The sequence below is a fragment of the Salipaludibacillus daqingensis genome, assembly GCF_029891575.1.
Lineage (GTDB): Bacteria > Bacillota > Bacilli > Bacillales > Salisediminibacteriaceae > Salipaludibacillus > Salipaludibacillus daqingensis.
In genome coordinates this window covers 1-57,224 of sequence record NZ_JARZHF010000014.1, presented here as the reverse complement: position 1 = coordinate 57,224, position 57,224 = coordinate 1, and the positions used below count along the sequence as shown (strand labels likewise).

Here is a 57,224-nt window from a genome sequence, read left to right as displayed (position 1 = left end):
ACATCGTCATAAATAACAAGAAGATCATCGGTATGAACGTATAAATATAGTTTCTACCTAATCGCTTGAGCCATAAAGAGATCAGTAATAAACTTATCCCTGCTAATAGCTGATTAGACGTACCAAACAGCGGCCATAGTAAGTAACCTCCTGAGCCAAATCCTTGTGGTCCTTCTGGAATCAGAACAAGCGCTGCCGTAGAACCTACTGCAACCGTCGTTGCTACATGTGTTTTCGTAAGCGCTGGAATTTTATACTCTGTACCTAGTTCAGAAATAATATAACGCATCAGACGAACGGCTGTATCAAGCGTCGTTGCAGCAAAACTGACAACAATAATCGATACGATTGTTGTAGCCACTCCTTGAGGAATGAATAAGCCTTGCGCAAGGCCTGCTGCACCTTCTACAAAGTTTCCTAGTCCAATGGCATTTGCCTCTGCAAAACTTCCATATGCACCTAAAAACTCATCGGCATTGGAGAATAATGTGACAACAGCGAGAATGGATACTAAGGCTAGAACCCCTTCCCCGACAGCTCCAAAATAACCGACAAAACGTGCATCTGTTTCTTTATTTAATTGCTTCGACGTTGTTCCTGACGATACAAGCCCGTGAAACCCTGAGATGGCACCACAAGCAATCGTAATAAACAATAACGGTAGCCAGGACGTATCCGCTCCAGGATTCGTTGCTGGTGCCGTGATCTGTGGATTTGTCAAAAACAATCCTAAATAAAGAATTCCTAACCCGACAACTAGTTGATGCGAGTTAATGAAATCTCGCGGTTGAAGTAGTTTCCATACAGGAAGGGTTGATGCCACATAGACATAGGCTAGTAAAATAGCAATCCATATGAAGAAAGCAGTCGCTACAGCACCAAGTCCAAATAGACCTGCCGCTTCCTCCCCACCCATATATCGAACTAAGTCAATTTGCAAAAATTCATTTTGCGCAGAAAAAATCGCCGTTGCATACATTACTGCCAACGCAATTAACGAAGGGACAAGCATCTTAATATTTCGTTTGTAAACGGCGTATCCAATCCATATTGCTAATGGAATTTGAATAAATACCGGTAGGACACTAGCTGGATATGTTATGAATAAGTTCGCAATCACCCATGCAAAAACGGCATTCACCATCAAAACTAGAATGAGAATAATAAATAAAAATAAAATCTTTCCACGTTGACCAATGAGCTTGTTCGCTAATGTACCTATTGACTGACCTTTGTTCCGGACAGAAATAACAAGCGTTCCAAAGTCGTGAACACCAGCAGCAAAAACCGTACCAAATACGACCCATAGAACAGCCGGAAGCCATCCCCAATAAACAGCTATTGCAGGCCCTAATATTGGTGCAGCACCTGCTACAGAAGTAAAGTGGTGACCCCATAATACAAATTTGTTTGTCGGTACAAAGTCGACGCCATCTTTGTACTTGTGAGCTGGTGTCACGTAATCAGGATCCAGACGGAAAATCCTTTCAGCAATAAATTTCGAATAAAAACGATAGCCTAAAGCAAATATTACTAGACCTAATATGGCGACCAATATAGCTGACATTTACTCCTACCTCCCTCTATTCTCTTTTTTGTTTGTCTCAGTTCCCTCCCTGCAAAAATTATATTGTAAGCGCTTAAATGTTATTCCCATTTCATTGTAGCAAAAATTCTGAATTTGTAAATAATTTGGACATTTTCCCTTATAATAACATTGTTAAATAGATTCATATAAACCCCTGTTGACTCTTATTTTTAGCCACTTCTCTCAAACCACGAAAAAACCCTCCTTGCTCGACATGAGCAAAGAGGGCTGAACCCTTGGTATATAAGGGATATTAACGCTTCGAGAACTGAGGTGCACGACGTGCGCCTTTAAGACCGTATTTCTTACGCTCTTTCGCACGAGAGTCACGAGTCAAGTATCCTGCTTTCTTAAGTGAATCACGGAATTCTGGATCCGCAATAAGAAGAGCGCGAGCAACACCATGACGGATTGCTCCAGCTTGTCCTGTGTATCCTCCACCATCTACGTTTACAAGCACGTCATAAGTGCCTTCTGTTTGTGTTTCAACTAGTGGTTGCTTAACAATAACTTTTAATGTTTCAAGGTCAAAGTATTCGTTGATGTCTCTGTTGTTGATCACGATTTTGCCGTCTCCAGGTACTAGACGTACACGTGCAACGGAGTTTTTACGACGACCTGTTCCATAATATTGAACTTGTGCCAAGAAAATTCCCTCCTTCTATATTAACCGCGTAATTCGTATACTTCTGGCTTTTGTGCTTCATGTGGGTGCTCATTACCAGCATACACATTTAGCTTTCGGTACATTTGGCTACCTAAAGGTCCTTTAGGCAACATTCCTTTAATAGAAAGCTCAAGTAATTTTACTGGCTTTCGGTCACGCATTTCACCAGCAGATGTTGCTTTCAATGAACCTGGGTATTGGCTGTGACGATAGTACATCTTATCCGCTAACTTGTTTCCAGTTAAGTGGATTTTCTCTGCATTGATGATGATCACGTGGTCACCTGTATCCATGTGTGGTGTAAATGTTGGTTTGTGCTTTCCGCGAAGAAGGCTAGCTACTTCAGTCGAAAGACGACCGAGTGTTTTACCTTCTGCGTCGACTACGAACCATTTGCGTTCAATTTCACTTGGTTTTGCCATATATGTCGTACGCATTTGTGTTTCCCTCCTAATAAAAACTATCCAATGAATTTCCTACATTTCAACTAGTCTATTCCGTACCCGGGGCTAGTGGGCATAAGAATACCATAGACCATCATATAATATCTGAAGGTCACTGTCAACAAAATGTTACACCCGAATGCGTTGTTATTGCAATTTTTTTAGATAAGCTTCTAATTCTTGTTGTTCGTAAAAAACTTGAGATAAATATAATCCGCATGCCGGGGCTGTTTTCCCTGCAAGAGTTCGGTCTTGTCCTTGTAAGATCTCTTCTATTTCACTAGGCTGTCGTTCCCTAAGTCCAACTTCAAGAAGGGTCCCTACTAAAACGCGAACCATTTGATATAAAAAACCGCTGCCAATAAACCGAAACGTCCAGTCTTGTCCATTTTGGACAATGTCAATCATATAAATCGTGCGTACTTTATCGACGACATCCGTTTTCGGAGACGAAAAACTAGTGAAATTATGAGTACCAACTAAATTGGAAGCGGCTTTCTGCATGGAATCTAACTCTAACTTTTTCGGTAAATGGTGGACATAATGACGCTTGAACACGTTCCTTTGTATCGACGTGTTGACATGGTAGACGTATTCCTTCCCAATAGCATCATAACGGGCGTGAAACGACTCTGAGACAAACTCACAGCGCAAGACGTGAATATCATCAGGTAACACACTGTTTAATGCCATTGGCCATCGTTCTTCTGAGATCGATAAAGGTGTATCGAAGTGCACGGGTTGACGCATACCATGGACTCCCGCGTCGGTTCTTCCTGAAGAAGTGGACCGCCACGAATCTGCTTTATGAATTTTTCGTAACGCTCGTTCTAGTTCCCCTTGCACAGAACGATCATTTGACTGTCGTTGGTAGCCATGAAACTGGGCTCCGTCATAAGACAAAGTCGCTAATACTCTTGGCATAGGTTCTCTCTCCCTTTATTCGATAAATCCAAATACAATCGTTAGCAAGGCAAACATGACGAATACCCCAATTGCAATGGAGTCGTTTCTTTTCCACCTTAACTGTCTGAACTTCGTCCGACCTTCTCCTCCACCGTATCCTCTTGCTTCCATGGCTATCGCTAAATCTTCTGCTCGCTTAAATGATTGAACAAACAATGGGATCAAAATTGGAATTAACGATTTCAATCGCTTCCATAACGAACCTTCTGAAAAATTCGCTCCGCGTGCCATTTGCGCTTTCACGATTTTTGACGTCTCCCCTAAAAGGGTTGGAATGAACCTTAAGGCAATCGACATCATTAAAGCTAATTCATGCGTAGGAACACGGATCCTTTTCAATGGTTTCATTAGTCTTTCCATGCCGTCAGTTAAATCGATAGGTGTGGTCGTTAGCGTAAGAAGCGAGGCCATTAGCACTAACAAAAATAACCTAAGAGCAATCAAACTTCCTTCGACTACGCCTCCCGAATATACGGTCAACCAAGGCCAGTCCACAATAACCGTTCCTTCTCTTGTCATAAAAAGGTGTAATAAGAAAGTAAAAAAGATTAAGATAGCAATGAATCTCATCCCTTTTATGTAGTAGCGAAACGGTATTTTTGCAAGAATAAATGTTGTGCCTGTGATGACAATAGCCAATGATAAAACGACGGGATGGCGACTTATGAATAAAAAGATAATAAATAGCAGAATAGCTAGCAGTTTCGCTCTTGGATCGATCTTGTGAACGAGAGAGTTCCTCGGGACGTATTGACCTATAATCACGTTATCAAACACGACTAGTCACGCCCCTTCTTGTGCAGAAAAGATAAGATGCTTTCGACCGTATCTTCCAATGTAAATGCAGAGGTATTAAGTTCACTTTCTGAATGAGCTTGAAGCGCTTCAAGTAGTTGAACAGATTCAGGAACAGTTAAACCAATCTTTTCTAGTTCGGCTTTCTTTGCAAAAATCTGCCTTGGGGTTCCTCTATCAATCACATTTCCCCCATCCATTACGATGACCTCATCAGAATAGCGTGCAGCATCTTCCATCTGATGTGTGACGAGAATGATCGATCGTTCTTCTCTTTCTTCATACCAATCATGAAAGAGCTTCATCATCATTTCTTGTCCTTCTGGATCTAGACCAGCTGTGGGCTCGTCTAGAATGAGAAGTTCAGGATCTAATGCAAGAACACCAGCAATAGCGACACGTCTCATCTGTCCTCCACTCACATCAAAAGGAGATCGGTCAAATAGCTGGTCATCAATACCTACATTGGCTAAACATTCCTTCGCTACCTTCTCTGCCTCTTCCTTGGAAAAACCAAAGTTCATCGGTCCATAAGCCACGTCTGCTAAAATCGTTTCATGAAAAAGCTGGTGTTCCGGAAACTGAAAAACCATTCCTACATGACGACGCAAAGGATAAAGGAGCTTTTGTTTCGTATCACTTTTGACGGTCCATTCACCAATTTTTATCGATCCATCTGTCGGTTTTAATAGGCCATTGAAATGCTGGACCAACGTTGATTTCCCTGAACCTGTGTGACCGATAATCGATGTGAACTGCTCACCAGGAATCATCAAATCCAATTTATCGATAGCATTTGTTTCAAATGGTGTGTTTTTCATATAGGTGTATGTTAAGTGATTGGCTTTAATTTGCATAATGACGTAACCAACTCCTCATGAGATAACACACCATTTGGCAAAGGCACTTGTTGTCTTTTTAACTCATTTGCCATTTGCACGATAAATGGTGCCCTAAGTCCTACTTTCCTAAGCGCATTTTCATCACTTAAAATCTCGTCTGGAGTGCCTTCATAAGCCATGGAGCCTTCATGCAAAACAATAATACGATCTGCTAACATGGCTTCTGTGACATCATGCGTGATTGTGATGATGGTAATGTTCTCTTCTTTTCTCAACTTTTCTACCATTGATAATACTTCTATTCTCCCAGTAGGATCAAGCATAGACGTTGCTTCATCTAATACAATCACTTTAGGACGAAGGGCAAGTGCACCAGCTAAAGCTACTCGTTGCTTTTGTCCACCTGATAAACGGTGAGGTTCTTGTGTCTCTAAACCACGTAGCCCCAGTCTTTCAATACTACGATAAACTCGTTCATGCATTTCTTCATATGGTATTCCAGCATTCTCCAAACCAAAAGCCACATCATCTTCTACGGTTGGAGCGACAATTTGATTATCCGGATTTTGAAATACCATCGCTACTTGCCGGCGAATATTCACCCACTCGTTTGCGTGTTTCGTGTCAATCCCACAAGAGATAACCTTTCCCTCCTTAGGAACATGAAGCGCATTAAAAAACCTTGCTAACGTCGACTTTCCGGAGCCGTTATGACCAAGGATCGTTAACCACTCTCCCTGCTTGACAGTTAAAGAGATATCATGAAGCACATAAGGAGCCTGCTCATGATAACGAAAGTATAAGTGGTCAACATGAATATCATTTGTCATACAAAAAAACCTCCCATTAAAAGGGTTTGGCAGAAGTAATTATCAATCAGTGAAACTAGGGGTATTTCAAAACGCACTATAAACAAATGATACTCTTATAAAAAGGTACAAAAAAAGGGCACAGAACCAGAATCTGTTGCCAGACTCTGTGTCTCGCCCTTTAGAGCAACAAGGAACTTATACAAGTTCGATAATTGCCATTTCTGCACCGTCTCCACGGCGAGGTCCTAGCTTAAGAACTCTAGTATAACCGCCTTGACGATCATCGTAGCGTTTTGCTACATCATCAAAAAGTTTTTGAATAGCGTCTTGTCCAGTTTCTTCGTCTGCAACTTCATTGCGGACAAAAGAAGCAACTTGACGACGAGCGTGTAAGTCACCACGCTTACCTAATGTGATCATCTTTTCAACGATTGAACGAAGCTCTTTTGCTTTAGGCTCCGTTGTTTCAATTCGTTCATTGATGATTAAATCAGTGGTTAAATCACGGAAAAGTGCTTTACGGGCACTGCTATCGCGACCTAATTTTCTGTATCCCATGTTGGTCCCTCCTTCTCGGGTGAAAATATATCTCCGTCAACGATTTGATAATCAAATCGATACTTTGATAGGTTATTCTTCGTCCCGAAGTCCAAGACTTAGTTCTTCAAGTTTTTCTTGAACCTCTTCAAGCGACTTTCGTCCGAGGTTACGAACTTTCATCATGTCTTCTTCAGACTTTTGTGTTAGCTCTTGAACTGTATTAATACCTGCACGCTTTAAGCAATTGTAGGAACGAACAGACAAGTCTAACTCTTCAATCGTCATCTCAAGAACCTTTTCTTTCTGGTCCTCTTCTTTTTCAACCATGATCTCAGCATGTTGTGCTTGATCTGTTAAACCGACGAAGATATTTAAGTGCTCAGTAAGAATTTTAGCTCCAAGTGAAACAGCTTCTTCCGGACGAATACTTCCATCTGTCCATACATCCAACGTCAATTTATCAAAGTTAGTAATTTGACCAACACGCGTGTTTTCCACTTGGAAGTTAACACGTGTCACTGGAGTATACATAGAATCTACAGGAATAACTCCGATTGATAAATCATCTGAATTATTTCCTTCTGATGGTAAGTACCCTCGCCCACGATTAGCTGTTACTTTCATTTGAAATTGAGCTCCCTTAGAAAGAGTAGCTATATGAAGATCTGGGTTTAAAACCTCAACATCACTGTCATGCATTAAATCAGCAGCAGTAACGACTCCTTCGCCTTGTGCATCAATTTCCAATGTCTTTTCATCTTCTGAGTAAATTTTTAGCGCAAGTCTCTTAAGATTGAGAATAATGGTTGTTACATCTTCAACCACACCTTCAATCGTAGAAAATTCATGTAGCACTCCGTTAAACTGGACGCTTGTTACAGCAGAACCAGGTAAAGACGAAAGTAGAATCCGGCGGAGGGAATTTCCCAACGTCGTCCCATATCCGCGTTCAAGAGGTTCTACGACAAATTTTCCATACGTTGCATCGTCACTCATTTCGACGGCTGCAATTTTCGGCTTTTCTATCTCGATCATTAAACAAACCCTCCTTCAAAACGTCGAAACCCCGGTTGTGATTTAGGCACAACCGGAATCCCTCATTGGGCACACCTCGACCTGTCACGATACCGTCAATACAAATCTGTATCCATATAATGGACTTAGGTTCTTACACCATTATTGACATGGGTATGACTATTCATACCTCTGATGCGACTATACTCTACGACGTTTTGGTGGGCGGCAACCGTTATGTGGAACCGGTGTGACATCTTTAATCATGTTCACTTCTAAGCCAGCAGCTTGAAGAGAACGAATTGCAGCTTCACGTCCAGCACCAGGGCCTTTAACTGAAACTTCAACAGACTTCATTCCGTGTTCCATTGCCGCTTTAGCGCATGTTTCAGCAGCTGTTTGTGCTGCGAATGGAGTAGATTTACGAGAGCCTTTGAAACCAAGAGCTCCTGCACTTGCCCAAGAGATTGCATTCCCTGCTGGATCTGTAATCGTTACGATCGTGTTATTGAAAGTAGAACGAATGTGTGCAATTCCGGACTCAATATTTTTCCGTTGACGACGCTTAGCTCGGGTCGTTTTTGGTTTAGCCATAATTGAACATGACCTCCTTTACTTTACTTTTTCTTATTCGCTACAGTCCGACGAGGACCTTTACGTGTACGTGCATTGTTCTTTGTCTTTTGACCACGGACTGGAAGCCCACGGCGATGACGAATGCCACGGTATGATCCAATTTCGATCAGACGCTTGATATTTAGAGAAACTTCTCGGCGAAGATCTCCTTCTACTTTAACTCCGTCTACTACTTCACGGATTTTAGTTAATTCATCTTCAGTTAAATCGCGTACGCGTGTGTTTTCAGAAACACCAGCTTCTTTCAGAATTGTGCTAGCTTTAGACTGGCCAATTCCGAAAACGTACGTGAGAGAGACGACGACTCGCTTATCACGAGGAATGTCGACACCAGCAATACGTGCCATGCTTTTACACCTCCTATAGTTTTACCCTTGCTTTTGTTTGTGTTTAGGATTTTCGCAAATTACCATGACGGTACCTTTTCGGCGAATAACTTTGCATTTTTCACAAATCGGTTTCACAGATGGTCTTACCTTCATGCTTTCTACCTCCTTATAATGCGGAGTGACTATCATAACTTGTTGATTTATTTATAACGATACGTGATTCGTCCACGACTTAAATCGTACGGAGATAATTCTACAGTAACCTTGTCTCCTGGTAAAATTCGAATAAAGTGCATACGGATTTTGCCTGAGACATGGGCCAAGATCTTATGTCCGTTTTCTAACTCAACGCGGAACATCGCATTTGGAAGCGGCTCAATAACCGTTCCTTCTACTTCGATTACATCTTCTTTGGCCATGAATTTACTCTCCTTCCTTCAGTAAATTATCATCAATATATGTTGAAATTGCAAACCGCAATTTGGCATTGGTGACACGGCCCGTTTCAACAATGCTATTCTTGATTTCCGGAGCAATAATATCTGTCCGCTCGATATGGAGAATGTTTTTCCGTTTTGCACGGTCTACTTTCCTTTTATCCCCGTCTGCGATACGAACAAAACGTTCATCCAATACATCTATCACAAAAGCGAACTGATCTTTGTCCCTTCCATTCAAAATACGCACAAGTTCTCCGACTTGCGGATTCGATTCAGGATCTTTCATTTAGTGACCACCTTCATTCGTTCATTGGGCTTTTGTCAATATTTCATATCCTGTGTCAACAATAGCAATTGTGTGTTCGAAATGGGCACACATTTCCCCATCTGTCGTCACGACGGTCCAATTATCTTTCAATGTCCGTACATGTCGGCTTCCAGCATTAACCATCGGCTCAATAGCTAAAACCATTCCTTCTTTCAGTCGCGGTCCTTTTCCTGGTGGACCGAAATGAGGAATTTGTGGATCTTCATGAAGACTTTGACCAACCCCGTGACCTACATATTCTCTCACTATGGAAAAACCATGAGCTTCAACATACGTTTGAATCGCGTGTGAAATGTTAGAGAGCCTTTCACCTGGCTTGGCTTCAGCAAGTCCTTTATATAGTGATTCTTCGGTGACTTCAAGGAGCTTACTTGTCTTTTCATCGATCGTTCCCACTGGATACGTCCATGCCGAGTCACCATGATACCCTTTGTAATCAGCGCCTATATCAATACTGATAATGTCACCATCTTCAAGAGCGCGGTTTCCCGGAATTCCATGTACTAATTGATCATTCACTGAAGCACAGATACTTCCAGTAAATCCATTATATCCTTTAAAAGATGGAATCGCATCATTCGATCGAATAAATTTATCAGCGATTTGGTCTAATTCTTTCGTTGTGATTCCAGGTTTAATGTGTTTTTGAAGTTGTTGGTGAGTTAATGCAACGATTTCCCCTGCATGCCTCATAATATCCAGCTCTCGCGGAGTCTTACAAATGATCATTGATGGCTTCCTTTCAAAAGTGCATCAAGATCTTCAAAAACGACTTCAATATCTTGTTGACCATCAATATTTCGAAGGTAGCCCTTCTCCGTATAAAAATCAACTAGAGGTTTTGTTTGACCTAAGTTCACTTCCAAACGCTTTTCAACCGTTTCCGGTTTATCATCTTCTCGTTGAATCAAGTCACTTCCGTCTTTATCACATTTTCCTTGAACCTTAGGAGGATTATAAATCTCGTGGTACGTGGCTCCGCATGTAGGGCAGATCCAACGACCAGTGAGTCGTTTAGAAAGATCCTCTTTTGGTACTTTAATATATAGAACATGATCCAATTGACGTCCTAGACTAGTCAGCATATCTTCAAGTGCTGATGCTTGAGCAACAGTTCGAGGAAAACCATCAAGTAAAAAGCCGTCTTTACAGTCATCTTGACTTAAACGCTCTTTCACAATTCCAACCGTCACTTCGTCTGGAACAAGGTTACCCTCATCCATAAACGATTTTGCTTTAAGACCCAAATCGGTACCGTTTTTAATCGCGGCACGAAACATGTCTCCAGTTGAAATATGTGGAACACCGTATTTTTCAACGATCTTCTCTGCTTGGGTTCCTTTTCCTGCACCTGGAAGTCCCATTAAGATTAAATTCATCTTTTTCCCCTCCATCGTTCTAATCTTCGATCGAAGGCAAAGGGAGAAAAACTCCCTTTTATTTAATAAAGCCTTTGTATGATCGTTTAATTAGTTGACTTTCAATTTGTTTCATCGTGTCTAGTGCAACACCAACAACGATCAATAATCCCGTTCCTCCAATTTGTACTGCTGGAGGAAGGCCTGCTACTTCAGTAAAGAAGACAGGAATAGTTGATACTGATGCTAGGAACAAAGCTCCGACGAACGTCAAACGATAAAGGATACGAGTTATATAAACTTGAGTTGTCTTACCGGGACGAATTCCAGGAATGTAACCACCCTGTTTTTTCAGATTCTCCGCCATTTGTTCAGGATTAACTTGAACAAAAGTATAGAAGTACGTAAAACCAATGATTAACGTAGCGAAGGCGACAAGGCCAAACGGCTGCGTATAGTCAAAGTTACGTGTAATCCAACCAGCTATCGTACTCTGGTCTCCAAAGAATCCAGCCACTGTTGGTGGAAAGATAAAGAGAGACATCGCAAAAATAACTGGAATAACCCCGGCTGAGTTAACCTTTAACGGCAAGTGAGTCGACTGACCCCCCTGCGGCTTCCCAGCAACCAATCGCTTGGCATATTGGACAGGAATTTTTCTAAGAGCTTGCTGTACAAAGATTACACCAACAACGATCGCTAAAAGCGCCAAGAGTAGTAACAATACAGTAACAATGTTAATAAACAAGGCATCTCCTGCGTCTTCGAATTGAGTCACATAAATTTGATTAACTCCATTCGGAATCCCAGCAGCAATCCCAGCAAAGATCATGATCGAGATCCCGTTCCCGACACCATTTGCAGTGACTTGCTCACCTAACCATAATAAAAATGCAGTTCCTGCTGTTAGGGTTAGTGCAATTAATAAATAGGTCGAAATACTTGGATCGGGTACAAGACCAGGGAAAATGTTATTGAAACCAATTGACATACCCATCGCTTGAATAAAAGCGATCCCAATCGTACCGTATCTCGTCACTTGTGCTAACTTTTTACGACCTGCTTCCCCTTGTTTAGACCATTCGGCAAACTTAGGAACAACGTCCATTCGTAGTAATTGTACGATAATCGACGCAGTAATGTAAGGCATAATCCCTGTCGCAAAAATAGAGAAATTCTCAAGTGCCCCACCGCCAAAAGTGTTTAAAAAACCAAAGGCGTTCATCTCTCCACCGAAATCCAAAATATCTGCGTCCACTCCCGGAGCCGGGATGTGGGCACCGATACGGAAGACGATTAACATCGCCAAGGTGAAGAAAATCTTTTTCCTTAAATCACCAACACGAAAAATATTGGAGATTGTCTGAAACATTAAATCACCTCAGTCGTTCCGCCGGCAGCCACAATCGCTTCCTTCGCTGATCCTGAGAATTTATGAGCTTTCACTGTAAGCTTACGCTCAAGTGAACCGTTTCCTAAAACTTTAATTCCGTTTTTAGCATTTTTCACTGCACCTGTTTCTGAAAGTAGCTCAGGTGTAACTTCTGTACCTTCTTCAAAAAGGTTTAACGTGTCAAGGTTCACGATCGCGTATTCAGTGCGATTCGGGTTCTTAAATCCACGTTTAGGTAAACGACGGAATATTGGCATTTGTCCACCTTCAAAACCTGGGCGAACTCCGCCTCCTGAACGAGCGTTTTGACCTTTGTGACCTCTACCAGCAGTCTTACCATTACCAGTACCAATCCCGCGACCTTTACGCTTGCCTTCTTTCCGTGATCCTACCGAAGGTTTTAATTCGTGAAGTTCCATATTGACACCTCCTCAACTGTTTATCAAATTACGCTTCTATTTCCTTCACACTGACGAGGTGGGAAACTTTGTTCACCATTCCACGCATTGCATCGTTATCTTCTTGAACGACAGTGTGATTAACTTTACGAAGACCTAAAGTCTTCACAGTCACGCGCTGATCTTCCGGACGTCCAATCAGGCTTCGTGTGAGGGTAATTTCTAATTTCTTTGCCATGCCAAATCCCTCCTTAACCTAGCAACTCTTCAACAGATTTGCCGCGTAGTTTTGCAACCTCTTCTGGACTCTTCAAGCTATCAAGCCCTTGGATTGTTGCACGTACCATGTTAATTGGGTTGTTTGATCCCAAAGATTTGGATAGGATGTCGCCTACACCAGCTAATTCTAGTACCGCACGGACGGGGCCACCTGCGATAACTCCAGTACCTTCAGATGCTGGTTTTAGCAGTACACTTCCTGCACCAAATTCTCCAGTAATTTGATGAGGAATCGTCGTTCCTTGAATAGGTACGCGAATCATATTTTTCTTGCCTTCTTCAATAGCTTTACGGATTGCTTCAGGTACTTCTAGTGCTTTACCCATACCAAAGCCAACATGTCCGTTTTTATCTCCAACGACAACGAGTGCTGAAAAGCGGAAACGACGTCCACCTTTAACAACCTTCGCTACTCGGTTGACCGTTACGACTCTTTCTTCAATCTCTAACTTAGTTGAATCGATACGCATGTATTTCCCTCCTTTTCGCCTTGATTAAAACTTCAGACCTGCTTTTCGTGAAGCATCTGCTAGTTCTTGTACGCGACCGTGGTAGAGGTAACCGCCACGATCAAATACTACGGATTCATGACCCTTTTCAAGGGCTCGCTTTGCCACAAGTTCGCCAACTTGACGTGCTGCTTCTTTGTTCCCGCCATTATCAACATTAAGTTCTTTATCTAAGCTAGAAGCACTTGCTAATGTTACGCCTGCAACATCATCAATTAACTGTGCGTAAATATGCTTAGTAGAACGGAAAACATTTAAACGAGGACGTTCAGCAGTTCCTGTGATCGAACGACGAACGTGGGCGTGCCTTTTCTTACGAACCGCGTTCTTGTCAGTTTTCGTGATCATCGAACGTCATTCCTTTCTTTCCTTTATTAGGGTTTATTTCCCTGTTTTACCTTCCTTGCGTCGTACATATTCGCCTTCATAACGTACACCTTTACCTTTGTAAGGTTCTGGTCGTCTTGTCGCACGAATGTTTGAAGCAAGTGCACCAACAGCTTCTTTATTAATACCTTTAATGGTAATTTGAGTGTTTGTTGGTACTTCAATTTCTAATCCATTAGCTTCAACAAATTCAACTGGGTGCGATAGACCAACGTTTAGGACAAGTTTATTTCCTGTCTTTTGCGCTCTGTAACCAACACCTACAAGTTCAAGCTTCTTTTCAAAACCTTTCGTAACTCCCTCAATCATGTTATTGATGACGCTACGAGTAGTACCGTGTAGAGAACGGTGTTCTTTATGATCAGAAGGACGCGCAACTGTAACTTGATTGTCTTCTACTTTAACAATCATGTCGTGGTGAAGTTCACGTTGAAGCTCACCTTTCGGTCCTTTTACTGTGATGGTTGTATTGTCGATTTTCACTTCTACACCAGAAGGAACCTCAACTGGTTTTAAACCAACTCGAGACATGCCTTACACCTCCATTCTGTTACATACTTATTACCAAATATAAGCGAGTACTTCTCCGCCTACTTGTTGTTGACGAGCTTCTTTATCAGTTATTACTCCTGTTGATGAAGAAATAACAGCGATTCCAAGTCCACCAAGTACTCGTGGAAGTTCATCTGCCTTCGCATAAACGCGTAAACCTGGTTTACTAATTTTCTTAAGTCCAGTGATAACTTTTTCGTTATTTGCACCGTACTTAAGGAAAATACGAAGGATTCCTTGTTTACTATCCTTAATGAATTCGTAGTCGCGAATAAAACCTTCACGCTTTAGAATTTCAGCTACTTCTTTTTTAAGATTTGAAGCAGGAAGCTCCAAACTTGTGTGTCTCACTGTATTTGCATTACGAATACGCGTAAGCATATCTGCAATAGGATCTGTCATGGTCATCGTATTTACCTCCTTCCTTTAAACGGAATTACCAGCTAGCTTTTCTAACGCCCGGAATTTGACCTTTATGTGCAAGTTCTCGGAAGCAGATACGGCAAAGTTTAAATTTGCGGATAACACTGTGAGGGCGTCCACAGCGTTCGCAACGTGTGTATTCCTGAACGTTAAACTTCTTTGTACGCTTCTGTTTTGCGATCATCGATTTTTTCGCCAAGGTCTTCACTCCTCTCTTTTGGCAAACTTTTTATTTTTGAAACGGCATGCCCATTTGAGTGAGAAGTTCACGTGCTTCTTCGTCAGAGTTAGCAGTTGTAACAATAACGATATCCATTCCGCGAACTTTGTCTACATTGTCATACTCGATTTCAGGGAAGATTAATTGTTCTTTAATCCCCATTGTATAGTTTCCTCGTCCGTCAAATGCTTTTTTAGAAACACCGCGGAAGTCACGAACACGTGGTAAAGAAACAGCAATTAACTTATCTAAGAAGTCATACATACGCTCACCGCGTAGTGTAACTTTTGCACCAATTGGCATACCTTCACGAAGTTTGAATCCTGCAATGGACTTCTTCGCTTTTGTAATCAATGGCTTTTGACCTGAGATTAACGTAAGTTCTTCAACTGCTTTATCAAGAACTTTAGAGTTCTGAACAGCTTCACCGACACCCATGTTAATCACGATTTTTTCTACATGTGGCACTTCCATAACGGAAGAGTAGTTAAATTTCTCTGTTAGTACAGGAGTAATCTCCTTATTAAACTTTTCTTTCAATCGACTCATTGAGTGAACCTCCTTTCAGCCACTGGCTATTACTTATCTAAAGATTCGCCAGATTTTTTCGCTATGCGTACTTTTTTACCGTTCTCTTCTTTATAACTAATGCGGGTTGGTTCTCCCGTTTTTGGATCAATTGGCATCACGTTTGAAACGTGAATTGGAGCTTCCTGATTAAGGATTCCGCCTTGTGGATTAGATTGGGATGGTTTCGCATGTTTTTTAACCATGTTTACGCCTTCCACTAGCACACGGGAATCATTCGGGTATGCTTCAAGGATTTTACCTTCCTTGCCTTTGTCTTTGCCGGTAATAACTTTAACGTTATCGCCTTGTTTGACATGCAATTTCGGGTTAGACATGAGGGCACCTCCTCTTAAGACGTATATTTCTCTTCATATTAATAATCATTAAAGTACTTCAGGAGCTAAAGAAACAATCTTCATGAATTGGTTCTCACGTAGTTCACGTGCAACCGGTCCGAAGATACGAGTTCCTCTTGGTCCTTTATCGTCACGGATAATCACCGCTGCATTTTCGTCAAATTTAATGTAAGAGCCATCTTGACGGCGTGCACCACTCTTTGTACGAACGATGACAGCACGGACAACTTCACCTTTCTTGACAACGCCACCAGGTGTTGCTTGTTTTACAGTACAGACGATAACGTCTCCAATGTTAGCAACTTTGCGCCCGGAACCTCCGAGAACTTTAATACATAGCACTTCACGCGCTCCTGAATTATCGGCAACTTTTAAACGGCTTTCTTGCTGAATCATAGACTTCTTTACCTCCCTTCAGGTAAGCAAACATATACTTGAAGTTATACGATGACAGATTCCTCAACAATTTCAACAATACGGAAACGCTTGTCTTTAGATAATGGACGAGTCTCCATGATTCTAACAACGTCACCTGTTTTTGCAGAGTTATTCTCATCGTGCGCTTTAAGCTTTTTAGAATATTTTACACGCTTTCCATAGAGCGAGTGCATTTTATACGTTTCTACAACAACTGTGATGGTTTTGTCCATCTTGTCAGATGTTACGCGACCAACATAGCTTTTGCGGTTGTTACGTTCTTCCACTGTGCAAACCTCCTCTCAGGACTATTCGTTCGTGATTCCGAGTTCTCGTTCACGTAAAACTGTTTTTGCACGAGCAATAGCTTTTTTAACTTCGCGAATGCGGGCTGGATTATCTAACTGTCCAGTCGCAAGTTGAAAGCGAAGGTTGAAAAGTTCTTCTTTTAAAGACTTTGTTTTCTGTTCTACTTCTGCAGTGGTTAGGTTGCGGATCTCATTAGCTTTCATTTGCGTCACCACCCACTTCTTCTCGTTTTACAAATTTCGTTTGGATTGGTAGCTTGTGTGAAGCAAGACGTAACGCTTCTCTAGCCACTTCTTCCGATACTCCAGCTATTTCAAATAAAATTTTCCCTGGTTTTACTACTGCTACCCAACCTTCAGGCGCCCCTTTACCGGAACCCATTCTTACCTCTAAAGGTTTTGCCGTATACGGCTTATCTGGGAAAATTTTAATCCATACTTTACCTCCACGCTTCATGTAACGTGTCATGGCAATACGTGCAGATTCTATTTGTCGGTTTGTGATCCATGAAGCTTCTAGAGCTTGTAAACCAAATTCACCGAATGATACTTCTGTTCCGCCCTTCGCACGACCGCGCATCTTACCACGGTGTTCACGACGGAATTTAACACGTTTAGGCATTAGCATGATTAATTTCCTCCTTCCTCTTGGTTCGTTCCTTTCGTTGGAAGGACTTCACCTTTGTAGATCCAAGTTTTAACACCAAGCTTACCGTAAGTAGTGTCTGCTTCTGCAGCACCATAGTCGATGTCAGCTCTTAATGTGTGTAATGGAACAGTTCCTTCACTATATGATTCATCACGAGCGATATCAGCACCGCCAAGACGACCAGAAACTTGTGTTTTTATTCCAAGTGCGCCTGAACGCATTGTGCGTTGAATTGTTTGTTTCATCGCACGACGGAATGAAATACGATTTTCTAATTGACGAGCAATATTTTCAGCAACAAGCTTCGCATCAAGATCAGGTCTCTTGATTTCATTGATGTTGATGTGAACTCGCTTGCCAGTTAATTGATTTAGAGCTTTACGTAATGCTTCGACTTCAGATCCACCTTTACCAATAACCATACCTGGCTTGGCAGTGTAAATCGTTACGTTCACACGGTTTGCCGCGCGCTCGATTTCGATTGTGGAGACTGAAGCTTCACTTAAACGCTTTTCCAAGTATTCACGAATTTTAATATCTTCATGAAGTAGGTTAGCGTAATCTTTATCAGCGTACCATTTTGACTCCCAGCCGCGAATAACGCCGACACGAAGTCCATTAGGATTTATCTTTTGACCCACACTTATCCCTCCTTCTTTTCTGTTAGAACGACCGTAATATGGCTCGTACGTTTATTGATTCTGCTCGCACGTCCCATAGCACGTGGTCTGAATCTTTTAAGTGTAATACCTTCGTCTACATATACTTTACTGACAACTAAATTGTCAGGTTCCATTTCATAGTTATGCTCTGCGTTCGCAATGGCTGAGTTCAAAAGTTTCTCCACTACTGGAGAAGCTTTTTTAGGTGTGAGTTTAAGAATAGAAACTGCTTCACCGACTGCTTTACCACGAATTAAGTCTACGACTAAGCGAACTTTGCGAGGAGCAATACGCACTTGTTTTGCAACTGCTTTTGCTTCCATGAATAGTACCTCCCCTCTTTATTAACGTCGTGTTTTCTTATCGTCTGAAGCATGGCCTTTGTAAGTACGCGTTGGTGCAAATTCACCAAGCTTATGTCCAACCATATCTTCGGAAATGAATACTGGTACATGTTTACGACCGTCATATACCGCAATCGTGTGACCGATGAATTGTGGGAAAATTGTTGAGCGACGAGACCAAGTTTTGATAACTCTTCGGTTGTCGTTATCCATCGCTTCGACTTTCTTCATCAAATGATCATCAATAAAAGGTCCTTTTTTCAAGCTGCGACCCATAATTGTACCTCCCTTCGTGATTGGCCCACGGTTCTCTCAAAGAACCGTAGCACAACCGCGTTATTTTTTACGACGACGCACAATATATTTATCCGTGTCTTTGTTCTTTTTACGAGTTTTGTAACCAAGAGTTGGTTTACCCCATGGTGACATTGGCGACTTACGTCCGATAGGAGCTTTACCTTCACCACCACCGTGTGGGTGATCGTTAGGGTTCATAACAGAACCACGAACAGTTGGTCGTTTACCTAACCAGCGTGAACGACCGGCTTTACCGATATTCACTAATTCATGTTCTACGTTACCAACTTGACCGATTGACGCACGACAAGTTGCTAAGATTAAACGCGTTTCACCTGAACGTAAACGAACGAGAACGTAGTTTCCTTCTTTACCTAAAACTTGAGCCTCAGCTCCAGCTGATCGTACGAGCTGTCCACCTTTACCAGGACGAAGTTCAACGTTATGAACAATTGTACCAACTGGGATGTCTTTAAGTTGAAGAGCGTTACCAATTTTGATATCCGCATCTTTACCAGACATGATTTCTGTGCCAACTTTTAAGTTTTTAGGAGCTAAGATGTAACGTTTCTCACCGTCTGCATAGTTAATTAATGCAATGTTAGCTGAACGGTTTGGATCGTATTCAATCGTAGCAACGCGGCCTGGAATTCCATCTTTGTTGCGCTTGAAATCTATCATACGATACTGACGTTTGTGTCCGCCACCTTGATGACGTACAGTCAATCTACCTTGGTTGTTACGACCGCCTCTTCCATGTAATGGTGCTAACAAAGATTTTTCTGGCTTATCTGTTGTCAAATCTTGAAAATCTAATGTCGTCATATGGCGGCGACCGTTTGTGGTTGGTTTATACTTTTTAATAGCCATCAGTTTTTCCCTCCTTCACTAATTATTTTTTTACGCGCCTTCAAAGAATTCAAGTTCTTTGCTGTCCGCTGAAAGTTGAACAATGGCTTTTTTGCGCTTGCGAGTATAGCCTGAATGACGACCAAAACGCTTGAATTTACCTTTGTAGTTCATTGTATTAACGTTAATTACTTTCACTCCAAAGATTTCTTCGATAGCGTCTTTGATTTGTGATTTATTTGCACGAGGATCAACCTCAAACGTGTACTTTTTATCAACCATCAAGTCTGCTGAGCGTTCTGTAATGATAGGGCGCTTAATAAGATCTCTTACGTTTGCCATTATGCAAGCACCTCCTCTACCTGTTTCACAGCATCTTGAGTAATGATTAACTTCTTATGGTTAAGAAGATCAAGAACATTTACTCCATCAGCTGTTACAAATTTTACTCCAGGAAGGTTACGTACAGACAATGCAACGGCATCGTTGTAATCTGCTGTAACAACAAGTACTTTTGCATCTGCTGATAAGCCTGCTAATACTTGCTTCATTTCCTTTGTTTTAGGTGTTTCTAAACTCAATCCTTCCACAACGCGAATGTTTTCGTCATTCACTTTGGAAGAAAGAGCAGATTTCAACGCTAAACGACGTTGTTTCTTTGGCATTTTAAAGCCATAGCTGCGTGGTGTTGGTCCAAATGTTACACCGCCACCAACCCAGATTGGAGATCGGATAGTACCGTGACGTGCACGACCTGTTCCTTTTTGTCTCCACGGTTTTTTACCACCGCCGCGAACTTCTCCGCGTGTTTTTGTTGAGTGTGTACCTTGTCGTTGAGATGCTTGTTGCATCACAACTGCTTCATATAGAACACTTTCATTTGGTTCAACGCCAAAGACGTTGTCTGAAAGTTCAATGTCGCCTACTTGTGAGCCAGCTTGATTAAACAAAGTAACTTTAGGCATCTGGGCTCCTCCTTTCCTTATCGATATTAGTCAGCTTTTATAGCTGATTTCACAGATACGTAGCTTTTCTTCGCTCCAGGTACATTACCTTTAACTAGAAGAATATTACGTTCTGCATCTACTTTTACAATTTCAAGATTTTGAACGGTTTTTTGCTCTCCACCCATTCGTCCAGGGAGCAACTTACCAGGGCGTACGTGGTTTGGATCAACAGGACCCATTGAACCAGGACGACGGTGGTAACGTGAACCGTGACTCATTGGTCCGCGAGATTGGTTATGACGCTTAATAGCACCTTGGAAACCTTTCCCTTTTGAAATTCCTGTTACATCAACTGAATCACCTTCAGCGAATGTGTCTACTTTGACTTCTTGACCAATTTCATAATCCGCAACAGTCACATCACGGAGTTCTTTAACGAAGCGCTTAGGGGTTGTCTTCGCTTTTTCTGCATGACCTTTTGCAGGTTTGTTTTGTCGGTTTTCTTTTTGATCAGAAAAACCTAACTGGATCGATTCATAGCCTTCTCCTTCGATTGTCTTCTTCTGAAGAACAACGTTTGGTTCAGCTTGGATCACAGTAACTGGAATTGCCTCTCCATTTTGAGAGAAAATTTGGGTCATACCTAATTTTCTACCTAAGATTCCTTTGGTCATGAGTCACACCTCCTATAATTCTTTTCATTTTATTATTTATAGTTTGATTTCAATGTCAACGCCTGATGGCAGATCTAGTCGCATTAACGCATCCACAGTTTGTGGTGTAGGGTTAACGATATCGATTAGACGCTTGTGAGTACGCATCTCGAACTGTTCACGAGAATCTTTGTACTTGTGCACCGCACGAAGAACCGTGTAAATAGATCGTTCTGTCGGTAGCGGGATTGGACCGGATACAGCAGCACCGGAGCGCTTAGCCGTGTCTACAATCTTTTCTGCTGACTGATCAAGAATTCTGTGATCATAAGCCTTTAATCGAATGCGAATTTTCTGTTTTGCCATTTGAATACCTCCTTTTTTCGCCCATTTTTGGAAATAGACTTGCTCGCCGGAAATTTAAACACGCTCTCCCATGGCAAAGGGGCCGGGCGTGTCGGCAACCTCCCGGATCAACGCCTGTCAGTGACCAACATTAGATATTATACACGAATGAATATGTGTATGCAAGTCTTTTTTAAAATATACCTTCTGGCCACACTTCGCCTATTATACAAGGTAGTTTTCATAATATCAAGGAGTGTTTTAAAAAAGGTTTTTAAAACTTCTTTTGAGAGTCTAAAACGTTGTGAGTTAGGGAATTATCATAGAATTAATTGCTACAGCTTTTGATAGACTTGTTAGATTTGTTTTTTGTACCTTTTGGTTTTTTTCTTCTAATCTTAATATAGAGAAAGAGAATTTTTTTGTTTTTAAATATATAGTTTATATTGCAGCTAGTTGTTTTCTTTACTGATCCTAATATATTTATCGTTCTTGGGTCACTAGTTGCTCTCTCTAGTTACCCTTAATCCCTTTTTCCCTCGTTCTTGGGTCACTAGTTGCTCTTCCACCTTAAAACGTCATCACTAATTAGCTCTAGGCAACTTCTGATACTTATTTTTATCAATAAACTTCAACAAAAAAAGGTTGCCCTAGTGGATGAAACATCCACCAGGTCAACCTTTTATAATTGTTTTATTTAACAATCAAAGATTACTCAGTGATTGTAGCTACAACACCAGCGCCTACAGTACGTCCACCCTCACGGATAGAGAACTTCGTACCTTCTTCGATAGCGATTGGAGAGATTAGTTCAACAACCATCTCTACGTTATCACCAGGCATAACCATTTCAACGCCTTCTGGAAGGTGAGTAACACCAGTTACATCCGTAGTACGGAAGTAGAACTGTGGACGATAGTTTGTGAAGAATGGAGTATGACGTCCACCCTCTTCTTTAGATAGTACATAAACTTCTGCTTTGAACTTAGTGTGTGGAGTGATTGTACCTGGCTTAGCAAGTACTTGTCCACGATTGATGTCGTCACGGGATACACCACGTAGAAGGGCACCAATGTTGTCACCAGCTTCTGCATAGTCAAGTAGTTTACGGAACATTTCAACACCAGTTACAGTAGTTTTCTTAGCTTCTTCAGAAAGTCCGATGATCGCAACTTCGTCACCAACGTTTAGTTGACCACGCTCAACACGTCCAGTCGCAACAGTACCACGACCAGTGATTGAGAATACGTCCTCAACAGGCATCATGAAAGGCTTGTCCTTGTCACGGTCTGGAGTTGGGATGTAGTCATCAACTTGTTGCATAAGCTCAAGGATTGCAGCTTCGTGATCAGCATCTCCTTCAAGAGCTTTAAGTGCAGAACCTTTAACGACAGGAATGTCGTCTCCAGGGAAGTCGTATTCAGAAAGAAGGTCACGAACTTCCATTTCTACTAATTCAAGTAGTTCTTCATCGTCTACTTGGTCAGTCTTGTTTAAGAATACCACGATAGATGGTACACCAACTTGACGAGAAAGTAGGATGTGCTCACGAGTCTGTGGCATTGGGCCATCAGCTGCGGATACAACTAGGATTGCTCCGTCCATTTGCGCAGCACCAGTGATCATGTTTTTAACATAGTCAGCGTGTCCTGGGCAGTCAACGTGTGCATAGTGACGAGAATCTGTTTCATACTCAACGTGTGCAGTGGAAATAGTGATTCCACGCTCGCGCTCTTCAGGTGCACCATCAATTTGGTCATATGCCATTGCAGTACCTTTACCTGATTTTTTGTGAAGTACGTGAGAGATAGCTGCAGTTAATGTAGTTTTCCCGTGGTCAACGTGCCCAATTGTACCAATATTGGCATGCGTCTTGGAACGATCAAATTTTTCTTTTGCCATGATCGAAATCCTCCTTATAATTATATATATTTTTATTTTTGGAAGAAAGGTGAGTAAATTACTCTATCACCTTTCCTAGCTTACAACAAAATTTCCTTTGAAACAATGGTTGTTAATTACTGACCTGAAGTTTTCTTAATGATCTCTTCAGAAATACTCTTTGGTACTTCTTCATAGTGGTCAAAGTGCATGGAATAAGTTCCACGACCTTGCGTATTAGAACGTAGAGACGTAGCATAACCAAACATCTCTGCGAGAGGAACCATTGCGCGAACAGTTTGTGCGTTTCCTCTAGCTTCCATTCCTTCTACACGTCCACGACGAGAAGTAATATCACCCATGATGTCACCCATATATTCTTCTGGCATAACAACTTCTACTTTCATCAATGGTTCAAGTAGAACAGGTTTACATTTGTTCTTTGCTTCTTTAAAAGCCATCGAAGCAGCTACCTTAAACGCCATCTCGTTAGAGTCAACGTCATGGTAAGAACCATCGAACAATCTTGCTTTCACATCGATAACAGGGAATCCAGCTAGAAGTCCGTTATCAAGTGATTCTTTTACTCCGGCGTTAACAGAATTGATATATTCGCGTGGAACAACCCCACCGACAACATTATCAATAAACTCATATCCAGCGCCTTCTTCGTTAGGTGTAAATTCGATCCATACGTGACCGTACTGACCGCGTCCACCTGATTGACGGACGAACTTACCTTCACATTTCGCTTCTTGGCGAATGGTTTCACGATAAGATACTTGAGGTGCACCAACATTTGCTTCCACTTTAAACTCACGCTTCATACGATCAACGATGATATCAAGGTGAAGTTCACCCATACCAGCGATAATAGTTTGACCCGTTTCATCGTCTGTGTGTGTTTTGAATGTTGGATCCTCTTCCGCTAATTTAGCAAGTGCCATACCCATTTTGTCTTGGTCAGCCTTGGATTTTGGCTCAACAGACAATGAAATAACTGGGTCAGGGAATTCCATAGATTCAAGAATAACGAGATTCTTTTCGTCACAAAGTGTGTCCCCTGTTGACGTATCTTTAAGGCCTACACCTGCAGCAATATCACCAGAGAAACAAGTTGGAATCTCTTCACGGTGGTTCGCATGCATTTGAAGGATACGTCCCATACGCTCACGTTTTCCTTTAGAGGAGTTACGAACGTATGAACCTGCATCAACTTTACCAGAATAAACTCGGAAGAACGTTAGCTTACCAACGAATGGGTCTGTTGCAACTTTAAATGCTAAGGCTGCAAATGGCTCTTCGTCACCAGCTTTACGTGTAACTACTTCTTCAGATTCTGGAATATGACCTTGAATCGCTGCAACATCAGTTGGAGCAGGTAAGTAAGCAATAACTGCATCTAGTAGTAATTGCACACCTTTGTTTTTGAAAGCAGATCCACATAGGACTGGGTAGAATTCCACATCACAAGTTGCTTTACGGATAGCCGCTTTAAGCTCAGCTTGTGTGATTTCTTCTCCCTCTAAGTATTTCATTGTAAGATCTTCATCTAATTCAGAAACTTTTTCAATAAGAATATCGCGATGTTCTTCTGCTTGAGCTTTATACTCTTCAGGAATTTCACGAGCTTCTGTTCGAGTTCCTAAATCATCTGTATAGAAAAATGCTTCCATTGTTACTAAGTCGATAATACCTTCGAAATCATCTTCTGCACCGATTGGTAATTGAATCGCAGCTGCGTTCGCACCTAAACGATCAGATAATGTTCCTAAGGAATATACGAAGTCAGCACCTAGTTTGTCCATCTTATTTACAAAGACGACACGAGGAACACCGTATGTTGTCGCTTGACGCCATACTGTTTCTGTTTGAGGCTCAACACCTGATTGAGCATCAAGAACAGCCACTGCACCATCTAGTACACGAAGGGAACGTTCAACTTCAACTGTGAAGTCCACGTGTCCTGGAGTGTCGATAATGTTAATTCGGTGACCTTCCCATTGTGCTGTTGTTGCTGCGGACGTAATTGTGATCCCACGCTCTTGCTCTTGGTCCATCCAGTCCATCTGAGAACCACCATCGTGAGTTTCACCAATTTTATGAATGCGGCCTGTATAGAAAAGAATTCGCTCAGTCGCAGTTGTTTTTCCGGCGTCAATATGAGCCATAATCCCAATATTACGGGTCTTTTCTAAGGAGAACTCTCTTGCCATTGGTAATTTCTCCTTCCTATTTGTCAAGATGTTTAGTTTTAATAATCGGGTTCTCAATTCAAAAGACGACTAGTGTTCTTTTGAACTGATCCCGTTATTATGACATTGATATATATTGTTTTAGTGATTCTACCAACGATAGTGAGCGAATGCTTTGTTCGCTTCTGCCATTTTGTGAGTATCCTCACGCTTCTTCACTGCTGATCCAGTGTTGTTTGCTGCATCCATGATTTCATAAGCTAAACGTTCTTCCATCGTTTTCTCTCCACGAAGTCGAGCGTAGCTTACTAACCAACGAAGTCCTAAAGTCGTACGACGCTCAGGTTTTACTTCGATTGGTACTTGATAGTTAGCTCCACCAACTCGGCGTGCTTTTACCTCAAGTACTGGCATGATATTTTTTAATGCTTGTTCGAAAACTTCTTGTGGATCATTGTTACTCTTTTCGCGAACAAGATCAAATGCTCTATAAAGTATAGTTTGTGCTTTACCTCTTTTACCATCAACCATGATGCGGTTAATTAAGCGCGTAACTAGCTTTGATTGATAAATCGGATCTGCTAGCACGTCTCTGCGAGGAATAGGTCCTTTACGTGGCATTGAAGTCCCTCCTTTCAAATATTAATCAAGTATATCTATACTCGACCGGTAATTTTTACCTTTTTATTATTTCTTTGGGCGCTTCGTTCCGTACTTAGAACGACCCTGCATGCGTTTTTCAACACCTGCTGTGTCAAGTGCTCCACGAACGATGTGATAACGAACACCTGGTAAGTCTTTCACACGTCCACCACGAATTAATACAACACTGTGTTCTTGTAAGTTGTGCCCAATTCCTGGGATGTATGCTGTTACTTCGATTTGATTAGTCAAACGAACACGAGCATATTTACGTAGTGCTGAGTTTGGTTTCTTTGGTGTCATTGTTCCAACACGAGTACATACTCCACGTTTTTGCGGAGAATCCTCATCTGTTTGTACCTTTTTGAAACTGTTATATCCTTTGTTAAGAGCTGGAGAGTCTGATTTCTTTCCTTTTGATTGACGACCCTTTCGCACTAACTGGTTAATAGTAGGCATGGTTTTTCCTCCTCTCTTTAATAAAATATGCAAGGCCACTGGTCCAGGTGGTTCATAAATGGCTAAAAGGAAAGTTTTCACCAACAACGACGAGTCGTCGTTGGCAAAAACTGTTTACTTTTTAATAGCTACGATTGCTGCATTTACGTCAATTCCGCATGCTTTCCCAAGTTTTTTCATGGAATCTACCGGATGAACGGAAACTCCTTTTCCTTGGGCGATCTGTAAAGCTTTTTCCAAAACTTTCTGATCTGCATCTTCAGCAACAATCAGTTCTTTAACCTGCTCGTTTTCCAGTGCTTTTAATGTCTGTTTCGTGCCTACGACTTTATTAGCTGCCTGGGCTACTTTTTCATAAGACATTTGTCATCCTCCAAAGCATCAGGTATTTGGCACACTTTGATATAGTATCACCATGATTGTTGCCTGTCAACACTTTTTCTTTATTATTCTTGAACCGTTACTTGTTCAATAACATCTTCTTGTTGTGGTTTTTCTTTATCGGCAGCTTCCATTTGACGGTAACGCTGCATTCCTGTACCAGCTGGTACAAGTTTACCGATAATAACATTTTCTTTCAATCCAACCAATTCGTCTCGCTTACCTTTGATCGCTGCATCCGTAAGAACTCTTGTCGTTTCCTGGAAAGATGCGGCAGATAAGAAGGAATCAGTTTCCAAGGATGCTTTCGTAATACCTAATAGCACTGGTCGACCAGAAGCTGGACGTCCATTTCTAAGCAAAATATCACGGTTAGCGTCGTTAAACTGATGAATTTCCACAAGAGATCCTGGTAATACTTTTGTATCTCCAGCATCAATAACGCGGATCTTCCTCATCATTTGACGAACCATAACCTCAACGTGCTTATCTCCAATTTCTACCCCTTGCATACGGTAAACTTTTTGAACTTCTCGTAGAAGGTATTCCTGAACACCTTGAACACCGGATACAATCAACAGTTCTTTCGGATCAATCGAACCTTCTGTTAATTCTTCACCAGGTTTTACGTTGTCTCCTACATTCACTTTAAGTCTTGAACCATATAACGTTGGGTAACTTCTTGTTTCAATAGCACCTTGAACGACAATTTCTTTCTTGTCGTTGACATCTTTGATCTCTGAAACCGTACCTTCAATTTCGGAGATGATAGCCAGACCTTTAGGGTTTCGAGCTTCAAATACTTCTTGAATTCTCGGTAAACCTTGTGTAATATCGTCTCCTGCTACACCACCTGTATGGAATGTACGCATTGTTAATTGTGTTCCTGGTTCACCGATCGATTGAGCTGCAATGATTCCGACAGCTTCACCGACTTCAACTTCTGAACCAGTAGCAAGGTTACGACCGTAACACTTTTTACACACACCATGTTTTGTATCACAAGTAAAGGCAGATCGGATGATTACCTTTTCTACACCAGAATCTTCAATGACTTTCGCCATGTCTTCCGTAATGTCTTGGTTACGTTCTGCAAGTACCTCTTTTGTTTCTGGGTGGTAAATGCGCTGGAAAGATACACGACCGACAAGTCTGTCGTAAAGACTTTCAATGACTTCATTGCCTTCTTTAATCGCTTTAACTTCCAGGCCACGGTCTGTTCCACAGTCATCGTCTCGAATGATGACGTCTTGCGCAACGTCAACTAGACGACGTGTCAAGTAACCTGAGTCAGCAGTCTTAAGTGCTGTATCGGCAAGACCTTTACGGGCACCGTGTGTTGAGATAAAGTACTCAAGTACCGTTAAACCTTCACGGAAACTTGATTTAATAGGAAGTTCAATGATACGACCAGACGGATTCGCCATCAGTCCTCGCATACCTGCAAGCTGTGTAAAGTTGGAAGCATTACCTCGGGCTCCAGAGTCACTCATCATGAATATTGGGTTAGTTTTAACCAACGTACTTAATAGCTTCTCTTGGATAACATCCTTGGACTTACTCCAAATTTCAATTACTTTATCATAACGCTCTTCTTCCGTAATTAAACCACGGCGGAATTGCTTCATGATGCGCTGAACTTTTTCTTCCCCTTCATCAAGTATATCTTGTTTATCTTTTAATACGACAATGTCAGATACACCGATAGTAATCCCAGCTTTTGTGGAATGATAGAAACCTAAGTCCTTCATCTTATCTAACATCACAGATGTTTCGGAAATCTTAAATTTCTTAAACACTTGTGCAATGATATCACCAAGGAAACCTTTTTTAAACGGAAGAACAAGATCTCTACTTTTGATCTCTTTCTTTAAGTCCGTACCCATTGGCACAAAATACTTATCAGGTGTTTCAAATTCCAAGTTCTCTAATGAAGGTTCATTCATGTAAGGGAAAGATTCTGGCAAAATTTCATTAAAGATTACTTTACCTACAGAAGTTAAAATCATATGATCTTCAAACTTCTCTTTGAAGTTGGATTTATTTAATGACAGAACAGGAACTGCAATACGAGTATGAAGGTGAACATAACCATTTTGGTAAGCAGTTAACACTTCATTTGGACCATTATAGACATTTCCTTCACCGATGGCACCTTTTCTTTCAAGCGTTAAGTAGTAGTTTCCTAGTACCATGTCTTGAGATGGTGTTACAACCGGTTTTCCATCTTTAGGGTTCAAGATATTTTGTGCTGCAAGCATCAATAGACGAGATTCCGCTTGTGCTTCAGCTGATAGTGGAACGTGAACCGCCATTTGGTCTCCATCAAAGTCTGCGTTGTACGCTGTACATACGAGAGGATGAAGTTTAATTGCGCGTCCTTCTACCAACGTTGGCTCAAAGGCTTGAATCCCTAGTCTGTGTAATGTTGGTGCACGGTTCAACAGTACTGGATGTTCTCTAATAACTTCTTCTAGAACGTCCCAAACTTCTGGGTGAACCCGTTCTACTTTCCGTTTAGCACTCTTGATGTTGTGGGCTAGGCCTTTACTTACCAACTCTTTCATAACAAAAGGTTTGAATAATTCTAAAGCCATTTCTTTCGGTAGACCACATTGGTACATCTTCAAGTGCGGACCTACAACGATAACGGAACGACCTGAGTAGTCGACACGTTTTCCTAATAAGTTTTGACGGAAACGCCCTTGTTTACCCTTAAGCATGTGAGAAAGGGACTTCAATGGACGGTTACCAGGACCAGTTACAGGCCGACCGCGGCGACCGTTATCAATAAGTGCATCAACGGCTTCTTGAAGCATTCTTTTTTCGTTTTGAACAATAATGTTCGGAGCACCTAAATCCAACAAACGCTTCAAGCGGTTGTTGCGGTTAATTACTCGACGATACAAGTCATTTAAATCAGAAGTAGCAAATCGTCCTCCATCTAGCTGAACCATTGGGCGAAGCTCCGGTGGAATAACCGGAAGAACATCCAAAACCATCCAGGATGGATCATTGCCAGAATGACGGAACGCTTCAAGAACTTCTAATCGTTTGATCGCTCTTGTACGGCGTTGCCCTTGTGCTGTTTCTAGTTCTTCTTTTAATAGCTCTGCTTCTTTATCTAAATCGATATCTTCTAATAACTTACGAATCGCTTCCGCACCCATTTGTGCTGAGAATGTACGACCATATTTATCACGATAGTTACGATACTCTTTTTCAGAAAGCAGTTGTTTTACTTCAAGAGGAGTATCACCAGTCTCTGTTACCACATAAGAAGCAAAGTAAATAACTTCTTCTAGGGAACGGGGGGACATGTCTAAAACAAGACCCATTCGACTTGGAATTCCTTTGAAATACCATATGTGAGAAACAGGAGCAGCTAATTCAATGTGACCCATACGTTCACGACGAACTTTCGCTCTTGTTACTTCAACACCACAACGATCACATACAACACCTTTGTATCGAACTCGTTTGTACTTTCCGCAATGACATTCCCAGTCCTTAGTAGGACCGAAAATGCGCTCGCAGAACAAACCATCTTTTTCTGGTTTAAGTGTACGGTAGTTTATCGTTTCAGGCTTCTTCACTTCTCCTCTAGACCAGGAACGAATTTTATCTGAGGATGCAAGGCCTATTTTCATATATTCAAAATTATTCACATCGATCAAGGGGCTAACCTCCCTTTCATCATTCAAGTTCTTCCGTTATCCGTTTGACTCAGTGCTAGACTCCAAATTTAAATTCAATTTATCCTTCGATTGATCATCTTCGTCATCCATCTCTAACATGTCGATTTCTTCATCATTGCTTGATAACATCTTCACGTCCATACCAAGGCTTTGAAGCTCTTTTATTAGAACTTTAAATGACTCAGGAACTCCTGGTTCTGGTACATTTTCACCTTTGACAATCGCTTCATATGTTTTCACACGACCGATTGTATCATCTGACTTCACAGTTAAGATTTCTTGCAACGTATACGCAGCACCATAAGCTTCAAGTGCCCATACTTCCATCTCACCGAAACGCTGTCCACCAAATTGCGCTTTACCACCCAACGGCTGTTGTGTGACCAAGGAATAAGGTCCAGTAGAACGAGCATGCAGTTTATCGTCAACCATGTGAGCCAGTTTGATCATGTACATGACACCAACAGATACTCGGTTATCAAACGCTTCACCAGAACGACCGTCATAAAGGACTGTCTTTCCGTCTCTTGACATGCCTGATTCTTCAATTGTGCTCCAAACATCTTCTTCACGCGCTCCATCAAAAACTGGTGTTGCGATGTGAATACCAAGTTGTTTTGCTGCCATACCCATATGCAGCTCAAGAACTTGCCCGATATTCATACGTGATGGAACCCCTAGCGGGTTAAGCATGATATCGATTGGTGTACCATCTGGTAAGTAAGGCATATCTTCTTCAGGAAGGATCCGGGAAATAACACCTTTGTTTCCGTGTCGACCGGCCATTTTGTCACCTTCGTGAATTTTACGCTTTTGTACGATGTACACACGAACGAGTTGGTTTACACCTGGAGGAAGCTCATCGCCATCTTCACGGTTAAATACTTTTACATCAAGTACAATTCCGTCGCCTCCGTGCGGAGAACGTAACGATGTATCTCGAACTTCACGAGCTTTCTCACCAAAAATAGCGTGTAAAAGTCTCTCTTCAGCTGTTAGCTCCGTTACCCCTTTAGGCGTAACTTTACCTACGAGAATATCTCCATCCTTCACTTCTGCCCCGACGCGGATAATTCCACGCTCATCTAAGTTTCTTAGAGCGTCTTCTCCTACGTTTGGAATATCACGGGTAATTTCTTCTGGTCCAAGTTTTGTGTCACGAGCTTCCGACTCATATTCTTCAATATGAATGGACGTATAGACATCATCTTTTACGAGGCGCTCACTCAAAATGATCGCATCCTCATAGTTATATCCATCCCAAGTCATGAAACCAACAAGAACGTTTTGACCCAGAGCCATTTCGCCTTTTTCCATAGAAGAACCGTCTGCAAGGATTTCACCTTTCTCAACGATCATGCCTTCACTTACAATTGGGCGTTGGTTGTAACATGTCCCTTGGTTCGATCGCTCAAATTTCATCAAGTTATATCGCTGAACGTCACCTTCAACATCTTTACCATTTACTTCATCAATAGCGCGGATGTCTATATATTTAGCACTAACACGTTCGACGCGACCTTTTTTAGCTGCAACTATCGCAGCCCCTGAGTCTTTAGCAGAAACATATTCCATACCTGTTCCGACTAGAGGAGATCGTGGTTCAATAAGTGGAACTGCTTGACGCTGCATGTTAGCACCCATTAATGCACGGTTAGAGTCATCGTTTTCCAAGAAAGGAATACATGCCGTAGCCGCAGAAACAACTTGCTTTGGTGATACGTCCATATAGTCAACGCGATCCCTAGGTACGATGATGTTCTCACCACGGAAACGACAAATAATATCGTCATCTGTAAATGATCCATCTTCTTCTAGTTTCGCATTTGCTTGTGCAACAACGTAGTTATCTTCTTCATCCGCTGTTAAATAGTCAACTTGTTTGGAAACTTTGCCTGATTCATGATCCACTTTTCGATAAGGCGTTTCAATAAAACCAAATTGATTTACCTTCGCAAAACTGGATAATGAGTTAATCAAACCAATGTTTGGTCCCTCAGGTGTCTCAATCGGACACATACGGCCATAGTGGGAATAGTGAACGTCACGTACTTCAAAACCTGCGCGCTCACGAGTCAAACCACCAGGTCCAAGAGCAGATAAACGACGTTTATGCGTCAATTCCGCTAGCGGATTTGTTTGGTCCATGAACTGAGAAAGCTGAGAGCTTCCAAAGAACTCTTTAATCGACGCGATAACTGGTCGAATATTAATTAATGCTTGTGGCGTGATCATGTTTGCATCTTGAATTGACATACGCTCACGAACAACACGTTCCATACGAGAAAGACCGATACGGAATTGGTTTTGCAATAGCTCACCAACAGAACGAAGTCGACGATTTCCTAAATGGTCAATGTCATCTGTATTTCCAACTCCATGAAGCAAGTTGAAGAAATAACTAACAGACGAAATGATATCAGCCGGCGTAATGTTCTTGATTGTTTTGTCAATTTGTCCATTAGCAATAACCTTAATTGGTTGGTCTTGCTCGGACTGTTTCTGTGAATAAATCAACACAGATTGAAGTTCTACTTCTTCATCGTCAATAACCCCACCTTGCAAGTTAATATGACGGAAGCCAACATCATTTTCTAAATAAGGGATTAATTTATCGAGCAACCGTCGATCAATCAATGCACCTTCTTCAGCTAAAATTTCTCCTGTTTCAGGATCTACCAATGTTTCAGCTAGAATCTGATTAAACAGGCGATTTTTAATATGAAGTTTCTTATTCATCTTGTAACGACCTACATTAGCTAAATCATAGCGTTTAGGGTCAAAAAAGCGTGACTCTAATAAGCTTTTAGCACTTTCTACTGTAGGAGGCTCTCCTGGTCGTAATCGCTCGTAGATTTCAAGAAGCGCTTTTTCAGAGCTATCTGTATTATCTTTTTCTAGCGTATTACGTAAGTACTCATCTTCTCCTAATAAGTCAATGATCTCTTGATCAGTGCCAAATCCAAGCGCACGTAATAAAACCGTAGCAGGGATTTTACGCGTACGATCGATTCGAACATACACAACATCTTTCGCATCGGTTTCAAGTTCTAGCCAGGCACCACGGTTAGGAATCACCGTTGTTGTAAAGCCTCGCTTTCCGTTTTTATCCATTTTCTCACTAAAATACACGCTTGGTGATCGAACAAGCTGAGAAACAATAACACGCTCGGCACCATTAATGACAAATGTACCCGTGTCTGTCATAAGTGGGAAATCTCCCATAAACACTTCTTGTTCTTTTACTTCGCCTGTCTCCTTGTTAATAAGTCGAACCTTTACACGAAGCGGCGCAGAATACGTTACATCCCGTTCCTTTGATTCATCTACAGGGTACTTTGGATCTCCTAAGCTATAGTCAATAAACTCAAGAACTAAGTTTCCTGTAAAATCCTCAATTGGTGAGATGTCATGAAACATCTCGCGAATACCCTCATCAAGAAACCATTGATAAGAAGCTGTTTGAATTTCAATCAAGTTTGGAAGGTCCAAAACTTCATTAATTCGTGCATAACTTCTTCTCTGGCGGTGGCGTCCATACTGAACTAGTTGACCTGTCAACTCATTCACCCCTCAAACCTAACGTTTTTATCATCAAAAGGACTGCTGCATGGAGTCAATGCAGAAATCCTTTGACAGATACGTAATAAAATCTTTCTTTTCTCCAGTACTCTTTTTTTCTATTGAGAAAAATAGAGCAACCTTTCTAAACAAAAAGGATTTCTTAGAAGTATTGTAGAATGAAGTAGAATAACTGCGTAACTTTTACTCTAGAAAGTTACATTTTTCAAAAATAAACAAAGAAAAAAGGGTTGTGGTGTCTTCTATTATTTTACATACATAAAAGACGTTCATAGTTTGTCCAATTCACCCTTTTTTTAATCCATTCTTTTTATTCATCTCTACTTCTCACTCCGAAAATTGCACGTAATCAAATGTCACTAGTACAAATAGAGCAGAAAAGCCCTATTATCAATTTTTTATGTTCATACGCATTAAACAACACTAACACAACCAAAAAGACTAGTCAATCTTTTTTCCTTGAAAAATAAAATAACCTTTTTGTTTATTTTTCGTCGTTACTTCCAAACCTAATTCTTCAAGCTTTTTTTCCGTTGATGCAGCACCTTGTTTCTTTTGAATAACAACCCATATACTTCCGCCACGTTTCAGTGCCTTAATAGATTGTTCATAAATTTTAAAGACAACTTCTTTTCCAGCCCGGATCGGTGGATTTGTAATAACCGCTGCATATTCGCCTTCTTCAAATCCTTCCATCACATCGTTTTGCGAAATAAATGTATTATCAGTAACATGATTTAACGAAGCATTTTCCTTTGAAAGTAAAATAGATCGTTCGTTGATATCTACCATTCGAACGTGTCTTTTGGGGAAACTTTTTGCAACTGCAATTCCGATAGGGCCCCAACCGCAACCCACATCTGCAATCTTTCCATCTACTTCAGGTTCTTGAAAGGTTTCAATTAATAGTTTTGAACCAAAATCAAGTCCACCTTTGGAAAAGACACCATGATCTACTTTAAAAGTAAAAGTATGATCAATTATGGTTTCTTTTATTGTTTTTTGGTCGCTTTTCGCGGAAGGCTTTTCTGAATAATAGTGGTCAGACACGGAGATCAACGCCCTTTCTTTATCTTGATTTTTATTCTTCTACGAATAAAATGTACTATAGTCAATCAATGTAATCAAATTTTGGTTATCCTTCTGTAAACAATACTTAAAGAAAAGTAAAAGAAAACTCGCTTTGGATACCAAAGCGAGTTCTCGTTTGAGTGTGTAATTACTTAACTTCTACAGAAGCTCCTGCTTCTTCAAGTTTACCTTTGATTTCTTCAGCTTCGTCTTTATCTACGCCTTCTTTAACTGCAGCTGGAGCACCATCAACAAGTGCTTTTGCGTCCTTAAGACCAAGACCAGTGATTTCACGAACTACTTTGATAACACCGATTTTAGCAGATCCAGCAGACTCAAGAACTACATCAAATTCAGTTTGCTCTTCAGCAGCTTCTTCTGCTCCGCCACCTGCTGCTGCAACTGGTGCCGCAGCTGTAACGCCAAACTCTTCCTCGATTGCTTTTACTAAATCATTTAATTCTAATACTGACATTTCTTTAATCGCGTCGACCATTTCTTGCTTTGTCATGATTAAATTCCTCCTATTAGTGATAGTTTTATGCCGTTAGGCAATTTTTTTGAATGGTGGGTTTACGCACCTTGTTCTTCTTTTTGTTCTGCAACAGCTTTTGTAGCCAATGCAAAGTTGCGGATTGGAGCTTGCATAACGTTGAGAAGCATAGACAATAAACCATCGCGTGATGGTAAAGTCGCTAGTGCTTTCACTTCGTCTAAAGAAGCTACACGCCCTTCAATGATTCCTGCTTTCAATTCTAATGCTTCATGCTTTTTCGCGAAGTTGTTAAGAATCTTCGCTGGAGCAATAACGTCATCGTTACTGAATGCAATTGCAGTAGGGCCAACGAGTTGCTCGTCGATTCCTGTCAATTCTGTTTCAGCCGTAGCACGTCGAACCATTGAGTTCTTGTAAACTTTAAAGTCTACATTTGCTTCACGAAGTTCTTTCCGAAGCTCAGTTATTTCAGAAACATTCAAACCACGGTAATCAACAACGATTGTCGATTGGCTTTCCTTTAGTTTGTTTGTAATTTCGTCAACAACTTGACTCTTCTTTTCAATCACTTTGCTCATTCTGACACCTCCCTGAAGATTATTCATACCGTTTGTAAGCTATAAAAAATACCTCCGTGCGTAGACACGGAGGTAGTATAATCTATTCCCTATGAAACATAGGTCTTCGACGCTACAAACCTCGGCGGGTAATTAAGCCACAAGGGCACCTGCTGTCTACGGTATGATCGATTCCATTTAACAAAAATCAGTATAACTCCCTAAAGAAGGGAAGTCAACTATTGTTTATAACTAGAAACATTAACTTTTAAGCCAGGCCCCATCGTTGCCGCAAGGGAAACATTTTTTAAATATGTTCCTTTTGCTGCAGCTGGTTTTACCTTCATCAACGTATCCATCATCGTTTGGAAGTTCTCTACTAGCTTATCTTGATCAAATGAAGCTTTACCGATTGGAACATGAATGTTCCCTGACTTATCAACGCGGTATTCTACTTTACCTGCTTTGATTTCAGTAACGGCTCTTTCTACTTCAAAAGTAACAGTTCCAGTTTTAGGGTTAGGCATTAACCCTTTAGGTCCTAGTACTCGACCAAGTTTACCAACTTGAGCCATCATGTCTGGAGTTGCGACAACCACGTCAAAGTCTAACCAACCTTGAGTGACTTTATTGATCATGTCTTCTTCTCCAACGAAGTCTGCTCCTGCAGCTTCCGCTTCTTTCGCTTTTTCTCCCTTAGCAAAAACAAGGACTGTTTGTGTTTTCCCTGTTCCGTTAGGAAGCACGACTGCTCCACGAATTTGTTGATCAGCTTTCTTAGGGTCAACACCTAAACGAGCTGCTAACTCAACACTTTCGTCAAAGTTTGCTGTCGCTGTCTTTTTTACTAACTCAATCGCTTCATTTGCATTATACAATTTCTCACGATCAATTTGCTTTAATGCATCTTGATATTTCTTTCCTTTATTAGCCAATGTTGTTTCCTCCTTATTGTGGTTTTAGCGGTTAGACCTCCCACTAATAAAGGTTGCGAACCTGAATAAATCAAGTTATATCGCAACCTCCATCTTCCTGCATGGGTTCATTAGTCTTCAATAACAATTCCCATGCTACGGGCAGTACCTTCTACCATACGCATCGCTGCTTCTACATCAGCTGCGTTTAAATCTGGCATTTTAGTTTCCGCGATTTCTCTTACTTTATCACGCTTTAGTGTAGCAACCTTGTTACGGTTAGGCTCACCTGAAGCAGTTTCCACTCCAGCTGCTTTCTTTAGAAGAACTGCTGCTGGTGGAGTTTTAGTGATAAATGTAAATGAACGATCTTCAAATACCGTGATTTCTACAGGGATAATTAAGCCCGCGTCTTCTTGCGTACGAGCGTTAAATTCCTTACAGAACCCCATAATATTAACACCTGCTTGACCCAATGCTGGCCCAACTGGTGGCGCTGGATTTGCTTTCCCAGCAGGAATTTGTAATTTAACTACTTTTATGACTTTTTTAGCCACGCGACACACCTCCTTAAGTCCGTGATGTGGTATACCGAGCAATCGCTCTCCCACTCAATTGATAACATGTCATTATCCGCTATTTAAGCGAAAACGCCATTTTCGCACTATCAAAATAATTTATTTCATAGCACGTATCCTGCATTTTTGCAGGAAAAAACGTGAACATTATGTCCACGTTGATTAACAACATTCAAATTTTATCACTTCAGTGATAAGATAGCAAGAAATTTCTAAACTGAATTTAAATTTTCTCTACTTGATTGAATTCAAGTTCGACTGGAGTTTCCCGTCCGAACATGTTCACGTGTACTTTTAATTTTTGTTTTTCTGCTGAAATACTTTCAATAGAACCAATAAAGTTTGCGAAAGGTCCTTCTTTCACTTTCACAGACTCTTTCAATTCAAAGTCTATCTCTGGCTTAGGTGCTTCCACACCCATTTGACGCAAGATAGACTCTACTTCTTCCGGAAGAAGTGGTGTCGGTTTAGCCCCACCACCTGAAGATCCGATAAATCCTGTAACTCCTGGTGTGTTTCGAACCACATACCAAGAATCATCTGTCATCATCATTTCAACAAGCACGTAACCTGGGAAAACTTTTTTCGTAACTGTTTTTGTTTTACCATCTTTAATTTCTGTTTCTTCTTCTACGGGAACAAGGACGCGAAATATCTTATCTGTCATCCCCATCGATTCTACACGCTTTTCTAAGTTCGTTTTCACTTTATTCTCATATCCAGAATACGTGTGAACTACATACCAATTATTCTCCATGTTTGTTCAGGACTATTATGTCCTTCCCTCCTCTAACGGAAACATTTTTTCAATTTCCTTCAATTACATTAACCAGTGATAAGACGAATAAGACTTGATATTCCAAAATCTGCAATAGCAAAGAAAATCGCTATAAATATCACTGTCGTTGATACAACGATTGTATATTTTGTTAATTCTTTGCGATTCGGCCAAGAGACCCGCTTCATTTCTGTGGAAACTTCTTTAAGAAATTTAACCGGTTTTTTTACTGCATCTGCCAATGTACACACCCCCAACTTGTTTACTACTTTGTTTCCAAATGTGCTGTATGCTTTCCACAAGTACGACAATATTTATTTATCTGAAGTCGCTCAGCTTGATTTTGAGCAGTTTTCGTCGTTGGATAATTTCTTGAATGGCATTGCTGGCAGGCAAGCATCACTTTTTGTGACATAGCCAACTCTCCTCTAATTCGTTCGAATTGTATACATACTAGTAAAATTTATCACAGCGGAAGCTTTCGTGTCAATGGTACCTATATGAAGCATAGCCATCCATGTCCTTTTTCATAATCAAAGAATACTATGGCGTTAGACTTCGTTTCACAAAAATAACCTTAACGTGTAAAAAAACAGGGAAGCCCCTGTTTTTCATTGTTTTTATGATAATTTCACGCCTCTAAGTTCTACATACCTTTCTAACTTGCGTTTCACTCGTTGCAAGGCATTATCAATAGATTTCACGTGACGATTTAAGTCCTCTGAAATTTCTTGATAACTTCTACCATCCAAGTAATGCATCAGAACTTTCCGCTCCAAATCACTTAGAATTTCACCCATTTTCAACTCGATATCGTCAAACTCTTCTTGGTTAATTAGCAGTTCTTCCGGATCACTTACCTTCGACCCACAAATAACATCAAGAAGCGTTCGATCCGATTCCTCATCATAAATCGGTTTATCCAATGAAACATATGAATTTAACGGAATATGTTTTTGACGTGTTGCTGTTTTGATCGCTGTAATAATTTGTCTCGTAATACACAATTCTGCAAAGGCTTTGAATGAGGACTGCTTGTCCCCTTGGAAATCGCGAATGGCTTTGTATAAACCAATCATTCCTTCTTGTAAAATGTCTTCATGATCTGCCCCTATTAAGAAATAGGATCTTGATTTCGCACGAACAAAGTTCTTGTATTTCGTAATTAAATACTCCAGTGCTGCACTGTCACCTTCTCGCACGTATTCTACGAGACTTTCATCCTGTAATTGGCGAAACTTTTCATGCAGTCCATTCTCAACGAGGTTTAAAGCCACCGCAATCCCTCCGACCTATCTTTTTCTTGATTTGAAAAAGGTAGTTACTTTCAGTCCATATTATGAAAGCGCAACAATAAAGAATTGTCTATTTCTAACAATAGTATACAGGAAAAAATTCAAAAGCGTCAAGCAGTCATCTGTTTCCTCTACGCCATTTTTCAAAAATTTCTGCCATTTCATCTGTAATCGGTAATTTTGTTTTTGCTTTCGCTTTTTTTGTGTTAGAAACTTCTTTCTCAATGCCTTTTTCAATTTGCTTCATTTCCGTCCGAAGCTCACGTGCCGACTTTCGATAAGCGCCACTAGCAAAAATAACCCTTTGTTCAACAAAATCAGAGGTAGCAACAAAAATTTGTGTGTCGATTCGTTTCCATTCAATAACCATCTTTTCGATTCTCTCATCTGCTGTTTCCTTTTCCTTCGTGTAAATGATATTGAGGTCGTAGTTTTGCAGTTTCTTCCCTAACCCTGGAACCATATGAGCGTCGAATATAATGGTCACTTCAATCCCTGTGTAAGCTTGGTACTCAGCCATTTTTTCGATAAGAATGTCTCTTGCTCCTGCAAGGTCTGATAGTTGAAGTTCCCGTAATTCAGGCCAGTCACCGATGATGTTGTAGCCATCCACTAACAACACCTTTCTCATGTTAATTCATCTCCGCATCAGGACGTCGACGAAGCACCTCATACATCAGTAAACTAGCAGCTACCGATGCATTTAAAGAAGTCACTTTGCCCATCAGTGGGATTTTCACGAGAAAGTCGCACTTCTCTTTTACAAGTCGACTCATACCTTTGCCCTCACTTCCAATCACAAGACAAACACCCATGTCTACATCTACTTCTCGGTAGTCCGCTTGTCCTTTAGCATCGGTTCCAATAAACCAAAGGTTCTCTTTTTTTAATTCATCCATCGTTCTAGCTAAGTTAGTCACCCGAGCAACCGGAACATGCTCAAGCGCTCCAGCAGATGCTTTGGCAACGGTTGACGTTAAACCAACTGAACGGCGTTTCGGAATAATCACACCATGAACACCAGAAGCGTCCGCTGTCCTAATGATAGAACCGAGATTATGAGGATCTTCCAATTCATCTAACATCAATAAAAATGGTGCTTCCCCTTTTTCAGCCGCTTTTTCGAGCATGACTGAAATATCTTGGTATTCATAAGCAGCGATTGATGCCACAACACCTTGATGATTGGAACTAGATACTAGTTGATCCAGTTTCTGTTTCGGAACAAATTGGACTTGAATTTGCTTTTGTTTCCCTAGGGCAATGACTGTAGTCATTTGCCCTTTTTGTGAACCTTCTGCGATCCAAATTTTATTGATTGTATGGCTTCCCTTTAGCGCTTCAATGACTGGATTTTTACCCATTAAGAAATCTTCATTTTCCGCCATGATCTTCCTCCTTTCGCTCTATCATTAGAAAGCTTTTTGCAACGATTTCATCCATTCTTTGTTCATTACCTGTTAAGTACAAATATCCGATAAGTGCTTCGTATGCTGTGCTATATCGGTAAGTTGCATGATCCGTATTTTTTGGAATCGTACCTGATTTTGCATTTCGACCTCTTTTGACAACACTTATTTCCACATCTGTTAGATCTCCATTATCCATCAGCTTTTGCAAGACGCGCGCCTGAGATTTAGCAGAAACATATTTTGTCGCTTCTTTGTGTAGTTTATTCGGACGAACTTGCCCTTGCGAAATAAGTCGAAATCGGACGTACATATCCAACACACCATCCCCCATATATGCAAGAGCAAGAGCATTTAATTGTTCAGGTTCATTAATCGTTTCATTTAACTTCATGCACTAACTCCTTTTCCAACGTGTACCTTGAGGCGTGTCTTCTAAAATGATGTTTTGCTCTTTAAGCTGGTCACGAATCTCATCTGCTCTGGAAAAATCACGATTCTTCCTTGCTTCAATCCGCTCCTCTATTAATTTCTCTACATCTTCATCTAATAAGGATTCTTGTTTTACTCGAATACCTAAAACATTGGCCATGTCATCAAATTGATCTAAAAACCCTTGTAACACTTCCTCACACGTATGCTTTTCTTGTAAATATAGATTCGCAACTTTCACGAGATCAAACATGGCTGCAACGGCATTTGCACTGTTAAAATCGTCATCCATCGCCTCGATAAATCGATCGTGATGTTCGGTAATTTCTTTGTGCCACTTCTTCGTTTCTTTTGCTAATCCAGCCGTTTCTGATAATCGGTGTGATACGTTTGCATATGTCGTTTGGATTCTATCTAAACTACTAGCTGCACTCGTTAACTGATCATCACTGAAATTAATTGGACTTCTGTAATGAGCATTCACAATAAAGAACCGAACAACTTCAGGGTCAAACTGTCGAATAATGTCATGGACAAGGATAAAATTCCCGAGAGATTTCGACATCTTTTCATTATCAATATTTATATAGCCATTGTGAATCCAATAATTGGCCATTTTCTTTTCATTTAGCGCTTCTGATTGTGCAATTTCATTTTCATGGTGAGGGAATGATAGGTCTTGCCCACCTGCGTGAATATCAATCGTATCGCCAAGATATTTTTTCACCATTGCTGAGCATTCAATATGCCATCCAGGTCGTCCTTTACCCCATTCGCTATCCCAAGAAATCTCCCCTGGTTTTGCCGCTTTCCAAAGGACAAAGTCCAAAGGGTCTTCTTTCTTCTCTCCTACTTGAATACGTGAGCCCGATTGAAGGTCATCAATCGACTGATGAGACAGTTTGCCGTAACCATCGAATTTTCTCGTTCGAAAATAGACGTCTCCTTCTGACACATAAGCATAGTCTTTCTCGACTAACCGTTCGATAAACTGAATAATTTCCGGCATCGTATCTGTTACACGAGGGTGATCATCTGCCACTTTCACACCAAGTGCGCCTGTATCTTCGTAGTATGCACTAATGAATCGTTCCGCAATCGTTGTCACATCTTCGCCCATCTCTTCCGCAGCTTTGATGATTTTATCATCGACATCCGTGAAATTAGATACGTAATGAACGTCATATCCACGATATTCAAAGTATCGTCGTACCATATCAAAAACCACCGCAGGACGAGCATTTCCGATATGAATGTAATTGTAGACCGTTGGACCACAAACATACATTTTCACTTTTCCTTCTTCCATCGGTTGAAAAGTTTCTTTTTGTCTTGTTAACGTATTATATAACTGAATCGCCATAAGGACGTTTCCTCCTTAGTTCCTTGGTTCTTTTATTGTCTTTTCGTACTCTTTTTTCAATTCTTTCATCTCTTTTTTCACTCGAATCAATTCTTGTTCTAACGAACGGAATTTATCCGATACTGGGTCAGGAAGGTTAATATGGTCTAAATCATTTCCGACTTTTACACCATCACGGACAACAATTCTCCCTGGAATCCCTACAACCGTTGAATTAGGCGGGACCTCTTTTAACACAACAGATCCTGCACCTATTCTTGCATTTTTTCCAATCCTCATTGAACCGAGAACTTTCGCCCCTGTTGCTACGAGAACATAGTCTTCCAGTGTAGGGTGACGTTTTCCTTTTTCTTTCCCTGTGCCCCCTAATGTAACTCCTTGAAATATCGTTACATTATTACCAATCTCACACGTTTCCCCGATAACCACACCCATACCGTGATCTATGAATAACCTTTGACCAATTTTTGCTCCTGGGTGAATCTCAATCCCTGTAAAAAAACGGCTAACTTGCGATAGAAATCTCGCTAAAAAAAATAATTTCTTATTCCATAACCAATGATTAAGACGGTGAGACCAAACAGCATGAACTCCAGAATAATTAATCATTACTTCTAATCGGTTCCTTGCCGCTGGGTCTTGATCTAATACAACATCTACATCGTTTCTCAACGTTTTAAACAAAAGGAAGTCCCTCCTTTCGACTTTTATTATTACTTTAGGCTAACTAGAAAATAAAAACACAGCAGAGGGAATTTCAGCTTCTTGTCCTCCATCATGCTACGTCAACTGGCAAAACGCTGCGTTTTAGTCAAGCAAATGTGATTCTTTCAACATCTTTATGGAACGAGATCAGAGTTATTATTTATAATATTTAACCTCGAATTCCATTAAAAAGTATTAAAAAAAGCGTCTTTGTGCCCCTAAGGACACAGAGACGCTTAATTGGCGCGGTTCCACTCTGTTTGAGCAATTGACTAAATCATGCTCCACTTTTAAAAGATAACGGTCTTTCATCCGCCATTCCTACTAAGGTATTTTGATCCTTTTCAGCATATGGACTCAGAGGTGCATTTCAAAAGAGTTCTTTTTAAGTCACTTCCAGCCTGTGGTGACTCTCTCTTTGAAAAAGAATGTTCTTTTTACTTATCCTCATCAACGTTCGAACTTATATGACTATTTACAGTAAATTTTCTAAACGCTTCGTGACGACACTTTTACCGAGTAACGCGATCGTTTGAGGTAAATCAGGTCCGTGCATTTGCCCAGAAACTGCCACACGAACTGGCATAAATAGTTTTTTCCCTTTATGTCCTGTTTCTTTTTGAACGGCTTTAAGCGATTTTTTCACTTCATCGGCTGTAAAGCTATCCAGTTCATTTAACTTATTTTTAAAGGCAGCTAGCACTTCTGGAACTTGTTCTTCTGCAAGAATTTCTTTTGCTTCTTCATTATAATCGATTTCATCTCTAAAGAACAACTCTGTTAACTCAACAATCTCTGCGCCGTAACTCATCTTCTCCTGATGTAAAACGATGAGGTCGTATGCCCACTGTTTTTGTTTTTCAGACATAAACTCAGGTAACCGGCCAGCTTTCACTAGATGAGGAAGAGCAAGCCAAACGACACGATCTTCATCCGCTTCCTTCATATATTGATTATTCATCCAGGCTAATTTTTGTGTATCAAACACAGCTGGAGCTTTGATTACCCTGTCTAAACTAAATTGCTCAATGAGCTGATCTTTTGTTAATATTTCTTCTTCTCCACCTGGAGACCAGCCTAATAATGAAATAAAGTTAACAATCGCCTCTGGAAGGTAACCCAAATCGCGGTACTGTTCAACAAATTGAATGATCGACTCGTCACGTTTACTCATTTTTTGGCGATCTTCATTTAGAATCAACGATGCATGAGCAAATTTAGGAGTAGACCAACCAAACGCTTCAAATAATAACACTTGTCTTGGCGCATTTGATAAATGTTCTTCTCCTCTTATAACGTGAGAAATTCCCATTAACTGATCGTCAATAACGACTGCAAAGTTATACGTCGGAATGCCATCTTGTCTGACGATGACAAAATCGCCAATACCTTCTGATTCGAAGGTCACTTTTCCACGTACAGCATCATCCACGACGATTTCTTGTGATTCCGGAACGAGGAAACGAACAACCGGCTTACGACCTTCTGCTTCGTAGGCACGTTTTTGTTCATCAGTTAAATGACGATCGCGTCCACTATATTTCGGAGTTTCCCCACGAGATCTCTGTTGTTCACGTTCTTTCTCTAATTCTTCTTCCGTCATGTAACAATGATAAGCTTTGCCTTCGCTTAACAATTGTTCAACGTGTTTATTATAAATGTCTAAACGTTCCATGCTTTGGTAGGGTGCATGAGGTCCACCTAAGTCAACACTCTCATCCCACTCTATTCCTAACCATTTCAAACTTTCCATTAACTTTTCCGTCGCAGTTTCCACATTTCTCGCTTGATCTGTATCTTCAATACGAACGATGAATTTCCCTTTTTGATTGCGAGCAAAAAGGTAGTTAAATAATGCAGAGCGAGCTCCACCAATATGCAGATGTCCAGTTGGACTTGGGGCAAACCTTACGCGTACTTCTTGGCTCATCATACGACACCTTCCATTTCTATATCTAATGTTCATTTCTTTTTATTCTATCATTATCCTGTTTTTTGAACAGGGATTTATGCAAAATGTCTGTTTAATCTTGGTTATTTACTTTCAACTAATAAAACTACCGCTTGAGAAGCGATCCCTTCTTCTCTCCCCGTAAATCCTAACTTTTCTGTTGTAGTCGCTTTAACATTCACTTGGGAAACGTCTGATTCTAGTAAATCAGCAATTCGCTCCTGCATCACTTGAATATAGGGAGCCATCTTTGGTTTTTGTGCCATAATTGTACAATCTACATTGCCTAAACGATACCCTCGTTTTTTTACAAGATCCCATACATGGGTAAGAAGAAGAGCAGAATCTGCGTCTTTAAATGCAGCATCCGTATCAGGAAAGTGCTTTCCTATATCTCCTTCTCCAATCGCACCTAAACAAGCATCAGCAATAGTATGTAGCAAGACATCTGCATCTGAATGTCCTAGTAACCCTTTATCATGGGGAATGTCGATTCCACCAAGAATCAACGGTCTCCCTTCTACCAACTGATGAACATCAAATCCTTGTCCAATTCGCATTAGTTTGTTTCCCCTTTCCTTTTTTCAATGATTGCTTCAGCAAATAACAAGTCTTCTGGTGTCGTCACTTTAAAATTTTCATAATCCCCTTGAACAATCGAAACAGGACGATTCATATATTCTAATAAACTAGCGTCATCTGTTCCAACGACCTCTTCTTTTACGGCAACTTCATGAGCGTATGTAATTTCTTCAAGATGAAAAGCCTGTGGGGTTTGAATAGACCACAAGCTAGAACGATCAATCGTTGCAGTAATTTGATTTTGGCTAACTTGTTTAATCGTATCTTTTACCGGGACAGCAACAACGGCTGCTCCTTCTTCATCCACTTTTGCAATCAATTGATGAATGGTTTCTTTCCTAATAAAAGGTCTTGCCCCATCATGGATCAACACAATCGGGTTACCTTGTATCACTTTCAAACCTTCATAGACACTTTGTTGGCGCTCTTTACCACCAATAACGACTTTTGTTACTTTTGTTAGTTGATAATCTTTTATTAAACTCCAAATAACTTCCTTCTCGTGTTCGTTGACCGCTAAGATAATCTCCGAACATAGAAGATCCTCCTCAAACACACGTAATGTGTGAATGAGGAGGGGGACATGATTTATCATTAATAGTTGTTTGTTTTTTCCTGCATTCATTCGCTTTCCTTGACCTGCGGCAGGTATAACGACATGGTATTTTGGCATAGTAATCGTTCCTCTTCTCACGTCCTAAAGTGCTTTTTCCATCAGTTTTGGTTTAGCAAATATCATTCGACCTGCTGATGTTTGTAAAACACTTGTAACGACAACTTCAATTGTTTTACCGATATAATTTCTACCCTCTTCAACAACGATCATCGTACCGTCATCCAAATAGGCAATCCCTTGTTTTTGTTCTTTGCCATCTTTAATCACTTGCACATTCATCTCTTCGCCAGGAAGGACAACTGGTTTAACCGCATTTGCTAAATCATTAATGTTCAAAACGGCTACCCCTTGTAAGTCACAAACTTTGTTTAAATTAAAGTCATTTGTAACAACGTACCCATTCATTACTTTTGCTAATTTAACAAGTTTGCTATCTACTTCTTGAATTTCTTCAAAGTCACCTTCATAAATCTCTACCTCAACTGCTAACTCTTTTTGAATTTTATTTAGAATATCGAGTCCTCTTCGCCCACGATTTCTTTTTAAAACATCTGATGAATCAGCAATATGCTGCAGTTCTTCAAGAACAAATTCAGGAATAATTAACGTACCTTCCAAAAATCCAGTCTGACAAATATCAGCAATTCTACCGTCAATAATGACGCTTGTATCAAGAATTTTCAGCTTCCCACGTTCGTTTTCCTTTTCAGCTTCTTCGTTCTTTTTTGAATCCTTTCCAGTTTTTGTGCCTGGAAATAACGCCATGACTTCATCTCTTTTTTGAAAACCAACCTGAAATCCTAAATATCCTAAAAGTAATGTAAGAATTAACGGTAGAACCGTGCTTAAGATTGGGATTTCAACACTGTTTAGGGCGACTGTAATTAAAAACGCTAGCATTAGTCCAATGACGAGACCTACCGTTCCAAATATCAAATCTGTAACGGGAAACTTGATCAATCTGTCTTCGATCAAACGAATAAAATTCACAATCGTATCCACGAACAAATAAAGAGATAAATATAATATAAGTGCACCTAAGATTGCACCAGCATAGCCGTTGACAAGCCATTCCGGTGTCGTAATAAATAGTCGGGCAAAATCAGGAATAAAAATATATCCAATCGTCCCACCAGTAAACAAAATGACTAACTGTATTATTTTTCGAAGCATACACTTCACCTCCTTTTATTATTATAGACATAGTGTACGAATTACAAACATAAAACATACAAATCACAAGAAGTTACATATTCAGATATACACAAACAATATCACTACGCCTATTAAATGTCAATTAAAGTAAACATTCAATTATATCGTTATAGAGGTGAATCGTCAATACCTGATTCCAATCGACAAAAACTTAATTAAACAACCTAATCAAATATGTCGATCAATAAACAATTGTTCTTGAATTCTAGTTAGTCCATCCTTAATCTTTTTCGCTCTAGCTTCCCCAATACCATCAACCTCATCTAATTCTTCAATAGTGGCTCTCATAATAAAAGGGAGTTCGTGGAACTGTGCCATTAAGTTTTTAACAACGACAGGTGGGATGCGAGGAATCTTATTGAGAATTCGGTATCCTCTTGGACAAATTGCTTGTTCTGCTAAATTGGTGATTTTTCCATGACCAAGAAGTTTTACGATAACTTGATCATCTAATAGTTCATCGTTGGAAAGTCGTTTCAGTTTTTTCAATACTTCTTTTGGACTATACCTTGCATCTTTCATATAATCTTTAATCAAAAGTGTTGCCTCTTCTTCCGTATTTAATACAAGTTCCTCTAATTGCATCGAGATAAGACGCCCTTCATTTCCAAGTTCATTCACATAGTTCAAAATTTCACTTTTAATTCTTAACACCATCTCAATTCGATGCATGACTTGGGATACTTCCTGAAAGGTAACCAATTCTTCAAACTCTAAAGCACCGAGGTTCGTAATACTTTGATCCAATACCGATTTGTATTTCTCTAATGTTTGAATGGCTTGGTTTGCTTTCGTTAAGATGACGCCAATGTCTTTCAGTGCGTAACGATACTCTCCTTGATATAGAGTAATAACGTTTCGTCGTTGGGAAATAGAAATAACTAAATTCCCCGTTTGTCTAGCCACACGTTGTGCTGTTCGGTGACGAATTCCCGTTTCCGTCGATTCGATTGTATTTTCAGGCACTAATTGCGTATTAGCGTATAGAATTCTGCTTGCGTCTTCACTTAATATAATCGCACCGTCCATTTTCGCTAATTCATATAAATAAGCGGGGGAAAAATCACTGTTGATAAAAAAACCACCATCGACCAAAGACATCATTTCATTGTTATAACCAAGGACAATTAACCCACCCGTCTTGGCCCGAAGAACATTGTCAATCCCTTCTCTAAGGGGGGTTCCTGGTGCAACGAGTTTCAATACATTACTTATAAAGTTCGTATCATAGTTCGAACGTTGGTGATCCACTAGACACTCCTCCTAACGAGACTTTAATTGCTTCACTCACACTTTCGACTCCAATTATTTCAATCCCATCTGGCACGGTCCAACCACCGATATTCCTCTTGGGTATAATCATTCGCTGAAACCCTAACTTAACGGCTTCGGTTACTCGTTGTTCGATTCTAGCTACTCGGCGAACTTCGCCAGTCAGCCCAACTTCACCAACAATGACGTCGGCTGGAGCTGTAGGTGCATCACGGAAACTCGAGGCAATGGAGACAGCAATCGCTAAATCAACAGACGGTTCATCTAAGCGAACCCCGCCGGCGACTTTTACGTATGCATCGTGATTTTGCAACATCAATCCTACCCTTTTTTCCAACACAGCCATGATCAATGAAATTCGGTTATGATCAATCCCAGTCGCCATCCTCCTCGGATTTCCATAGCTTGTCGGAGAGGTCAGTGACTGAATCTCCACAAGGACCGTTCTTGTCCCTTCCATTGAAGCAACAACAGCGGAACCAGCCGCTCCCGAAGATCGTTCTTCAAGAAAAATTTCTGATGGATTTAACACTTCTTCTAAACCTAATTCTTTCATTTCAAAAATACCGATTTCATTCGTAGAACCAAAACGGTTTTTCACCGCTCTTAATATTCGGTATGTATGATGCCTTTCCCCTTCAAAATAAAGCACACAGTCTACCATATGTTCGAGGATTCTCGGGCCTGCAATGGCTCCTTGTTTCGTTACGTGCCCAACTAAAAAAATAGCAATTCCTCTCGTTTTAGCAATTCGCATAAATTGAGACGTAGATTCTCTCACTTGCGATACACTGCCTGGTGCACTAGTTACGCCATCGAGGTAAACCGTTTGTATCGAATCAATAATGACAAGATCTGGATCTAAATCTTCAATTACTTTCTCAATCAAATCCACATCTGTTTCTGCTAAAACATAGAGCTGATCATTGCCAATATTTAATCGATCGGCTCGAAGTTTTGTTTGTCTAACCGATTCCTCTCCAGAAATATAGAGAACCTTTTTATTATGTTCTGATAAAGTAGCCGATACTTGTAAAAGGAGTGTTGATTTTCCAATACCCGGGTCTCCCCCAACTAAAACAAGGGAACCTGGAACAACTCCGCCACCAAGCACTCGATTTAATTCGTTAATATGCGTACTTATCCGTTGTTCTTCCGTTCGCTCAATTTTAGTAATAGGTTGAGGTTTTGCTGACTTTGTGCCAGCTGAGGTGACAAAACTTCGTTTGCGATGCCCTGAAGGCTCTGCTTCCATCTCCTCCGCAAGAGTATTCCAATTTTGACACCCTGGACATTTCCCCATCCATTTTGTTGATTCATACCCACAGTCTTGACAAACAAATTTTGTTTTTCGCTTGGCCATACAATCGTCTCCTCTACCTTGTTCACCCTTTTTTTTATTTTAGCACGAAGAAGCCATAATGGAAAAAATCTGAACAGAATCGTGCTCCTTATCCAAATAAAAAGGGAGAAGACCTATGTAAGATCCTTCTCCCCCCCTCTTATTTAGGTTACCTTCATTCTTTTTTAGCTTTCTTATACAGATGAGACAACGTAATCGCCATCTTTTACGTCTATTTTCACCGATTGCCCTTTAGATATTCTTCCGCGCAGAAGTTCTTCTGATAAACGATCTTCTACTTGTTTTTGTAAAGCACGGCGAAGCGGTCGAGCGCCATATTCAGGATCAAACCCTTCATCGGCAATTTTCATTTTAGCTTCTTCAGATAAATCAAATTCGATATCTTGTTGAGCAAGTCGTTTTTTCAGTTCGTTTGCCATTAATGAAACGATTTTTTGAATATGAGACTTTTCAAGAGAGTGGAAGACGATAATTTCATCAATACGATTTAGGAATTCTGGGCGGAAGCTCTTCTTCAACTCACCCATCACTTTGCCTTTCATATCTTTGTAATCTTCTCCATCTCTCTGCGCTGTAAAGCCAAGACTTTTCTCTTGTCTTAACGTACTTGCACCAACGTTTGAAGTCATGATAATCGCTGTATTTCTAAAGTCAACTCGACGTCCTTTTGAATCCGTTAAAAATCCGTCTTCAAGAACTTGGAGTAAAATGTTAAATACTTCAGGGTGAGCTTTCTCTACTTCATCTAGAAGAATAACTGAATACGGCTTACGACGTACCTTTTCCGTTAATTGTCCTCCATCTTCGTGCCCGACATAACCTGGAGGAGAACCAACTAATCGACTTGTTGTATGTTTCTCCATGTACTCAGACATATCGATACGAATGATTGCATCCTCATCACCAAACAATGATTCTGCTACAGCTCGAGCTAATTCCGTTTTACCGACACCAGTTGGACCTAAGAAGATAAAGGAACCAATTGGACGCTTCGGATCTTTTAACCCTGCACGAGCACGACGGACCGCTTTAGATACTGCTTTGACAGCCTCATCTTGACCGATGACACGATTGTGAAGAATCTCTTCCATTCGAAGAAGTCGATCAGTTTCTTCTTCAGCCAGTTTACTAACCGGAATACCAGTCCATGTTGCAACAATAGAGGCGATATCTTCAACTGTCACTTCTGAATCTTCTTGCCCTTGTTTTTCTTTCCACTCATTTTTCATTTTGTCGAGTTCCTCACGAAGCTTCTGCTCTTTATCACGAAGAGAAGCTGCTTTCTCAAACTCTTGGCTTTGTACAGAAGCGTCTTTTTCTTTACGAAGGTTCTCTAAATCTTGCTCTTTTTCTTTCAAATTCGGTGGCGCCGTATAGGAACGCAATCGAACTTTTGATCCAGCTTCATCTATTAAATCAATCGCTTTATCTGGTAAAAAACGATCTGAGATGTACCGATCAGATAATCTTACCGCAGCTTCCACAGCTTCATCGGTAATCGTTACACGGTGATGAGCTTCATAACGGTCTCGAAGCCCTGATAAAATTTGAATGGATTCATCCGCTGTTGGTTCATCTACTTGGATCGGTTGGAAACGACGTTCTAATGCTGAATCTTTCTCAATGTATTTTCTGTACTCATCAAGCGTTGTCGCACCAATACATTGCAATTCACCACGAGCGAGGGACGGCTTCAAGATATTCGAAGCATCAATCGCACCTTCTGCGCCACCAGCTCCAATCAACGTGTGCAACTCATCAATAAACAAAATTACATTATTCGCTTGGCGAATCTCTTCCATCACTTTCTTTAAACGGTCTTCAAACTCACCACGATATTTTGTTCCGGCTACAACCGTACCCATATCGAGTGTCATCACACGCTTTCCTCGAAGGGTTTCAGGCACTTCGTTATCAACGATTTGTTGTGCTAATCCTTCTGCAATGGCTGTCTTACCCACACCAGGTTCTCCGATGAGTACTGGATTATTTTTCGTGCGACGACTAAGGATTTGGATAACTCGCTCAATTTCTTTCGCACGTCCAATAACTGGATCAATTTGATCTTCTTTTGCAATAGCTGTTAAATCTCTAGCTAAACTATCAAGTGTTGGTGTGCTAGCATTCGAACTCCCGGAAGCTGCAGCTTGTTGTGAGCTATTAGCCGATTCATTCGACCCCAATAATTGCAAAACTTGCTGTCTTGCTTTATTTAAGCTAACGCCAAGATTATTTAATACACGGGCAGCGACGCCTTCCCCTTCGCGAATCAACCCTAGTAAAATATGCTCTGTGCCCACATAGGAATGTCCTAGTTTTCTTGCTTCATCCATCGATAATTCAATGACTTTTTTTGCTCTAGGCGTGTAATGTATTTGTTTCGAATTCTCTTCGCCTCGACCAATCAAGTTTTCTACTTCCGACTGGATCTTTTCGGCACCTAATCCTAGAGCTGTTAATGCTTTTGCAGCAATGCCTTCCCCTTCACTAACTAATCCTAATAAAATGTGCTCCGTACCAATATTACTATGACCTAGTCTTCCTGCTTCTTCTTGTGCTAATGCTAATACTTTCTGTGCGCGTTCTGTAAACCTTCCAAACATCATGTATCTCCACCTCCGTCATTTAATTCCCTGCTCGATTCTAATCTAAATCTTTCTCGTATTAACGTTGCTCTTCGTTCATCACGTTGCTCTGCTGTAAGGATTTCCCCAGCGTATTGTTGCAAAAAGCCTGTTTGCGTGACGATCATTAATTCATTTAAGATGTTTCCTTTTACGTCTTGAATTAAACCTAAATCAATACCCATTCTCACATCGGATAAACGTTGCATAGCCTCTTTTGATTCTATTCTTCGACTATAGGCAAGGATGCCGTAGGAGCGATAGATTCGATCTTCTAACTGAATTTTCGACTCTTCCAACAGTGTCTCTCTCGCTGAGCGTTCTTGTTGTATAAGTTGTGTCACTACGCTTCGAAGGTCATCGACAATATCCTTTTCAGACTTTCCTAAAGTTGTTTGATTTGATATTTGAAAAAGATTCCCTAACGCTTCACTACCTTCTCCATAAATACCTCGTACAACTAAACCTAGTTGATTAATTGCTGGCAAAATTCGATTAAGCCTCTTCGTCATGACAAGCGCTGGTAAATGCATCATCACTGATGACCGGAGCCCCGTGCCTACATTTGTAGGACAACTTGTTAAATAACCTTGATTTTCATCAAAAGCAAAATCAAGTTTCTCTTCCATCCAATCATCCATATCGTTAGCATATTTTAACCCTTCGTCCAGTTGGAATCCAGAAAATAAACATTGGATACGAAAATGATCTTCTTCATTTACCATAATACTTAATGACTCATCCTCGCTAAGAAGAACACTCCCTGCCTTGGATTCATTTGATAAGTTTGGGCTTATTAAATGTTTTTCAACTAACACTCTTTTTTCATTTTCCTTAAGGTCTTTCATTTTTAGTAGCTCTAACTCTCCAAATTTAACATGTGATTTTCCTGCGAACTTAGCATCCACTTGCTCCGTAATCTTTTCTAATTGCTTTTCATCCCCTGCCATAGGAAACGGGACGTCGCGCAAGTTTCTTGCAAGCCTAATCCTACTGCTAATGACAATATCAGCATCGGGTCCTTTATTTTTCATCCACGGACTAATGGCTTCTTTCATAAAAGATTCCAAGGACATAATTACGCTCCCTCCTCTTTTTGCAAATTATTTTCTAAGGAGCGGATTTGATCCCGTGTTTTTGCTGCGTCTTCAAACTCCTCTTCTTCTATCTGTTTTTTGAGGTTTTCTTTCAGTTCTTTTATCTCACGATGAATGTGTAAGTCTTTTCCTTGGCGCTTCGGTATTTTCCCCAAATGCGTTGCATTTCCGCCATGTATCCTGCGAAAGATAGGATCTAATTTTTCCTCAAAACTTCGATAGCAGTTAGCACATCCAAATTTACCAATCTCTGCAAACTGCTGATAATTCATCCCACAATGAGAGCATTTTAATTCTGGCTGAGCTTTTTTCACTTTTTTATTTTTCGTTGAGGAAAACGGTTGATCGGCATCTAATAAACCTGAAAGAAGTTGATGGATGGAAAAGCTATTAGAACCAGGCATATACTCTCCTTTGTCTTTCGCACATCTCTCGCAAATGTGAAATTCCGTTTTCTCACCATTAATAATCTTAGTAAAATGCAGGCTCGCAGGACGCTGCTGGCATTCTTGACAGAGCATCAGATCCCCCTCCTCACGTTATAGTTCATTCCACTCTTTATATTTTAACGTAGAAAGCATTGCTTTTAATAATTTCGCACGCAACTCGTCTCGGTAAGGTAGCTTAATATGAATCACTTCACGATCCATAACACTTTCCATAATATTTGCTTCTCGCTTTGTGATTGCTTCCTCTTCAAGAAGACGTTTAATGATATTTGTTGCAGCCGTTTGCGAGATTCCATCACCAACTAAATCTATAAGCTGATCAAATAAAGCGAGTTGATTATCTGCTTTGACTCTAATAATTCGAATATATCCACCGCCACCACGTTTACTTTCTACCATGTAGCCTTTTTCAACAGTAAAGCGTGTTCGAATGACGTAATTTATTTGTGAAGGAACACAATCAAATTGTTCAGCTAATTCACTTCTTTTTACTTCAATTAATTCTTGACCATTACCTGCAATGACTTGTTTCAAGTAGTGCTCAATAACATCCGATATATTTCTCACCGCATCCTCCTCCTTCAATACACAAAGTAGATGCAACCTTGGATTGTCATACATTCCAATTTACAATATTTGATTGTGAGCCCTCTTCTTCACCTGTGTTTTGATAAAAGTCAAGCTAATACTTCCATAAGCTATTTTTACAAAAACATCATAATGAAAAAGTACATTACTGACTTTGACTATATTTGACTTTGATTCTATTATAACTTTTTTTACAAATCGTGCAACTGATACGCCTCTCTATTTTAGTCATTTTTACGACGTTTCATTCGAATCTTTATCAATCGTTACCCGTTTCACAAAAGGAATTTTATGTAACTGATCAATTACAGTAATAATCTTGCTCTCATTTGTATATTCCACTAAAAGTCGATATTCAATCATCGGATTTTGATTGTATATATTTTGTTTTTCTGACTTCATACTTTTAAGAGTAATCTCATGTTCATCAAATAAGTTAATCAGTTCAGATAACTGGGAGGCATCCTCATCAACGAGTATCGAAAGTTCATTTTTGCTATGATGATCCCCAAAACTTAATGATAATTTTCCTAAAAACATTAAACTTAAGATAACAATGACAGTTGTAATAATGGCAGCAATATACATTCCTGCACCGACCGTTAATCCAATGGCAGCTACTACCCAAATCGACGCTGCCGTAGTGAGACCTCTTACCGTATACCCTTGAACAAGAATCGTCCCCGCACCTAAGAAACCGATCCCTGAAACAACATAAGCTGCTAAACGAGACGGATCAAAATTAACAACATCCCTGTTTGCATCTAAATAATCTTGAAATCCATAAAAGGCTAATAACATAATTAAACATGCTCCAACACTAACTAGTAAATGGGTTCGAAACCCAGCTGGATGATGATGAAATTCCCTTTCAATCCCTATTAGTCCACCTAATAATGCTGCAAGTATTAATCTAATTGTCATAACAAAAATATCATTCTCTATAAACAACAACCATTCCATTTAAACCAACTCCAATAATTTCCTTTATGAGTCCTGTTTTATTATTATTACAACATTAATTATCAAATACCCTTTTCAATGAAAAAACAAGCTTTTGTAAGTTGCTAATTTTGTTTTTTTTTATTATATACCTTTCAGATGCAGATGGATGTATGGGAAGACTAGATGCTCGCCCCAGTTGTGACCCGAAATGCGTAGATGACGTTTTTATAGGGCACTAACCGTTTGCTTTAGTGACCCTAAATTCTTTTTTATTGCATTTTAGGGGCATTAGTTGCTTGCTCTAGTGACCCTAAATACGTAAATGGCGCATTTATAGGGCACTAATCGACTGCTTTAGTGACCCTCTTTTTCCAAAATAGCTCTTCATAGGTCCCTAGTTGACCTCGCTTGTGACCGTCTTTCACCAGAATCTACTCGCTTCGGTCACAAGTGGGCTGCTCTTGTGACCCTCTTTTATCATAATCCACTCGTATCAGTCACAAGACGCCCTGTTATTGCTTGTTCACACATCCAATAACTCGCCGCCAAACTTCAAACCCAACAAACCCAAAATCAACATCCTCAAAAAACCAAACACAAAAAAGACACCCTCATAAATGAGAATGTCTTAAATGCCCAGCGGCGTCCTACTTTCACAGGGGGAGATCCCCCAACTATCATCGGCGCTGGAGAGCTTAACTTCCGTGTTCGGCATGGGAACGGGTGTGACCTCTCCGCGATCGTCACTGGACATATGAAATTGACAGGTC

70 protein-coding genes, 1 rRNA gene and 2 other annotated features (1 of these 73 running past the window's edge) are annotated in these 57,224 nt (G+C 40.5%); all 71 genes read right to left on the bottom strand.

Annotated features, from left to right (window positions below):
* Positions 1–1,567, bottom strand: the 5' portion of a protein-coding gene (locus QDN89_RS21080; protein WP_280772162.1) for a carbon starvation CstA family protein. 167 nt of this gene lie to the left of the window's left edge; the window shows 1,567 of its 1,734 coding nt (coding positions 1–1,567); it begins with the start codon at positions 1,565–1,567; its stop codon lies beyond the left edge, outside the window.
* A gap of 274 nt (positions 1,568–1,841) precedes the next feature.
* Positions 1,842–2,234 (bottom strand): 30S ribosomal protein S9, encoded by a 393-nt coding sequence (rpsI, locus tag QDN89_RS21075; RefSeq protein ID WP_280772161.1) that lies wholly within the window; start codon positions 2,232–2,234, stop codon positions 1,842–1,844.
* A gap of 20 nt (positions 2,235–2,254) precedes the next feature.
* A complete protein-coding gene (rplM, locus tag QDN89_RS21070) occupies positions 2,255–2,692 on the bottom strand; it encodes a 50S ribosomal protein L13 (protein WP_280772160.1) in 438 nt (145 codons plus the stop codon).
* A gap of 153 nt (positions 2,693–2,845) precedes the next feature.
* Positions 2,846–3,622, bottom strand: a complete 777-nt coding sequence (truA, locus tag QDN89_RS21065; protein ID WP_280772159.1) for a tRNA pseudouridine(38-40) synthase TruA — start codon at positions 3,620–3,622, stop codon at positions 2,846–2,848.
* 15 nt (positions 3,623–3,637) lie between these two features.
* Positions 3,638–4,441 (bottom strand): energy-coupling factor transporter transmembrane component T family protein, encoded by an 804-nt coding sequence (locus tag QDN89_RS21060; protein ID WP_280772158.1) that lies wholly within the window; start codon positions 4,439–4,441, stop codon positions 3,638–3,640.
* A gap of 2 nt (positions 4,442–4,443) precedes the next feature.
* Positions 4,444–5,316, bottom strand: coding sequence for an energy-coupling factor transporter ATPase (locus QDN89_RS21055; protein WP_280772157.1), 873 nt, complete (start codon positions 5,314–5,316; stop codon positions 4,444–4,446).
* On the bottom strand, positions 5,292–6,131 hold the full coding sequence (locus tag QDN89_RS21050; RefSeq protein WP_280772156.1) for an energy-coupling factor transporter ATPase: 840 nt from the start codon (positions 6,129–6,131) through the stop codon (positions 5,292–5,294). The genes QDN89_RS21055 and QDN89_RS21050 overlap by 25 nt, the downstream gene beginning before the upstream one ends.
* A gap of 177 nt (positions 6,132–6,308) precedes the next feature.
* Entirely contained in the window at positions 6,309–6,671 is a 363-nt protein-coding gene (gene rplQ, locus QDN89_RS21045; protein WP_280772155.1) for a 50S ribosomal protein L17, read from the bottom strand.
* Positions 6,672–6,743: 72 nt separating this feature from the next.
* A complete protein-coding gene (locus QDN89_RS21040; RefSeq protein WP_280772154.1) occupies positions 6,744–7,688 on the bottom strand; it encodes a DNA-directed RNA polymerase subunit alpha in 945 nt (314 codons plus the stop codon).
* Positions 7,689–7,868: 180 nt separating this feature from the next.
* Positions 7,869–8,261, bottom strand: coding sequence for a 30S ribosomal protein S11 (gene rpsK, locus QDN89_RS21035; RefSeq protein ID WP_280772153.1), 393 nt, complete (start codon positions 8,259–8,261; stop codon positions 7,869–7,871).
* A 23-nt stretch (positions 8,262–8,284) separates the two neighbouring features.
* The gene (gene rpsM / locus QDN89_RS21030; protein ID WP_280772152.1) at positions 8,285–8,650 is read right to left on the bottom strand and encodes a 30S ribosomal protein S13; all 366 of its coding nucleotides are present in this window, start codon (positions 8,648–8,650) and stop codon (positions 8,285–8,287) included.
* Positions 8,651–8,671: 21 nt separating this feature from the next.
* Entirely contained in the window at positions 8,672–8,785 is a 114-nt protein-coding gene (gene rpmJ, locus QDN89_RS21025) for a 50S ribosomal protein L36 (protein WP_003322638.1), read from the bottom strand.
* A gap of 47 nt (positions 8,786–8,832) precedes the next feature.
* Positions 8,833–9,051, bottom strand: a complete 219-nt coding sequence (gene infA, locus QDN89_RS21020; RefSeq protein ID WP_138812235.1) for a translation initiation factor IF-1 — start codon at positions 9,049–9,051, stop codon at positions 8,833–8,835.
* 4 nt (positions 9,052–9,055) lie between these two features.
* Positions 9,056–9,358 carry a KOW domain-containing RNA-binding protein gene (locus tag QDN89_RS21015; RefSeq protein ID WP_280772151.1) on the bottom strand — a complete coding sequence of 101 codons (303 nt, stop codon included), beginning with the start codon at positions 9,356–9,358 and terminating at the stop codon, positions 9,056–9,058.
* A 21-nt stretch (positions 9,359–9,379) separates the two neighbouring features.
* On the bottom strand, positions 9,380–10,129 hold the full coding sequence (gene map, locus QDN89_RS21010) for a type I methionyl aminopeptidase (RefSeq protein ID WP_280772150.1): 750 nt from the start codon (positions 10,127–10,129) through the stop codon (positions 9,380–9,382).
* Positions 10,126–10,779, bottom strand: coding sequence for an adenylate kinase (locus QDN89_RS21005; protein ID WP_280772149.1), 654 nt, complete (start codon positions 10,777–10,779; stop codon positions 10,126–10,128). The genes map and QDN89_RS21005 overlap by 4 nt, the downstream gene beginning before the upstream one ends.
* Positions 10,780–10,837: 58 nt before the next feature.
* Entirely contained in the window at positions 10,838–12,130 is a 1,293-nt protein-coding gene (gene secY / locus QDN89_RS21000) for a preprotein translocase subunit SecY (protein ID WP_280772148.1), read from the bottom strand.
* Complete coding sequence (gene rplO, locus QDN89_RS20995) at positions 12,130–12,570, bottom strand: 50S ribosomal protein L15 (RefSeq protein ID WP_280772146.1); 441 nt, start codon at positions 12,568–12,570, stop codon at positions 12,130–12,132. Before rplO ends, secY begins: the two co-directional genes overlap by 1 nt.
* A gap of 28 nt (positions 12,571–12,598) precedes the next feature.
* Positions 12,599–12,787: a 50S ribosomal protein L30 gene (rpmD, locus tag QDN89_RS20990; protein WP_280772144.1), complete on the bottom strand. Its 189-nt coding sequence runs from the start codon at positions 12,785–12,787 to the stop codon at positions 12,599–12,601.
* A 13-nt stretch (positions 12,788–12,800) separates the two neighbouring features.
* The gene (gene rpsE, locus QDN89_RS20985) at positions 12,801–13,298 is read right to left on the bottom strand and encodes a 30S ribosomal protein S5 (protein ID WP_280772142.1); all 498 of its coding nucleotides are present in this window, start codon (positions 13,296–13,298) and stop codon (positions 12,801–12,803) included.
* A 24-nt stretch (positions 13,299–13,322) separates the two neighbouring features.
* Positions 13,323–13,685 carry a 50S ribosomal protein L18 gene (gene rplR, locus QDN89_RS20980; protein ID WP_280772141.1) on the bottom strand — a complete coding sequence of 121 codons (363 nt, stop codon included), beginning with the start codon at positions 13,683–13,685 and terminating at the stop codon, positions 13,323–13,325.
* Positions 13,686–13,718: 33 nt separating this feature from the next.
* Complete coding sequence (rplF, locus tag QDN89_RS20975; protein ID WP_280772140.1) at positions 13,719–14,255, bottom strand: 50S ribosomal protein L6; 537 nt, start codon at positions 14,253–14,255, stop codon at positions 13,719–13,721.
* Between the two features lie 30 nt (positions 14,256–14,285).
* Positions 14,286–14,684, bottom strand: a complete 399-nt coding sequence (rpsH, locus tag QDN89_RS20970) for a 30S ribosomal protein S8 (RefSeq protein ID WP_280772139.1) — start codon at positions 14,682–14,684, stop codon at positions 14,286–14,288.
* 28 nt (positions 14,685–14,712) lie between these two features.
* Positions 14,713–14,898 carry a type Z 30S ribosomal protein S14 gene (locus tag QDN89_RS20965; protein ID WP_110611226.1) on the bottom strand — a complete coding sequence of 62 codons (186 nt, stop codon included), beginning with the start codon at positions 14,896–14,898 and terminating at the stop codon, positions 14,713–14,715.
* A 30-nt stretch (positions 14,899–14,928) separates the two neighbouring features.
* Positions 14,929–15,468, bottom strand: coding sequence for a 50S ribosomal protein L5 (rplE, locus tag QDN89_RS20960; RefSeq protein ID WP_280772138.1), 540 nt, complete (start codon positions 15,466–15,468; stop codon positions 14,929–14,931).
* A 29-nt stretch (positions 15,469–15,497) separates the two neighbouring features.
* Positions 15,498–15,809 (bottom strand): 50S ribosomal protein L24, encoded by a 312-nt coding sequence (gene rplX, locus QDN89_RS20955; protein WP_280772167.1) that lies wholly within the window; start codon positions 15,807–15,809, stop codon positions 15,498–15,500.
* Between the two features lie 63 nt (positions 15,810–15,872).
* On the bottom strand, positions 15,873–16,241 hold the full coding sequence (gene rplN / locus QDN89_RS20950; protein ID WP_280772137.1) for a 50S ribosomal protein L14: 369 nt from the start codon (positions 16,239–16,241) through the stop codon (positions 15,873–15,875).
* Between the two features lie 44 nt (positions 16,242–16,285).
* The gene (rpsQ, locus tag QDN89_RS20945) at positions 16,286–16,549 is read right to left on the bottom strand and encodes a 30S ribosomal protein S17 (RefSeq protein WP_280772136.1); all 264 of its coding nucleotides are present in this window, start codon (positions 16,547–16,549) and stop codon (positions 16,286–16,288) included.
* 21 nt (positions 16,550–16,570) lie between these two features.
* Entirely contained in the window at positions 16,571–16,774 is a 204-nt protein-coding gene (gene rpmC, locus QDN89_RS20940) for a 50S ribosomal protein L29 (protein ID WP_280772135.1), read from the bottom strand.
* A complete protein-coding gene (gene rplP, locus QDN89_RS20935; protein WP_280772134.1) occupies positions 16,764–17,198 on the bottom strand; it encodes a 50S ribosomal protein L16 in 435 nt (144 codons plus the stop codon). Before rplP ends, rpmC begins: the two co-directional genes overlap by 11 nt.
* A 2-nt stretch (positions 17,199–17,200) precedes the next feature.
* Positions 17,201–17,860: a 30S ribosomal protein S3 gene (rpsC, locus tag QDN89_RS20930; RefSeq protein WP_280772133.1), complete on the bottom strand. Its 660-nt coding sequence runs from the start codon at positions 17,858–17,860 to the stop codon at positions 17,201–17,203.
* 2 nt (positions 17,861–17,862) lie between these two features.
* Complete coding sequence (gene rplV / locus QDN89_RS20925) at positions 17,863–18,204, bottom strand: 50S ribosomal protein L22 (RefSeq protein WP_280772132.1); 342 nt, start codon at positions 18,202–18,204, stop codon at positions 17,863–17,865.
* Between the two features lie 21 nt (positions 18,205–18,225).
* Positions 18,226–18,501, bottom strand: a complete 276-nt coding sequence (gene rpsS / locus QDN89_RS20920; RefSeq protein WP_280772130.1) for a 30S ribosomal protein S19 — start codon at positions 18,499–18,501, stop codon at positions 18,226–18,228.
* Between the two features lie 60 nt (positions 18,502–18,561).
* On the bottom strand, positions 18,562–19,392 hold the full coding sequence (gene rplB, locus QDN89_RS20915) for a 50S ribosomal protein L2 (protein ID WP_280772129.1): 831 nt from the start codon (positions 19,390–19,392) through the stop codon (positions 18,562–18,564).
* Positions 19,393–19,422: 30 nt separating this feature from the next.
* Complete coding sequence (rplW, locus tag QDN89_RS20910; protein ID WP_280772128.1) at positions 19,423–19,713, bottom strand: 50S ribosomal protein L23; 291 nt, start codon at positions 19,711–19,713, stop codon at positions 19,423–19,425.
* On the bottom strand, positions 19,713–20,336 hold the full coding sequence (gene rplD, locus QDN89_RS20905; RefSeq protein WP_280772127.1) for a 50S ribosomal protein L4: 624 nt from the start codon (positions 20,334–20,336) through the stop codon (positions 19,713–19,715). Before rplD ends, rplW begins: the two co-directional genes overlap by 1 nt.
* Positions 20,337–20,362: 26 nt before the next feature.
* Positions 20,363–20,992 carry a 50S ribosomal protein L3 gene (rplC, locus tag QDN89_RS20900; RefSeq protein WP_280772126.1) on the bottom strand — a complete coding sequence of 210 codons (630 nt, stop codon included), beginning with the start codon at positions 20,990–20,992 and terminating at the stop codon, positions 20,363–20,365.
* A 36-nt stretch (positions 20,993–21,028) separates the two neighbouring features.
* Positions 21,029–21,337, bottom strand: a complete 309-nt coding sequence (gene rpsJ, locus QDN89_RS20895) for a 30S ribosomal protein S10 (RefSeq protein ID WP_280772125.1) — start codon at positions 21,335–21,337, stop codon at positions 21,029–21,031.
* 690 nt (positions 21,338–22,027) lie between these two features.
* The gene (gene tuf, locus QDN89_RS20890) at positions 22,028–23,218 is read right to left on the bottom strand and encodes an elongation factor Tu (RefSeq protein WP_280772124.1); all 1,191 of its coding nucleotides are present in this window, start codon (positions 23,216–23,218) and stop codon (positions 22,028–22,030) included.
* A gap of 116 nt (positions 23,219–23,334) precedes the next feature.
* Positions 23,335–25,413 (bottom strand): elongation factor G, encoded by a 2,079-nt coding sequence (fusA, locus tag QDN89_RS20885; protein ID WP_280772123.1) that lies wholly within the window; start codon positions 25,411–25,413, stop codon positions 23,335–23,337.
* 129 nt (positions 25,414–25,542) lie between these two features.
* Positions 25,543–26,013 (bottom strand): 30S ribosomal protein S7, encoded by a 471-nt coding sequence (gene rpsG / locus QDN89_RS20880; protein WP_280772122.1) that lies wholly within the window; start codon positions 26,011–26,013, stop codon positions 25,543–25,545.
* Positions 26,014–26,079: 66 nt separating this feature from the next.
* Complete coding sequence (rpsL, locus tag QDN89_RS20875) at positions 26,080–26,493, bottom strand: 30S ribosomal protein S12 (protein WP_280772121.1); 414 nt, start codon at positions 26,491–26,493, stop codon at positions 26,080–26,082.
* A gap of 114 nt (positions 26,494–26,607) precedes the next feature.
* Positions 26,608–26,856: a 50S ribosomal protein L7ae-like protein gene (locus tag QDN89_RS20870; protein WP_280772120.1), complete on the bottom strand. Its 249-nt coding sequence runs from the start codon at positions 26,854–26,856 to the stop codon at positions 26,608–26,610.
* Between the two features lie 83 nt (positions 26,857–26,939).
* Positions 26,940–30,551, bottom strand: a complete 3,612-nt coding sequence (rpoC, locus tag QDN89_RS20865; RefSeq protein ID WP_280772118.1) for a DNA-directed RNA polymerase subunit beta' — start codon at positions 30,549–30,551, stop codon at positions 26,940–26,942.
* Positions 30,552–30,587: 36 nt separating this feature from the next.
* Positions 30,588–34,133, bottom strand: coding sequence for a DNA-directed RNA polymerase subunit beta (gene rpoB, locus QDN89_RS20860; protein WP_280772117.1), 3,546 nt, complete (start codon positions 34,131–34,133; stop codon positions 30,588–30,590).
* Positions 34,134–34,595: 462 nt separating this feature from the next.
* Complete coding sequence (locus tag QDN89_RS20855) at positions 34,596–35,204, bottom strand: class I SAM-dependent methyltransferase (protein WP_280772116.1); 609 nt, start codon at positions 35,202–35,204, stop codon at positions 34,596–34,598.
* 169 nt (positions 35,205–35,373) lie between these two features.
* A complete protein-coding gene (gene rplL, locus QDN89_RS20850) occupies positions 35,374–35,736 on the bottom strand; it encodes a 50S ribosomal protein L7/L12 (protein WP_280772115.1) in 363 nt (120 codons plus the stop codon).
* Positions 35,737–35,798: 62 nt separating this feature from the next.
* Complete coding sequence (gene rplJ / locus QDN89_RS20845) at positions 35,799–36,299, bottom strand: 50S ribosomal protein L10 (RefSeq protein WP_280772114.1); 501 nt, start codon at positions 36,297–36,299, stop codon at positions 35,799–35,801.
* Between the two features lie 35 nt (positions 36,300–36,334).
* Positions 36,335–36,479, bottom strand: a sequence feature (ribosomal protein L10 leader region).
* Between the two features lie 38 nt (positions 36,480–36,517).
* Positions 36,518–37,213: a 50S ribosomal protein L1 gene (rplA, locus tag QDN89_RS20840; protein WP_280772113.1), complete on the bottom strand. Its 696-nt coding sequence runs from the start codon at positions 37,211–37,213 to the stop codon at positions 36,518–36,520.
* Positions 37,214–37,323: 110 nt separating this feature from the next.
* Positions 37,324–37,749, bottom strand: coding sequence for a 50S ribosomal protein L11 (rplK, locus tag QDN89_RS20835; protein ID WP_280772112.1), 426 nt, complete (start codon positions 37,747–37,749; stop codon positions 37,324–37,326).
* A gap of 244 nt (positions 37,750–37,993) precedes the next feature.
* Entirely contained in the window at positions 37,994–38,527 is a 534-nt protein-coding gene (nusG, locus tag QDN89_RS20830) for a transcription termination/antitermination protein NusG (RefSeq protein WP_280772111.1), read from the bottom strand.
* Positions 38,528–38,595: 68 nt separating this feature from the next.
* A complete protein-coding gene (gene secE / locus QDN89_RS20825; protein WP_280772110.1) occupies positions 38,596–38,790 on the bottom strand; it encodes a preprotein translocase subunit SecE in 195 nt (64 codons plus the stop codon).
* A gap of 23 nt (positions 38,791–38,813) precedes the next feature.
* Positions 38,814–38,963: a 50S ribosomal protein L33 gene (gene rpmG, locus QDN89_RS20820; RefSeq protein ID WP_280772109.1), complete on the bottom strand. Its 150-nt coding sequence runs from the start codon at positions 38,961–38,963 to the stop codon at positions 38,814–38,816.
* A 205-nt stretch (positions 38,964–39,168) separates the two neighbouring features.
* The gene (sigH, locus tag QDN89_RS20815; protein WP_280772108.1) at positions 39,169–39,825 is read right to left on the bottom strand and encodes an RNA polymerase sporulation sigma factor SigH; all 657 of its coding nucleotides are present in this window, start codon (positions 39,823–39,825) and stop codon (positions 39,169–39,171) included.
* Between the two features lie 136 nt (positions 39,826–39,961).
* Positions 39,962–40,474, bottom strand: coding sequence for an NYN domain-containing protein (locus tag QDN89_RS20810; protein ID WP_280772107.1), 513 nt, complete (start codon positions 40,472–40,474; stop codon positions 39,962–39,964).
* A gap of 1 nt (position 40,475) precedes the next feature.
* Positions 40,476–41,231: a 23S rRNA (guanosine(2251)-2'-O)-methyltransferase RlmB gene (rlmB, locus tag QDN89_RS20805; protein WP_280772106.1), complete on the bottom strand. Its 756-nt coding sequence runs from the start codon at positions 41,229–41,231 to the stop codon at positions 40,476–40,478.
* Positions 41,218–41,646 carry a Mini-ribonuclease 3 gene (locus QDN89_RS20800; RefSeq protein WP_280772105.1) on the bottom strand — a complete coding sequence of 143 codons (429 nt, stop codon included), beginning with the start codon at positions 41,644–41,646 and terminating at the stop codon, positions 41,218–41,220. Before QDN89_RS20800 ends, rlmB begins: the two co-directional genes overlap by 14 nt.
* A 3-nt stretch (positions 41,647–41,649) precedes the next feature.
* The gene (gene cysS / locus QDN89_RS20795) at positions 41,650–43,047 is read right to left on the bottom strand and encodes a cysteine--tRNA ligase (protein WP_280772104.1); all 1,398 of its coding nucleotides are present in this window, start codon (positions 43,045–43,047) and stop codon (positions 41,650–41,652) included.
* A 15-nt stretch (positions 43,048–43,062) separates the two neighbouring features.
* Positions 43,063–43,731, bottom strand: coding sequence for a serine O-acetyltransferase (cysE, locus tag QDN89_RS20790; RefSeq protein ID WP_280772103.1), 669 nt, complete (start codon positions 43,729–43,731; stop codon positions 43,063–43,065).
* Between the two features lie 246 nt (positions 43,732–43,977).
* Positions 43,978–44,215, bottom strand: a binding site (T-box leader).
* A gap of 12 nt (positions 44,216–44,227) precedes the next feature.
* Positions 44,228–45,682, bottom strand: coding sequence for a glutamate--tRNA ligase (gltX, locus tag QDN89_RS20785; RefSeq protein ID WP_280772102.1), 1,455 nt, complete (start codon positions 45,680–45,682; stop codon positions 44,228–44,230).
* A gap of 104 nt (positions 45,683–45,786) precedes the next feature.
* Positions 45,787–46,263 carry a 2-C-methyl-D-erythritol 2,4-cyclodiphosphate synthase gene (gene ispF, locus QDN89_RS20780; RefSeq protein ID WP_280772101.1) on the bottom strand — a complete coding sequence of 159 codons (477 nt, stop codon included), beginning with the start codon at positions 46,261–46,263 and terminating at the stop codon, positions 45,787–45,789.
* A complete protein-coding gene (gene ispD / locus QDN89_RS20775; RefSeq protein ID WP_280772099.1) occupies positions 46,263–46,958 on the bottom strand; it encodes a 2-C-methyl-D-erythritol 4-phosphate cytidylyltransferase in 696 nt (231 codons plus the stop codon). Before ispD ends, ispF begins: the two co-directional genes overlap by 1 nt.
* Positions 46,959–46,982: 24 nt before the next feature.
* Positions 46,983–48,074: a PIN/TRAM domain-containing protein gene (locus QDN89_RS20770; RefSeq protein ID WP_280772098.1), complete on the bottom strand. Its 1,092-nt coding sequence runs from the start codon at positions 48,072–48,074 to the stop codon at positions 46,983–46,985.
* Between the two features lie 210 nt (positions 48,075–48,284).
* Positions 48,285–49,367 carry a DNA integrity scanning diadenylate cyclase DisA gene (gene disA, locus QDN89_RS20765; RefSeq protein ID WP_280772097.1) on the bottom strand — a complete coding sequence of 361 codons (1,083 nt, stop codon included), beginning with the start codon at positions 49,365–49,367 and terminating at the stop codon, positions 48,285–48,287.
* Positions 49,342–50,751 carry a DNA repair protein RadA gene (gene radA, locus QDN89_RS20760; RefSeq protein WP_280772096.1) on the bottom strand — a complete coding sequence of 470 codons (1,410 nt, stop codon included), beginning with the start codon at positions 50,749–50,751 and terminating at the stop codon, positions 49,342–49,344. Before radA ends, disA begins: the two co-directional genes overlap by 26 nt.
* A gap of 173 nt (positions 50,752–50,924) precedes the next feature.
* Entirely contained in the window at positions 50,925–53,357 is a 2,433-nt protein-coding gene (clpC, locus tag QDN89_RS20755; protein WP_280772095.1) for an ATP-dependent protease ATP-binding subunit ClpC, read from the bottom strand.
* Entirely contained in the window at positions 53,354–54,451 is a 1,098-nt protein-coding gene (mcsB, locus tag QDN89_RS20750; protein WP_280772094.1) for a protein-arginine kinase McsB, read from the bottom strand. The genes clpC and mcsB overlap by 4 nt, the downstream gene beginning before the upstream one ends.
* A gap of 2 nt (positions 54,452–54,453) precedes the next feature.
* Positions 54,454–54,993, bottom strand: coding sequence for a protein-arginine kinase activator protein McsA (gene mcsA, locus QDN89_RS20745; RefSeq protein ID WP_280772093.1), 540 nt, complete (start codon positions 54,991–54,993; stop codon positions 54,454–54,456).
* An 18-nt stretch (positions 54,994–55,011) separates the two neighbouring features.
* Entirely contained in the window at positions 55,012–55,488 is a 477-nt protein-coding gene (locus QDN89_RS20740; protein WP_280772092.1) for a CtsR family transcriptional regulator, read from the bottom strand.
* 255 nt (positions 55,489–55,743) lie between these two features.
* Complete coding sequence (locus QDN89_RS20735) at positions 55,744–56,472, bottom strand: MgtC/SapB family protein (protein ID WP_280772091.1); 729 nt, start codon at positions 56,470–56,472, stop codon at positions 55,744–55,746.
* A gap of 616 nt (positions 56,473–57,088) precedes the next feature.
* A 5S ribosomal RNA gene (gene rrf / locus QDN89_RS20730) occupies positions 57,089–57,205 on the bottom strand.
* Positions 57,206–57,224 lie beyond the last annotated feature (19 nt).

Coding starts and splice junctions, on each gene's coding strand:
- rplM (WP_280772160.1), bottom strand. CDS start 2,692: ATGCGTACGACATATATGGCAAAACCAAGTGAAATTGAACGCAAATGG.
- truA (WP_280772159.1), bottom strand. CDS start 3,622: ATGCCAAGAGTATTAGCGACTTTGTCTTATGACGGAGCCCAGTTTCAT.
- QDN89_RS21055 (WP_280772157.1), bottom strand. CDS start 5,316: ATGCAAATTAAAGCCAATCACTTAACATACACCTATATGAAAAACACA.
- QDN89_RS21050 (WP_280772156.1), bottom strand. CDS start 6,131: ATGACAAATGATATTCATGTTGACCACTTATACTTTCGTTATCATGAG.
- rplQ (WP_280772155.1), bottom strand. CDS start 6,671: ATGGGATACAGAAAATTAGGTCGCGATAGCAGTGCCCGTAAAGCACTT.
- QDN89_RS21040 (WP_280772154.1), bottom strand. CDS start 7,688: ATGATCGAGATAGAAAAGCCGAAAATTGCAGCCGTCGAAATGAGTGAC.
- rpsK (WP_280772153.1), bottom strand. CDS start 8,261: ATGGCTAAACCAAAAACGACCCGAGCTAAGCGTCGTCAACGGAAAAAT.
- rpsM (WP_280772152.1), bottom strand. CDS start 8,650: ATGGCACGTATTGCTGGTGTCGACATTCCTCGTGATAAGCGAGTCGTC.
- rpmJ (WP_003322638.1), bottom strand. CDS start 8,785: ATGAAGGTAAGACCATCTGTGAAACCGATTTGTGAAAAATGCAAAGTT.
- infA (WP_138812235.1), bottom strand. CDS start 9,051: ATGGCCAAAGAAGATGTAATCGAAGTAGAAGGAACGGTTATTGAGCCG.
- QDN89_RS21015 (WP_280772151.1), bottom strand. CDS start 9,358: ATGAAAGATCCTGAATCGAATCCGCAAGTCGGAGAACTTGTGCGTATT.
- map (WP_280772150.1), bottom strand. CDS start 10,129: ATGATCATTTGTAAGACTCCGCGAGAGCTGGATATTATGAGGCATGCA.
- QDN89_RS21005 (WP_280772149.1), bottom strand. CDS start 10,779: ATGAATTTAATCTTAATGGGACTTCCAGGTGCAGGAAAAGGAACCCAA.
- secY (WP_280772148.1), bottom strand. CDS start 12,130: ATGTTTCAGACAATCTCCAATATTTTTCGTGTTGGTGATTTAAGGAAA.
- rplO (WP_280772146.1), bottom strand. CDS start 12,570: ATGGAACTTCACGAATTAAAACCTTCGGTAGGATCACGGAAAGAAGGC.
- rpmD (WP_280772144.1), bottom strand. CDS start 12,787: ATGGCAAAGAAATTAGAAATTACCCTCACACGAAGCCTGATTGGACGT.
- rpsE (WP_280772142.1), bottom strand. CDS start 13,298: ATGCGTATCGATTCAACTAAGTTAGAGATTGAAGAAAGAGTCGTAACG.
- rplR (WP_280772141.1), bottom strand. CDS start 13,685: ATGATCACGAAAACTGACAAGAACGCGGTTCGTAAGAAAAGGCACGCC.
- rplF (WP_280772140.1), bottom strand. CDS start 14,255: ATGTCTCGAGTTGGTTTAAAACCAGTTGAGGTTCCTTCTGGTGTAGAA.
- rpsH (WP_280772139.1), bottom strand. CDS start 14,684: ATGACCATGACAGATCCTATTGCAGATATGCTTACGCGTATTCGTAAT.
- rplE (WP_280772138.1), bottom strand. CDS start 15,468: ATGAGTCGATTGAAAGAAAAGTTTAATAAGGAGATTACTCCTGTACTA.
- rplN (WP_280772137.1), bottom strand. CDS start 16,241: ATGATTCAGCAAGAAAGCCGTTTAAAAGTTGCCGATAATTCAGGAGCG.
- rpmC (WP_280772135.1), bottom strand. CDS start 16,774: ATGAAAGCTAATGAGATCCGCAACCTAACCACTGCAGAAGTAGAACAG.
- rplP (WP_280772134.1), bottom strand. CDS start 17,198: ATGCTAATGCCTAAACGTGTTAAATTCCGTCGTGAACACCGTGGTAAG.
- rplV (WP_280772132.1), bottom strand. CDS start 18,204: ATGGAAGCAAAAGCAGTTGCAAAACAAGTGCGTATTGCTCCTCGCAAA.
- rpsS (WP_280772130.1), bottom strand. CDS start 18,501: ATGGGTCGCAGCTTGAAAAAAGGACCTTTTATTGATGATCATTTGATG.
- rplB (WP_280772129.1), bottom strand. CDS start 19,392: ATGGCTATTAAAAAGTATAAACCAACCACAAACGGTCGCCGCCATATG.
- rplW (WP_280772128.1), bottom strand. CDS start 19,713: ATGGCAAACGTAAGAGATCTTATTAAGCGCCCTATCATTACAGAACGC.
- rplD (WP_280772127.1), bottom strand. CDS start 20,336: ATGCCTAAAGTTACTTTGTTTAATCAAGCTGGCTCACAAGTAGGCGAC.
- rplC (WP_280772126.1), bottom strand. CDS start 20,992: ATGACCAAAGGAATCTTAGGTAGAAAATTAGGTATGACCCAAATTTTC.
- rpsJ (WP_280772125.1), bottom strand. CDS start 21,337: ATGGCAAAACAGAAAATTCGCATTCGATTAAAGGCTTATGATCACAGA.
- tuf (WP_280772124.1), bottom strand. CDS start 23,218: ATGGCAAAAGAAAAATTTGATCGTTCCAAGACGCATGCCAATATTGGT.
- fusA (WP_280772123.1), bottom strand. CDS start 25,413: ATGGCAAGAGAGTTCTCCTTAGAAAAGACCCGTAATATTGGGATTATG.
- rpsG (WP_280772122.1), bottom strand. CDS start 26,013: ATGCCACGTAAAGGACCTATTCCTCGCAGAGACGTGCTAGCAGATCCG.
- rpsL (WP_280772121.1), bottom strand. CDS start 26,493: ATGCCTACTATTAACCAGTTAGTGCGAAAGGGTCGTCAATCAAAAGGA.
- QDN89_RS20870 (WP_280772120.1), bottom strand. CDS start 26,856: ATGTCTTATGAAAAAGTAGCCCAGGCAGCTAATAAAGTCGTAGGCACG.
- rplL (WP_280772115.1), bottom strand. CDS start 35,736: ATGACAAAGCAAGAAATGGTCGACGCGATTAAAGAAATGTCAGTATTA.
- rplJ (WP_280772114.1), bottom strand. CDS start 36,299: ATGAGCAAAGTGATTGAAAAGAAGAGTCAAGTTGTTGACGAAATTACA.
- nusG (WP_280772111.1), bottom strand. CDS start 38,527: ATGGAGAATAATTGGTATGTAGTTCACACGTATTCTGGATATGAGAAT.
- rpmG (WP_280772109.1), bottom strand. CDS start 38,963: ATGTCACAAAAAGTGATGCTTGCCTGCCAGCAATGCCATTCAAGAAAT.
- QDN89_RS20810 (WP_280772107.1), bottom strand. CDS start 40,474: ATGAGAAAGGTGTTGTTAGTGGATGGCTACAACATCATCGGTGACTGG.
- rlmB (WP_280772106.1), bottom strand. CDS start 41,231: ATGGCGGAAAATGAAGATTTCTTAATGGGTAAAAATCCAGTCATTGAA.
- QDN89_RS20800 (WP_280772105.1), bottom strand. CDS start 41,646: ATGAAGTTAAATGAAACGATTAATGAACCTGAACAATTAAATGCTCTT.
- cysS (WP_280772104.1), bottom strand. CDS start 43,047: ATGGCGATTCAGTTATATAATACGTTAACAAGACAAAAAGAAACTTTT.
- gltX (WP_280772102.1), bottom strand. CDS start 45,682: ATGAGCCAAGAAGTACGCGTAAGGTTTGCCCCAAGTCCAACTGGACAT.
- ispF (WP_280772101.1), bottom strand. CDS start 46,263: ATGCGAATTGGACAAGGATTTGATGTTCATCAGTTGGTAGAAGGGAGA.
- ispD (WP_280772099.1), bottom strand. CDS start 46,958: ATGCCAAAATACCATGTCGTTATACCTGCCGCAGGTCAAGGAAAGCGA.
- QDN89_RS20770 (WP_280772098.1), bottom strand. CDS start 48,074: ATGCTTCGAAAAATAATACAGTTAGTCATTTTGTTTACTGGTGGGACG.
- radA (WP_280772096.1), bottom strand. CDS start 50,751: ATGGCCAAGCGAAAAACAAAATTTGTTTGTCAAGACTGTGGGTATGAA.
- clpC (WP_280772095.1), bottom strand. CDS start 53,357: ATGATGTTTGGAAGGTTTACAGAACGCGCACAGAAAGTATTAGCATTA.
- mcsB (WP_280772094.1), bottom strand. CDS start 54,451: ATGTCCTTGGAATCTTTTATGAAAGAAGCCATTAGTCCGTGGATGAAA.
- mcsA (WP_280772093.1), bottom strand. CDS start 54,993: ATGCTCTGTCAAGAATGCCAGCAGCGTCCTGCGAGCCTGCATTTTACT.
- QDN89_RS20735 (WP_280772091.1), bottom strand. CDS start 56,472: ATGGAATGGTTGTTGTTTATAGAGAATGATATTTTTGTTATGACAATT.